A 57,671-nucleotide genomic window follows, 5' to 3' on the forward strand; every position below is an offset into this window, starting at 1 on the left:
TTAGCAGCAGCGTGACGGTTGGGCGCTCGCGGCGTGGCGGTGGCTCCATCGAAACTGGCAACAATTCTTCGAGCGGGGTTCCCGCGTAGCTGCCCAAGTTGTAGCTATTGGTTCCGCCAAGCACGACCACACCATGGCCGAGGCTGCGCACAAATTCGCGCAAAGCCAATTGCTGATCAAGGCTTAAATCGTTGGCCGAAATATCTTGCAAGACGATTGAATCATACACTCGCAGTTGGCTTAAACTGGTGGGCAAGGCTGCTGGCCGCAAGGCTTCGGTCACCAAATTGGCAGCTTCTAAGGCATCGCGCAAGTTGGCTGAACTATCTGGCGAACGCTCAATAATTAGCACCCGTGGCGGCGGGCCAACCACCGTCCAAGCAGCAAGTTGATTGTTATCCGGTTGTTGATCGTTGGTTGCGAGCAAGCTAGCTTGAAAACGATGAAAGCCGCGTGCGCCAGCCGTCGATTGAAACGAAACCAGATTGCGACCTTCGCTAATGTCGATCGTGCGAGCAGCCAGCCCAACGCCATCGCTGCTTAATTCAAGCCGCACTTGGCCGCTAACGCTCGAATAGAGCACAACATCGGCGCTAAATCGTTCGCCTTCGCGCAAGGCAGGCGGCACAATCAGCGATTCAACTCGAATATCGGTTTCGGGATAGCTCATTGACACGCTATGCAAACGAATTGAGCGCTGCGCAAAACTGCTAACTTGATTCTGCCCATTGGTTGTTGTGCTGGCTCCATCGCTGAGCAAAATAATATCGCCGCCTTGCGGCAACAAACCACTTGCAAATTGCAACGCTCCAGCCAAATCGCTGCCATTTGGGTCAATTGCCGGGCGTTGGTTAGTTTGGCTCACCTGCACATCGGCCCCAAAGGCCAACAAGCGCACTGGGCGTTGCTCAATTTGTTGCTCGTAAAAAGCAATAGCCTCATTCCAAGCAGCATCACGCACATCAGTCGGCAAATTGGCCGATTGATCGACAAGCAAAATTAATGGGCTAGCTTGTTGATTGGCTTGGCTGCGCGGTAAGGCCAGCGCCAGCACAATACAACCGAGGATCGCCAAGCGCAGGCCAATTACGCGCCAATCGAGCGTTGCTCGCCGCGCAATCCACCAGCCGACCAAAACTATAATCAGGAACAAGCCCAAAAATATCATGCAAGCGCCATCGTGAGGTTGTCACAACAAATCATCGTTTGAAGCATACCATAAATAGAAGGATGAATTATGAGGGATGAATTATGAAGCACTGTTTCAGAAAGGATGAAGGATGGGGGATGAAGGATGAAATTTAACCACGAAGAACGCGAAGATCACGAAGGTGATTTTTGAGCACTCTGTATTTCAATGGCTCATAGCCTTCAGCCGAGAGCCTTATTGCATTCAACTAAAACTTCATCCTTCATAATTCATCCTTACCATTAACGGATTTCATTCAAAAGTCGCGGATCGTGGCGGGCAAACTCTGTTATAATGAACACGTCTGTTCGATTATTCAGCTCCCCAAGCGCTGCCGCTGGAGTAACGCAAGGGGCTTTTTCCTGTTCAAGCACCAAAAAAGTGCTTAAACACATAGATTTTACGATAAAGGCGGGTGTATGGCGCAGGATAAAATTGTCATCAAGGGCGCTCGTGAGCACAATCTTAAAAACATCGACATCGAACTTCCACGCGATCAATTAGTTGTGTTGACCGGTGTTTCTGGTTCTGGCAAATCATCGTTAGCCTTTGATACGTTATATGCTGAAGGCCAGCGCCGCTATGTTGAATCGCTCTCATCATATGCGCGCCAGTTTTTGGGCCAACTCGAAAAGCCCAAGGTCGATTTTATCGGCGGGTTGTCGCCAGCAATTGCAATCGAACAAAAATCTGCCTCGAAAAACCCGCGCTCAACAGTCGGCACGGTGACCGAAATTTATGATTATCTGCGGGTTTTGTTTGCGCGGATTGGCGTGCCACATTGTCATAATTGTGGCAAACCAATCGGCTCGCAAACTGCCGAACAAATGGTTAATCGAGTTAACGAGTTGCCCAAAGGCACGCGCTTTATGATTTTAGCGCCCATGGTTGCCGCTCGTAAAGGCGAATACAAAGATATTTTCGACGATGCTCGCGCCCAAGGGTTTTCGCGGGTACGGGTCGATGGCGAAATTCGCGATCTGCAAGAAGAAATTAAACTCAACAAAAAAGTTAAACATACGATTGATATTGTGGTCGATCGCTTGGTTGTGCCCACCGACGACGACGAAACCTTCAGCTCGCGGCTCAACGATAGCGTTGAAACCGCGCTGCGCACCGCCAATGGCACGATTATCATTGCCCTGCCAGAGTTTGCCCAACAAACTGAAAAATCGAAAACCAAAAAAGCCAAGGCCAAAGCGGTAGCTGAAGTTGAAGAAGAACTGCTGCCAGAAGAAGAAACCAGCATTACTGGCTTGAACGCCGCTGGCGATATTGTGATGAGCGAAGATTATGCCTGTGTTGATTGTGGCATTTCGTTCCTTGAACTCAACCCACAAATGTTCTCCTTCAATGCACCGCAAGGTGCTTGCCCTTCCTGCGCTGGTTTAGGCACGCGCTTGGAAGTTGACCCCGAACTGTTGGTGCCAAATCCCAATTTATCGTTGCACGATGGTGCGGTGACTTATTGGGGCGAGTTGCGCAAAAAAGTTGGCAGTTGGGGCTATCGCGCCTTGCAAGCAATCGCCGCGCACTATAAATTTGACCTTGATACGCCTTGGAAAGATCTCTCGCCACAGGTGCGCGAGGTTTTGACGAAAGGTTCTGGCAGCGAAAAAGTTAAGCACGTCTGGAGCGAAGGTCAATCCAAGGGCGAATATTATCGCCGCTGGGAGGGCTTGGGAGCCGAGATTATGCGCCGCTTCCAGCAAACTGGCGTGGAAAATATGCGCGAGCATTATCAACAATGGATGAGCGATCAGCCATGTCATGCCTGTCATGGTGCGAAGTTGCGGCCAGAAAGTTTGGCTGTGACGGTTGGCGATGAAAATATTCAGCAAATTTGTGCCAAAACCGTGGCCCAAGGCTATGCATGGGCTTGTGGCCTGACTGGCAGCGATGCGCATTGGGTCAGCCGCGATGGCCTCGATACCACGGTGTTGCCATTGCTGGCTTCAGCACCAACGCCGGTCAAGCTTGATGGTCGCCAACTAGAAATTGCAGGCGAAGTGCTCAAAGAAATTCGCGAGCGCTTGGGCTTTTTGCTCAACGTCGGTTTGCACTATCTGACACTCGATCGCTCAGCACCATCGCTCTCTGGCGGCGAGGCTCAACGCATTCGCTTGGCTTCGCAAATTGGCGCAGGCTTGATGGGTGTGATGTATATTCTCGATGAGCCATCGATCGGCTTGCACCAACGTGATAACCGCAAATTGATCGACACCTTGACCAAATTGCGCGACCTTGGCAACACTGTAATTGTCGTCGAACACGACGAAGATACCATGAAGGCCGCCGATTGGCTGGTTGACTTCGGGCCTGGCGCTGGGGTCAATGGTGGCAAAGTTGTGGCCGAAGGCAAGCCCGAATATATCAGCAGCAATGGCTCATTGACTGGCAGCTATTTGTCTGGGCGCTTGAAAATTGAAGTGCCACCAACCCGCCGCCCAGCCAAAGGCCATATCAGCTTGCACGGCGCAACCCACAACAACCTCAATAATCTCGACATCACGATTCCCTTGGGCACGTTGATTGCGGTAACTGGGGTTTCTGGATCGGGCAAATCGTCGCTCATCACCGAAACGCTCTATCCAGCGCTGGCCAATTTGCTCAATCGCGCTCAACTGCGGGTTGGCAAATACGATACGCTCGAAGGTTTAGAGCAACTTGATAAAGTGATCGACATCGATCAACAGCCGATTGGCCGCACGCCACGCTCGAATCCAGCAACCTATGTTAAGTTGTTTGATCAGATTCGTGAGGTGTTTTCGAACACACCTGATGCCAAGCTCCGCGGCTACGAGCCAGGCCGTTTCTCGTTCAACGTCAAAGGTGGGCGCTGCGAAGCTTGCCAAGGCAATGGCGAGCAAAAGATCGAAATGCACTTCTTGGCCGATGTGTGGGTGCGCTGCGACGAATGCAAAGGCAAGCGCTACAATCGCGAAACCTTGCAAGTGCGCTACAAAGGCAAAACAATCTCCGATGTGCTGGATATGGATGTTCATACAGCGCTTGAGTTTTTCGAGAACCATCCCAAGCTCAAGCGGGTGCTGCAAACCTTGCACGATGTCGGCTTGGATTACATCAAACTTGGGCAATCGGCAACGACGCTCTCTGGTGGCGAGGCCCAACGGGTCAAATTGGCCAAAGAATTAGCGCGGGTGGCTACAGGCCGCACAATCTACATTCTCGATGAGCCAACCACCGGCTTGCACTTCGCCGACGTGCAAAATCTCTTGCGCGTGATTCAGCGCTTGGTCAACGCTGGCAACACCGTCTTGGTGATTGAACACAGCCTTGATGTGATCAAAACTGCCGATTGGATCATCGACCTCGGGCCTGAGGGCGGCACTGGCGGCGGCTATATTATTGCCCAAGGCACGCCCGAAGAAGTTGCGCAGCACCCAACCTCGCATACAGCGGTCTTCTTGCGCGATTTGCTCTAACTTGACCGAAATTAACTAGAAAATGCCCGCTAGCTGCTCGATTTGAACAGCTAGCGGGCATTTGAATTTAAGTTTAAAGTTTGGTTGCCACAATTTCATCAAGCAAGGCATTACAAGCTTCGTACAACATTGCATACACCTCTTCAAAATTGCCCGTGTACCAGGGGTCGGGCACGTCGCGGCCTTTGATTCCGTTGGGAATATAATCGAGCATCAGGCGCACCTCAGCCTCGTTTGCCCCCAAAACCGTTTGCATATCGCGGCGATTTTGGGTATCCATGGCAATTAAGTAATCAAAATTTTGTTGATCGATTTTGCCAAATTGGCGGCCTCGGTGGCTGAGGCTAATGCCATTGTGGCGCAGAATGCGCATTGTGCCATGATGGGGTTCATCGCCAATATGATAATGGCTGGTGCCAGCAGAATCGACTTCAATCGCATGACTTAGCTTTCGTTGCTCGACCAAGTGGCGCATAATCCCCTCGGCCATCGGCGAACGACAAATATTGCCTAAACAAACGAATAAGATCCGAACCATGCGCGCTCCTTCAAAATACCGCTAAGCAAGCCAAAAACAGTCTCTAGTATACCAGTTTGACGTGCATTTGAAGATCGATTATAGTCTCGCGATGTAAAAACAATTTAGTCGGAAATAACTGTCTAAATTAAACATCGTAGCACACATTCTTGGAGGGTCTGGTTTTGAAATTACGCCAAATGGTAGGGTTATGCGGCTGTGGCATTGCCCTGGGTTTCGGTGGCTGGGCATATGCTGAATCCCAGCACACCAACGCAAATCTGAATCAAGAAACAATTGTGGCGTTTACTGGCGGCGCGAGCGAGCATGCTGGCTATGCGGTTGCCGACGCTGGCGATATTAATAATGATGGCCTGAGCGATAGCTTGGTCGGCGCATGGGTCGCTGCACCTTTAGGCCGCCCCAGTGCTGGCACCACCTATCTGATTTGGGGCCAAGCAATGACCGCAACCTTGCAAGCCCCCGATCTGGCAGAGCGGGGTGTAGCAATTTATGGGGCCAGTCAGGGTGCTTCATCTGGCTGGAGCGTGACTGGCCTTGGCGATGTCAACGGCGACCAAATCGACGACTTTGCAATTGGCGCGTGGGGTGAATCGCCCAATAATCGCGCAACCGCTGGCAGCGTATTTGTGGTTTGGGGCGGTTCGCTGACCACAACCCTCGATTTGGCGGCGCTTGGCAATCATGGCTATCGCATCGATGGCGCAGTTGGCGGCGATCGCGTAGGCTACTCGCTGGCTGGGGTCGACGATCTCAACGGCGACGGCTTGAAAGAAGTCGTCATCGGTGCAATTGGCGTTGATGGCAGCGCCGATAATGCTGGCGCGGCCTATGTGGTTTGGGGCAAAGCCACCACCAGCACCATCGATTTGGCAACCGCCACGAACTATGGCTACCGCATCGACGGCGCAGCCGCTGCCGATCGCGCTGGCAGTGCCGTGGGCAGCACCAGCGACATGAACGGTGATGACAAGCCTGAGATTTTGGTTGGCTCGTATGTTTCTGATCCCTTGGGCCGTAGCGCTGCTGGAAGTGTCGCCGTGGTTTGGGGTGCAAACACCAATGCTTCGTTCCAAATTGGCGCATTGGCCCATAACGGCTTTGTGATTGCTGGTGCTGGCGCAAGCAATCGCGCTGGGATTAGCGTGGTTGGCACTGGCGATGTTAATGGCGACCAACGGGGCGATTTGGCTGTCGGCAGCGATCAATTCCCTGCTGGTGGTGCTGGCCGCGTTGATTTGGTGTATGGTGCAGCCTTGAGTGGCACGCTCGATTTGGCTCAGCCATTGAGCAACACGGTGCGCTTTGGGGGAGAGCAACCAGGTGACGAGGCAGGGTTCTCAGTGGGCTACAGCGATCAACAGCTGATTATCGGGGCCTATGGGGTTGATAGCAGCCTTGGCAACGATACTGGTCGAGTGTATGTCATCAATACGCCACCAGTCAGCAACACGATTAACTTAGCTCAATTGACAGCTGAACAGGGCTATAGCCTTGATGGCGTTGTTGGCGGTGGCCGCCTTGGGCGGGCGGTAGCAGGCTTAGGCGATGCTACTGGCGATGGGAATGGCGATTTGCTTCTGGGAGCCGACCTTGCTGGCAGCCAGATCGAAGGCCAAGCCTATATCGTTGGTCGCCTGCCAACAACAGTTTATCTGCCGATGAGCACGAAGTAATCGGCGGTTGTTTCATCAACAACAGCGACATCACTGGTTCTTCGGTGTCGCTGCTGTTGCTGTTTTAGAAGCTGGGGAATGGCTGTTGGGGATTGGGGATCGGGCTTTGTGATCCACGAAGGACACGAAGATCACGAAGTTAGGCTATGGGCTATGTGTATTGGTACATTGGATTGACGACGGCATTATCCCCTCACCCCAACCCCTCTCCCACGTGGCGGGCGAGGGGCTTTAATCCCGTGGTTCTTGCACAATGCGTCGGTAAAAACCAGTGCTCCCCTCGCCCGCGTTCAGTGGGAGAGGGGCTGGGGGTGAGGGAATGAACCATTACAGCTATTGGCTATTGGCTATTGACTTCTGACTTTTGGCTTTTGATTTTTGACTTCTGACTTTTGACTTCTGACTTCGGTTTCATGGCATAGAGGTTGCATTAGGTTTGGGCAGATATTCTTTTGTATAGTTTGGAGTTACTGCAATGACCGACCCACAAATTACTGGTGAAGATAACACGATTCGCCCAGATGAAAACGATGTTGATAGCACCCATGGCGCAACCGAAGAGCAATATGTGCCAGTCGATGGCCCAATGTCAGACCCGAACTCAAGCGATGGGGCTGATGATCTCGGCATCGAACCAGCCGACGAAATCACCCCAGGCTAAGCCAAATTATGGTATAGTTATAGCTATTCGGCGCTCGCGAGAGCGTCGTTTTTGTGTCTAAACGCATTGGACAGCATGCGATTCTTCATGTATCCTGCGTGACGATAGCAATTGAATAATTAACCACACGAAATGGGTGAATGTATATGTCAGATTTTATAGATCGTGCGCTAATTACAGTAAAAGCTGGTGATGGTGGCGATGGGATGGCTACCTTTCGCCGTGAAAAATATGTTCCGCGTGGCGGCCCCGATGGTGGCGATGGTGGCCGTGGCGGCAGTATTTATCTTGAAGTAAGCCCGCATTTAAATACGTTATTGCCTTTTCGCTTTGAAACCCACTATGAAGCCGATAAGGGCTTGAATGCTGGACGGCAGCGCAAACGGGGCCGCACTGGCGAAGATATGTTTATTCGGGTTCCACCAGGCACCACCGTTAGCGCCGAAATTGAAGGCGAAGTGCAAACGGTCGACCTGTTGTTTCCTGGCCAAAAGTTGTTGGTGGCCCGCGGCGGCAAGGGCGGCTTGGGCAATACTCACTTTGCCACCGCATCGAATCAAGTGCCACGGATTGCTGAACTTGGCCAGCCAGGCGAAGAACGCGAACTGCAACTTGAGTTAAAAGTGATTGCAGATGTTGGCTTGGTGGGTTTTCCAAATGCTGGCAAATCAACCTTGCTCTCGATGGTCAGCGCTGCGCGCCCGAAAATTGCTAACTATCCCTTCACAACTCTTTCGCCAAACTTGGGTGTCGCCGAATACAACGATTTTACCTTCGTTGTCGCCGATATTCCTGGCTTGATCGAAGGGGCGAGCCGAGGCGTTGGCTTGGGTCACGATTTCTTGCGCCATATCGAGCGCACCAGAATTTTGGTCCATGTGGTCGATGCAGCTGGCACCGAAGGCCGCGATCCATTTGAAGATTTTCAAACGATCAATGCCGAACTCAAAGCCTATTCGAGCGAATTGGCCCAGCGTCCACAACTGGTGGCTTTGAACAAAACCGACCTACCCGATGCCCAAGCCTTTGACGAATTGATGCGTCCACAAATTATCGCTTGGGGCATTGAGCCAGAAAATATCTTCCCAATTTCGGCAGCAACCAACCAAGGCCTTCAGCCGTTGCAACGCCGCATTGTCGATATTCTGCTCGAAATGCCCGAACGGATCACCCGCCTCCCGTACAGTGAGGAAATTCTGACCTTCCGCTTCAGCAATATCGACCCGAATGACTTCTGGCTCGAAACTGAAGAAGATGGCGTGTTGCGTGTCCACGGCGAGAAAATTGAACGGCTTGTTTCAATGACGAACTTTGCCCAAAGCGAATCGCTTGATCGGCTCCAACGGGTGTTGGAAGCGATGGGCGTTTCAGCAGCCTTGTTTGCCGCTGGTGTACGCCATGGCGATCCTGTGCGGATTGAAAAAGCTGAGTTGTTATGGCAAGACGAGTCGATTGGATGATGAGCGATTGGTCGACCAGCCAACCGATCTTTTCGCGTCGCGATGTGCGTCAAACCACATCGCGGCTGGCTCTGACCATGCTCGATGGATGTTTGATTCTCGCAGCCTTTGCCCTTGCGCACTGGCTGCGCTATGATGTCCGCTTAGGCCGCGATATTTACGACCCAGCTTCCTATCGCCAGTTATCGGCCTTCTACCCGATGATGTTGGTGTTTATGCTGACCCTTAGCACAACCCTGCACTGGCGCGGATTCTATCGTTTACCCCGTTCTGCCTCGGCCTTCGATTCGTTCAGCATTATCGTCACCAGCACCACAATTGCGCTCGCCCTCACCGTCATGTGGCTATTTATCAATCGCGCCGATTTATGGTCGCGCTTGATTATGGTCTTTGTCTGGTTTTGTGTGATTGTGGCCCTAACCTTTGGCCGGATTGGGTTGCGCATGCTGCGGCGTTGGGCTTGGCGGCGCGGCGTAGGCTTAGAGCAAGTGGTGGTTGTTGGCAATCGCGGCCTCGCCAAACAGGTGATGGAAGAGCTGCAATATACCCTCGATCATGGCCATCATTTGTTGGGCTATGTCGAAGGCCCGCCCGATGATCGCGACGATGTGGCCGCCCCAGGCGAGCAATTTCGGTGGCTTGGCGCGCTCGGCCAATTTGAACAAATTATGCGTCAGCGCCACGTCGATCAGGTGATTATTGCCCTGCCATTTTGGGCACATACCAGCCTGCCCGAAGTTGTGCGCATCTGTCGCAAGTTCAATGTTGAATTTCGGGTTGCTCCCGATTTGTATGAGCTAAGTTTTGATCGGGTCAGCATTCAGCGTTTGAGCACAATTCCCTTGTTGCGCTTGAAGAAAAATGTTATTCGCGGCTGGAATTATGTTTTCAAACGCACCACCGATCTGCTGCTGATCGGGCTAACCGCGCCAATTTGGGCCACAATTTGGGGCATTGCCGCCTTGATGATCAAGCTTTCTGCGCCCCAAGCGCCAGTTGTGTTTCGCCAACCACGTATCGGCAAGCATGGCAAGCCGTTTATGGTCTACAAATTGCGCACGATGGTGCCGAATGCAGAAGCGCTCAAAAAGACCTTGATGGCGCAAAATGAGGCCGAAGGCGCGCTCTTCAAAATCAAAGACGATCCGCGGGTCACCAAAATTGGCCGCGTGCTGCGCAAACTGAGCATCGACGAATTGCCGCAACTCTACAATGTGCTGCGTGGCGAGATGAGCTTGGTTGGCCCACGCCCGCAAGTGCCCGATGAAGTGGCCCAATATCAAGAGTGGCACTATCGGCGCTTGGAAGTTACGCCCGGCCTGACTGGCTTGTGGCAAGCCTCAGGCCGCTCCAACACGACCTTCGACGATATGGTGCGCTTGGATATTTACTACACCGAGCATTGGTCCCTCTGGCTTGATGTGCGCATTATGATTATGACCATTCCGGCGGTGCTCTTCGGTCGCGGCGCATACTAAAGACGACATGCCCTCACCCCAAACCCCTCTCCCGTGGCGCGGGCGAGGGGCTTTTTATTGTGGTTCTTGCGCAATTCGTTAGCAAAAATGGGTGCACCCCCTCGCCCGCGTGGAGTGGGAGCGGAGAGTGAGGGGAATTTAATAACGTGCTATAGTGGTGGCATTGGAATTGCGACAAGCAGGCTTGGCCTCATCGATACGAGGTCGAAGCTGCGAAAGGATCGCTATGCGTTGGCTCAAGGCTGGGTTGTGGTTTCTGACCGAGTGGGTAGTTTCGCTGCCGCGCTTGCTGCTTGCCAGCATTGTGGCTCAATTGAGCTTGATGGGAGCGCTCATGGCCTATGCCAAGTTGCGCAATCGAAGTGTTGAAAATACCTTCCCGCAGCTTGATTTGCCACCAATCGATTTGGGCGAGCATACCGTGCAACTATTTGATGATGGTGGCTCGGTGTTTCGCCAAATGTTGTTTGATATTTCCCTAGCCAAAGAATCGATCTTCCTCGAAAGCTATATTTTCGAGCGTGACGAGGTTGGTTTTGCCTTCAAACGGGCCTTAATTCGCAAAGCCCGCGAAGGCGTTAAGATTTATGTTACCTTCGATGGCATTGGCACGCTGCACGTTCCCGAGCGCTTTAAGTTGTTTGGCAAACGCCGCAATATTCGGGTCTTTGAATTCGGGCGGCTCAAATCGATTCGCTCATTCTTCGATACCAATATGTGGATTCGTACCCACCGCAAAATTTTGGTTATCGATGGCAAAATTGGCTATTTGGGTGGCATGAATATTGGCCGCAACTATGCCCGCACCTGGCGCGATACTCATTTGAAAATCGAAGGCCCAATGGCCGCCAACATTGCCGAAGAATTTATCGCACTTTGGAATAAATACAATAAAAAGCACAAGATTAAATTAAGCTACCCAACCACTAGCAATGAGCATGTTGGCATTTGTGCCAATGATCCAATCGAATATCAATTGCCAATTCGCCAAACCTATCTTGATGCAATTAATGATGCCAAGCATCATATTTATATTTCAAATGCCTACTTCTTGCCCGATCCACTGATTCGCGCAACCTTGATTGATGCAGCCAAACGCGGGATCGATATTCAAATTATGGTTCCCGAAATTTCGGATAATATCGTGGTCGATTGGATTTGTCGCGGCTTGCTGGGCGAATTGATGGAGCATGGCGCACGCGTGTTGCTCTATCGCGGCACGATGATTCACGCCAAAACCATGACCGTTGATGGCCTGTGGTCAACCGTCGGCAGCGCCAACTTAGATACGCGCAGCTTGGCAGCCAATTACGAAATCAACGCCACGATCAAACATCCAGCCTTTGCGCGCCAAATGGAAGCTATGTTTTTGAACGATCGCGCCCAATCTCGCGAAATCAATTATCAAGCTTGGCGCAATCGCTCAATCTTCGTCCACCTTGGCGAACAAGTGCTCCAACCAGTGCGAGGACTGTTCTAAAAGTATGAAGGATGAATTATGAGGGAAGAACGTTAACGCAGAAAATTCATGGTTGTGGCTAAACAAAGGCTCTTGACTGAATGTATCGAGCCAAGAGCCAAAATAGTGTTTCTCTGCGCCTCTGCGTTAAACATCTGATCCACGAAGCACACAAATATCGCAAAGGGCATGAAGGATGGGATTTCATCCCTCATCCCTCATAATTCATCCCTCATCCCTCATAATTCATCCCTCATCCCTCATAATTCATCCTTAGCGTGCTTCCCACTTGAAGAAGCGGATTGAGAGCACGGTCATCACTACTAGCCAACCAAGTTGCACAACAAGGTTGATCATCGGCGTATTAATTGGCGGGGCGTTGATCATCACTTGCTTCAAGGCATCGACCGTATAGGTCAATGGGAAGGCCTTAACCACCACTTGCAACCAATCGGGCAAGCCTGTGACGGGAAAGAACACCCCCGAGAGAAACAACATTGGGAAGTTGATTAATTGGGTGATGGCGTTGCCGCTTTCTTCGGTTTTGGCAATCGCCGCCACGAAGAAGCCAATTGCAATAAACATCAAAATGCTCAGCAACAGCCAGCCCAGCAAGGCCACGATACTACCCAAAATTGCTACGTCAAACATCAGCTTGCCAACTGCGATAATGATGATTGTTTGCAGCAAACCAATCGTCAAACGCATGGCCACATAGCTCACCAACAACATCCAGCGGGGCAATGGCGTTGCGTTGAAGCGCTTCAACACGCCTTGGGTACGCATGGCGATCATTGGTTGCGCGGTGGCAAACAAGCCAAGTTGCATAATCGACATAGCCAAAATCCCAGGAACTAAGAGATCAATCCCACGGATTTGGCTTGAAAGCACCGATTGCACTTGCATCGTCAACATTGGCTTAGATTGGGTAATGCCTTGGTCAACCGATTGGACAATATTATCAACCACGCCTTGGAAGAAGGGTGCAAAGACTTGGCTTGATTGATCGACCTTCACCGTGACGCTGGCTGGTTGGCCACTGGTGATACTATCGCTCAGGCCAGCTGGAATAATCACCAAGGCTTGGAGATCGCCTTTTTGCAATTGGCTTTCCAAATCGCTGGCGCTACCACGGCTGAACTTCATGTCCGAAAAGACGTTTTTATCAGCGTCTTGGCCTTCAGGCGTTTGGGTCAAGCCTTCGATTGCGCTGGCAAGCTGCGGACCGATTGGGCCTTGATCTTCCAAGACAATCCCGACTTTTTCGTCAAATTTGCTGCCGCCACCATAGAGCAAGCCGAAAATGCTAATAAAAATTAGCGGAAACAAGATGGTGAAGAACAGCGCCATGCGGTCGCGGGCAAATTCGCGCCATTGTGATAGATATAATTGCACAAACATGAGGTAATTGCTCCCACACTTAGTCGCGAATCCGTCGACCAGTCAATTTCAAAAACACATCTTCCAAAGTTGCGGCGCGAATTGTAAAGCCGCGCAACTCGGTTTGCTGTCGTTCAACCAAGGCCATCAAGGCATTTGTCGTACGCGCCACGCCCTTTGAGTAGATCGTGGTGATGCCATTTTCGTTTTGCACCCGCTCCACGCCTGGCAAATTCGCGAGCAAGCTTTCGGGCAATTGCTCGTCGTTGGAAAATTCCAAGGCGGTTTCATCGAAGTTATCGTGGATAAGTGCTTGCGGTTTGCCCAAGGCGATAATTTTGCCGTGGTCAACCACCGCCACCCGATCGCACAACCGCTCAGCTTCTTCCATATAGTGGGTAGTCAAAAAGACGGTTTTGCCGCGTTTCTGCAAGTTGGACACAACATCCCACATCGAGCGCCGCGCCTGCGGGTCAAGCCCAGTTGTTGGCTCATCAAGGAAAATAATATCGGGGTCGTTGATCAAGGCAATTGCCACTGCTAAGCGTTGACGTTGGCCACCAGAGAGTGCTTTCGAGGGTGTGTTAACTTTTTCTTCTAAGTTAACCAAGCCAATCACTTCATCAATAGGCAAGGTATTTTTATAAAACGAGGCAAACAATTTAACTAATTCGCGGGTGGTAAGTTTTTGAAACAACGAGGTTGTTTGCAGTTGAATCCCAATTCGTTGCTTGATTGGCTCGACATTCTTCACAACATCGTGGCCTAAAACATGAATGCTGCCACCATCGGGCTTGCGTAAGCCTTCGATCATCTCGGTCGTTGTACTTTTGCCTGCGCCGTTTGGCCCAAGCATCCCAAAAACCTCGCCATTCGCTACGTCGAAACTAATTCCATCGACGGCTCGCAACGGGCCATAGATTTTAACGAGGTTCTCAACCTGAATTGCGGTCATAAACAGTCGCTCCACACACACCTAGTTAGCCAACTCTTCGCAAGTTGGCATTGCATTCACCATCTTCATGTGATAATTCTAGGTGCTAATACGATATATGATAACAGTTCGTTGCACATCGCCCTTAAGCATTAGAAGGAGCAGCAGCAATGCATGAACAGGATCTCGTTCGCCATTATGCCACTATTCCGGTTGGAACTAGTTTTGTGCGCCCCGTTGATGTATTACACTTGCTTCAAAGCCAGCCGATTCCTGCCAAGCCGCGCATTTTTGATGTTGGTTGCGGCCAAGGCCAATTGGTCATTGCCTTAGCCCAAGCCTGGCCCGATGCCGAAATTATTGCAATTGATCTTTCGCCTGAGCAAATTGCCAAAGCTCGCCAGGCCGCTGCTCAAGCAGGCATCAACTCGATTCAATTTGGCGTAGCCAATTGGCGTGATTTTGATTTGCCATGTAGCGGCATCGATATTATTTTGGCAACCCAAGTTATTCAATTTATGCCCGATGAACATGCCTTCGTGGAATATCTGGCCGATGCGCTGGCCCTCGATGGTCAATTGCTGTTGCGCAGCGTTTTGTTGCCCGAAGAAGAGCCTGGGCGTTCGTTTGTCGAGCAGGTCGTTCGCCAATGGATCGACTATTCGATTCGCTTTTATAGCGAGCGCAATTTAAGCGAATTGCTGCGCGAATGTGGCCTGAGCCGCCTGCGGATCGATAAAGAAGAAATGTGGCTCGACACGCTCTCCGCTGAGCGCCAAACCATCCTCAACACCGCGCTCCGCCAGCATGGCTTCAGCCTCGATGATGTGCAACAGTGGTTTTGGGCTGGCACCATTGCTGGAGTACGGCGTTGATAGGGATGAAAGATGAGGGATGAGGGATGAAGAGCATGCCCTCACCCCAACCCTGCGATCATCCAATAGGCGAGGGACTGCATGTGGTGGTTTTAAGATCCCCTCACCCCAACCCCTCTCCCGTGGCGCGGGAGAGGGGCTTTCATGCTGGGGTTCTTGCGCAATGCGTGGTAAAAACGGTCGGCTCCCCCTCGCCCGCGTTTTCGTGGGAGCGTGAGCTTTTACAAGGGTAGGTGTTAAGAAGCCCTCACCCCAACCCCTCTCCCGCCCAGCAGGCGAGGGGCTTTAATATTGTGGTTCTAGCGCAATTCATCGGTGAACCACGGATGCTCCCCCTCGCCCGCGTTTTCGTGGGAGAGGGGGTTGGGGGGTGAGGGCTTCTTCCAAAAACCACAATCGCGAACGGCCCTGAAATCGCCGTGTGAAATATGATACAATTGACGTGACGGACTGCATGAGTCAGCCCGCCAGCAAAACCAACGGGGGGCTTTTTTAATTATGAATGTACAAGTGCTTCTTGAAAAAGCAGTCAATGGTGAGCGTCTTTCGGCTGAGGAAGGCCTGTTTTTGTATCGTGAAGCTGACCTGCTGGATTTAGGCATGGCTGCTGATGCGATTCGCCAACGGCTTGTGCCCGGCAATTTAGTTACGTATCTCGTTGATCGCAACGTAAATTATAGTAATGTTTGTACGACCAATTGCCAATTCTGTGGTTTTTATCGCCCATTGGGCCACCCAGAAGCGTATGTGCAAACCTACGAACAAATTGGTGCTCGCTTAGCCGAGCTTGTCGAATATGGCGGTACGCGGGTTTTGATGCAGGGTGGTCACCATCCTGAATTACGAATTTCGTGGTATACCGGCCTGCTGCGCTATTTGCGCGAGCACTATCCCAGCATCGAGCTTGATTGTTTCTCGCCTTCAGAGATTGACAATCTAGCCCAAGTTGAAAACATGAGCATTCGCGATGTGCTGATTACGCTCAAGGAAGCTGGCTTAGCTGGGGTTCCTGGCGGTGGCGCAGAAATTCTCGACGATGAAGTGCGCCAACGGGTTAGCCCGCTCAAGCAAAGCGCTGCTGGCTGGCTCGAAGTCGAAGGCACTGCCCAATCACTTGGCATGGCCACAACCGCCACGATGGTGATTGGCTTTGGCGAAACCCTCGAACAACGCATGAATCACTTTATGAAATTGCGCGATTTGCAGGATGTTTCGTTGCGCGAATACAACAATGGCTTTATTGCCTTTATTTCGTGGACTGTCCAGAAATCGGAGTTGACCTCATTGGGTCGCTCGAAGTTCTCGGATGACTACGGGGCAACCGCTGCCGAATATTTGCGCCATACCGCTATGGCGCGGATTATGCTCGACAACTTCAAGCACATTCAGGCTTCGTGGGTCACCCAAGGGCCAAAGATTGGCCAAGTGTCGCTGAAGTTTGGCATCGACGATTTTGGCTCGACTATGCTCGAAGAAAACGTGGTTTCAAACGCCGCTCACGACACCTACCAATGTATGGGCGAGCGCGAAATCCATGGCTTTATTCGCGATGCTGGCTTTATTCCAGCCAAACGCGATACCCACTACAACTTGATCAAAGCCTATGAAGACCCCAAAGATAGCGAAAGTGTGCCATCGATGGGCATCAAACAGCCACGTCAAGCCAAGCAGGTCGAAATTCCTTTAGCGGTGAAATAACCTTTAACGCCAACGCCATGGATGCTTGGGCATTCATGGCGTTTGTATTTAAGCACTGATTGGCTGAATCGTATGCTTACCTGTCGCCATGTTTCCAAGCAATTTGGTACGCTGCCCGTCATCGATGAGGTGAGCTTTGATCTTGCGCCAGGCGAAGTGGTGGGCCTAACTGGCCAAAGCGGCGCTGGCAAATCGGTGCTGGTACGCCTGTTGGCGGGCTTGGAAAAACCCGATACTGGCGTGATTTCCACCCGTGGTCACTTGATCAACTCAACCCAAACGGCATTTCGGGCTGGCCTTGCAGTGATTCATCAACAGCCAGTGTTGGTTGATCATCTGGATGTGGCAAGTGCAATTTTTTTGGGCCACGAGGTTGGCCGCAATTGGCTCGGCTGGCTCTCACTGCCCAATCAGCGCCAGCACACGCATATGGCACGCCAAATTTTGGCCCAACTTGGCATGGAATTGCCATCGTTGCGCACCCATGTTGGCAATTTATCCAGTGAGCAACGCCAAATGGTGGCGATTGCCCAAGTGCTGATTCGCAAGCCGCAAGTGGTGATTATCGATGAGCCAACGGCGCTGCTACGCTACGAATATCAACAAAAATTGCTCGAATTGATTCGCGAATGGCAGGCGCAAGGCGTGGCGGTGCTGTTTAGCAGCCAAAATCTCGATCATCTGTTTGCGGTCAGTAATCGCATTTTAGTGCTGCGCCGTGGCCGCTTTGTGTTTGAGGCAGCGACCGAAAAAACTAGCCGCGAAGAAGTTGTGCGCGCTCAAATCGGCGCGCGCGATCAGCAGCATCTTACGCCAATTATTTGGGCTTTAGAAAATTACCATCGCGCCAGCCAACAAGCAGAGGCCTTGCGCCAAAGCCAATCCAGCCTAGAGCACGATTTAGCCAGCCAGAATCAGCTTAACCGCCAATTGATTGGCCAGCTTGATCAACAAGTGAGCAACCTCGACCGCGCCAACGCAGCCTTGCAAGAAGCTCAACGGCGGTTGCTTTCCGAGCGCGAAGGCGAGCGCAAAGTGCTGGCCCGCGAGCTACACGACCAAGTGATTCAAGATTTGGTGAGCCTGAATTATGATATTGATAATTTGCGCAGCCAAATTGACGACCCTGAGCAAGCCAGCCTTGGGCTTGATGATTTGCGTGACAACATTCGCCAACTGGTGAGCACGGTGCGGGCAATTTGTGGCAACTTGCGCCCGCCAACCATCGATAGCCTTGGCGTGAATGCAGCCATTCAATCGTTTGTACGCGATTGGAGCAGCCGCAGCGGCATCGAAGTACAGCTTGATCTTGATGACGATTTGGAGCGCTTGCCAGAAATGCTCGAAATTTCTGCTTTTCGTATGATTCAAGAAGGCTTGAGCAATGTGCGCAAACATGCCCAAGCCAGCAAAGTTGGCATCAGCCTGCGCTCAACCGCTCGCCGCACCCTCTTGTTGACGATTGCCGACAACGGGCGCGGCTTGCAAGCAGAGATTAATTTGGCGGCGCTTGCCAACGCAGGCCACTATGGTTTATTGGGCATGAGCGAACGGGTGGCGCTGGTTGGCGGGCGTTTTCGGGTGCATAATCGGGCTGGCGGCGGCCTCATCCTCGAAATCGAAATTCCCTATCAGCCACTTTAATCCTTGTAGCCTTCATCGATTGGCAAATTGGGCTGGCGCGAAGCCTGCACCGCCAAGCGATCGCAGCGCTCGTTATCCTTGATGCCTGCGTGACCCGGCACTTGCACCCATTCAATCGTATGGCCTTGGGCTAGCTCAAGCAAGGTCTGCCAAAGATCAGGGTTTTTGACTGTGCCCGTGGTTGTGCGCCAGCCATTTTTGCTCCAGCGCTCGGCCCAACCTTTTTGCATGCCATTTATCACATACGACGAATCGCTAAAAACCACGATTTTGCTAGGCTTAGGCACTGCTTGCAAGCCGGTAATCACGCCCATCAACTCCATGCGATTGTTGGTTGTGCGAGCAAAACCGCCAGTTAATTCGCGAACTGTCGCGCCAGAACGCAGCACCACACCATAGCCACCAGGCCCAGGATTGCCATTGCTGCCGCCATCGCTAAATATCACAACCTTGCCATCAGCCAAGGCCTTTTGCGGATCGATCGCCAAGCTCATAGGCGTGAGATCGACGTTTTGGGGAATGTGTTGCGGCGCGCGGCCAGCCCGCTCGCGATACCACGCTTCTGCATCGGCAAAACTGGCAAAACCCTTGAATACTGCCTGATCGATACCTTTAACTTGGGCTTCGGCCCCATCGTTGCCAAACCATTCGCTATAAATGCCTGGTTGGCGACCCTTGACCACTGCATAAAATTTACGTTTTGCCACACAATCCTCATAATTTATTGAGCAAACGAGCTGCCAACAATCCACGGGCAGCCTCGGGAAATCCAGCCAAGCCGGGGATTTCATTGCATTCTAACACCCAAAACGTGCCCTGTTGATCTTCAATAAAATCAATCCCAAGAATGTCGGCCTTGAGTTGCTGCATCACACGCTGGCTATATTCCAAAATTTCGGCTGGTGGCTCGATAAGCTGGTAGCTATTAGTTGCCACATTTGCCCGCCAACCACTGCTGCGCCGTTGCATAGCCCATACTTGGTCGCCAATCAATAAGCAGCGAATATCGCGCACATACTCAATGTAGGGTTCGCTGCTGCAATAATCGGGGCTAACAAAACTTAAATCGCAAAATTCGGCCCATTGTTAAGCAGTTTGAATCCGCATTTTGCCATAGCCAGCATGATAACTGCCAATTTTGGCGACAACAGGCAAATCTGGCTGAATTCGCTCGATCATGCCATCGCCTAAGCTAATGGTTTGGGGCAGTACTGGCAAGCCCAAGCGTTTGAGCATGGCGAGCATCGCCAAACGATCATAACACGCTAGCAGAACATTGGTTGGGTTGACACATGGAATCGCAGCAAAATCGAGCAGCGCTAACAGCCTTTGCTGCTGTGGCTCTGGGCGAACTGCGCCTAACCGCCACAACACAGCCTCAACCTGAATCCGCCGATTTTCGCTAAATGCCCAAACCTGATTATCCTGAACCAGCCATTTAGTTTGGTTTAAGCGACATTGAACAACATCATAGCCAGCCAAATAATCTGACCAATCGCTTTCGCCGTGAATCACCACAATCGCCATCACCATGCTCCTGAAATTGTTTAGCGGCGTTGCTGAGCAAAGCGCGACCAGCCAGTTGTTTCGCTGGCATTGGCAACGCTCTGTAGCAAGCGCTGGGCTGCGGCAGATTGACCATTGTACTCCAGCGCCAACGCCTGCAACACCAATTGTTCGTGCTCTGCCCAAATATTTTGTGGCTCAAACAGCGCCACTATTTCGAGCGCAAGCGCTGGATCGTCGCTGCCAAATAAGGCCGCATACAACATAGCGATTGATGGATCGTGGTGCTCATAACTAAAACCATTGGTGAGATTAATCGGCACTGGAACCTGCTGCATCAGCATTCCAGCACGCAATTCATATTCAACATGGTTGGGTTTTGGCTGTTGCCCAGCAGCATTCGGCAAATACTCAGCGCTGAGTCGCTGCGTGCCGTCAGATTGTGGGGCTAAACTCAACGTGGCTGTGTAGAAGCTCGTTCCTTGATACTGGGTAACTCTGTTCTGCCAAAAGCGTCCATCAGACCATGCGACCAATGAAAAATAGTCACGATACTCAAACAGCCATTCTGGCGCGCCATCAGCATCCAAATCGGTGATCGAAACCGCATTTGGGCGGCTGAGAAAATAATCAGGATCGCTCAAACTGGTTAGGTCTGTGGCATTAGGCCACGGTTGGTTGGCATACACCGGCTGATAGCCAGCCTCAGTCGTCATAAAAACCCACGGCGTATAGATCCCAAGCCAATCAACAACTCCCAGCGGATCGTTGCGGCCATCGCCATTTAAATCGTAGTTTTCACTGAGCGATTGCAATGGTAAGCCGAGCGCCGCAAACTGCTCGGCCAACGGCACGGCCTGATTCCAAGTTTGGAGCGGTAGCAACGTCCGTGGGTGGCAAAGTGGTAGCCAATCAAATTCGTTGAAAGGATAGCGATCAAGCATTTCGCGTTGATAGCCTTCCATAATCGATGGGCGTTCGGCGGCCAGCAATTCGCACCATTGGCTGATTGAGCCGTTGAAGCTCGTAAGCTTAAAATCATGCACCACCGTTGCTGCCAAAGCGTGAGGAAACCGCGCTAAAAGTCTATTCCAAGCAGCTTGTGCTGCCGCGTGATCGTGTTTGAGCAGCTGAATAATCCCAATTCGAAATAGCGCAATTGGCCGCGCATCCTGCAGAGTTTGATTATGACCATACTCTGCACTCCCATCGGATAGGGCTGCTGCTTGTTCAAGCTGCGCGATTGCTTGATCAAAGTGCCCAAGCACGGTCAAGCCATGAGCATAACGCAACTGCGCGCCGATGGTGTTTGAGTAGGGGCCAGATGGTGCGGCAAGCTCAGCAGGAGCCAAATATTGCCCATCAAACGCATAGCGTACCTCCGCGCTGCTGACATTTAGTTTGCCATCAATGGGCGTTAGGCTCAAATCGCTGGTATTCGCTTCAATCGGAAATAAGGCTTGTGGCCTGCCAGCTTGCCATGTCCAAGCATACATTTTCCCAGAACAAGCAGAGCCACAATAGCTTGAGCGAACCAATAATTCTGGCTGCGCATCGCCAGTCACATCGCCAAGCTGAATCTCTGCGCCTGAATCATTTTCATAACTCAGTACATGTTCGCCGACCCATGTATCTTGCTGCCAGTGCATCCAGCGCAGTTGGCCAATGGCGTTTGGCGAGCCAGAAATTGAGCCACTAAGCAGATAATCTTGGGTTGAATCGCCATCCAAATTGGTGGGCATAATCGTGAGCTTGCCAATTTCCAAGGCTGCTGGCTGGGTTGGTGCAAGCGCATGCGGCAGATCAAGGGCCAGAAATTCAGCCTGTGCCCAGCCAGCAAAGGCCCACGTAATGTCGAAAGCCTGCGGATCATCAGCGCCAAGCTCCATGCTGGGCTGGCCCAAGCTGATAATTCGTCGCCAAAGCGCCAGTGCTTGGGGATTGGTTGGATTACGCTGAAGATAATCGGCGATCAATACAGCCAAGGGCTTGCCACAGCCGCGGGTTACTGGCTTAGCACAAAAATCGCTTGGCGCAGCGCTCAGCAGCAATTCGGCAGTGGTTGGTGTAGTTGAGGTGACACTAGGGGCTAAAACTGGCGGGGTTGGGTTTGCGTTGGTTGAAGTACAAGCGGTTAATCCTAGAATCAAGCATATGCACAGGCTCAGCCGAACAAGCAGCAGCATACAATCTCCTCGTGGTTGATGAGGTCTCAGCTTGCACTCTAGCAGGCCAGTAGCAGCCCAACAATGATGAGCAAATGATGCTGCAATGAGTTGATCCCCTCACCCCAACCCCTCTCCCACTGAACGCGGGCGAGGGGGAGCATCCGTGTTTCACCGATGAATTGCGCTCGAACCATGGCGTTAAAGCCCCTCGCCCGTGCGCGGGAGAGGGGTTGGGGTGAGGGGATCTTAACAACCGACCCTCACCCCCCAGCCCCCTCTCGCACTGAACGCGGGCGAGAGGGAGCATCCGTGTTTCACCGATGAATTGCGCTAGAACCACGCAAAAAAGCCCCTCGCCCGCTGCGTGGGAGAGGGGTTGGGGTGAGGGGAATTTCAACCTATTTATTGAGCAACTTCAACGCACCGCTGACGCTATCGGCGGGGCTAATTTTGCCTTGTACATCGAGCAAATAGCCATTTTCATCGATGATAAAGTGCGAGCGGGTTACGCCCATATATTTTTTGCCATACATCGATTTTTCGCCCCAAACGCCATAGGCTTCGGCCAAGCTATGGTTTTCGTCGGCAACCAACAAAAATGGCAGATCAAACTTGGTTTTGAATTTTTGGTGCGAGGCCACCGAATCAGGGCTGACCCCAATCACCACCGCGTTTTTCTCTTCGATTTGCGGATAGGCATCGCGAAAACCACAGGCTTGGGTTGTGCAGCCTGGGGTATCATCTTTGGGATAAAAATAGAGTACCACCCGCTTGCCACGGAAATCACTCAAACGAATGGTTTCGCCATTGTCGGCGGGCAGTTCAAATTCGGGCGCAAGATCGCCAACATTTAAAGTTGTCATCAGCTAAAGCCTCACACAAAAAGAGTCAATTAGCATTATTGTAGCCTGTTTTACGCAAGGATGAAGGATGAATTATGAAGGATGAATACCGAAAATCAGAAGTCAGAGGGCAAAAGTCAAAAGACAAAAAGAGCCTAGGGATCAGGGATCAGGGTTCAGGCCATACGATACACAATCTTCGCGCTCTTCGCGTCCTTCGTGGTTACCGTCCTTTAACGCAGAGGCGCAGAGGGAAGTATGGCTCTAGGCTATTGACTTGTGGCTTTGGGAATTATTGACATACCAACAATTGTTCCGATAGCCTATAGCCATCAGCCAATAGCCTCAGCTTCGTGTTCCTTCGTGCGCTTCGTGGTTAAAAAAGCTCTATGTTCTATGCTCTCTGTTCTATCAAAGCCCACAGCTCAGCCACATGCTCGACCATGCCGTGATCCCAGGCTGGCGTGTGCAGAGTTACATAGCTGCGTGATTGGGCAAAGCGCTGGCTTTGTTCGTGGCTTACACTCTCATCCTGCGTACCATGCACAATCAAAATCGGCATGCTGCGCTCAAAATCATCGCTGTCGTAGGCTGCTGCATCTTCCAGCAAGCCATAATGGACAGAACGCATCGCCTGATCACGATAATTGTAATATTCAAGCCAGCCGCTGGTTTGCCATTGTTGCAGCGTTGCCTCGCCCAGCATTGCGCGGCGATTTTGGGCAAAATAGAGCGCTGGAGCGAGCAAAATCAAACGTTCAATTTGCTGCATTTGAGCAGCGGCATGCAAAGCCACCAAGCCACCTAAACTTGAGCCAAGCAAACACCATGGCTCAGCAGAAGTACCAATTATTTGCTGTAAATATTCAATTTGGGCACTGATAGTTAAGCGTTCAAACGAAGGTCGATTCAAATCGGGAACCACTAATTCGTGGCCTTGGGCGGCAAATTGCTGGCTAAACCAACGAGCTTTTTGCGAATTCGGCCCCGACGCAAAGCCATGACAATACAAATAGCGCATGCTCAATCCTTTGCAGCTTCAGATTGCAGGCATTGTAAATCATGTGGGGAATCGCCCCGAACAGTTGTATAATGCTTACACGATCCGTCGCACGACGCGGCGACAACCGTAGCTTGGAATCAAGGAAGGGCTAACCATGTTCAGTGATTCGCCCCACGAGGAATGCGGCGTTTTTGGGATTTACGCTCCCGACGAAGATGTAGCACGTATCACATTTTTCAGTCTATACGCTTTGCAGCACCGTGGTCAGGAAAGCGCAGGGATTGCGGTTTCCGATGGCAAGACCATCAATACCCACAAAGAAATGGGCTTGGTATCGCAGATTTTCGATGAGCGTTCGCTGCGCCACCTCAAAGGTCACATTGCGATTGGCCATACCCGTTACTCAACCACTGGTTCATCACAAGTAATTAATGCCCAACCATTTACGATGCATACGTTGCTTGGCCCACTGGCAGTTGGCCACAACGGCAACCTGACCAATGCCGGTTCGCTGCGCCGTCAACTGATGGAACGCGGGGTCGGGCTTATGACATCTTCCGATAGTGAAGTTGCAACGATGCTGCTTGCTGGCCTTGAAGGTAATACCTGGTCGCAACGCATCGATGCCTTTACCAATTGTGTCGAAGGTGCCTATTGTCTGACCGTCTTAACCCGCGATGCGCTCTACGCCGTGCGCGACCCATGGGGCTTGCGGCCTTTGTGCCTTGGCCGTTTTGGCGATGCTGGCTGGGTCGTTGCCTCTGAGTCGTGCGCCTTCGATACGATTGGCGCTGAGTTTATCCGCGAGATCGATCCAGGCGAAGTTGTGCAGATCGATCGCGACGGCCCACGCACAATTGCCAAACATCCTGCGCCACAGCAAGCGTTTTGTTTGTTCGAATATATCTATTTCTCGCGCCCCGATAGCTTTTTGCAAAACCAATTGATTCACGAAGTGCGCATGCGTTTGGGCCACGAATTGGCTCGCGAAGCGCCAGCCGATGCCGATGTAGTAATTGGCGTGCCCGACTCGGCCTTGCCCGCTGCGCTAGGCTTTTCGCAAGCAAGCGGTATTCCCTATGGCGATGGCTTGATCAAAAATCGCTATATTGGCCGCACCTTCATTCAGCCCGACCAACGGCTGCGCCAGCAAGGGGTTGCGCTTAAGCTCAATCCATTGCCGAATGTACTGGCAGGCAAGCGGGTCATTTTAATTGACGATACGATTGTGCGTGGCACAACCAGCGGGCCAATTATCAAGCTGTTGCGCAAAGCTGGAGCTACCGAAGTCCATATGCGGGTCTCGGCTCCGCCAATTCGCCATCCATGTTTTATGGGTGTTGATATGGCCACTCAGCCGGAATTGATTGCCTTCAACAAAACCGAGGCCGAGATTTGCGAAAGTATCGGCGCTGATTCGTTGGCCTATCTTTCAATGGAAGGCTTGATTCGCGCCACCCGTCGCGATGCCAATGGCTTTTGCGGCGCATGCTTTACTGGCAAATATCCCTTCCCCATTCTTGAAGCAGGCAAGGAAATTTTCGAACTGACCAGCGTTTAGCTTAAACAAAAAAGCAGCCAGCCATGGTTCATGGCTGGCTGCTAGTTATTTTAGGCATCGATGGTGCCGACCGCCAGCGGATTTGAGGTTGGCTGCTGGCTCCCGCCAGCTGGCTCGACCGTAATCCCGAGCAAGTTTTCAGCTCCCGTCGAAGGCAAACGCTCAATCCAAATCAAGGCATCGCCACTGGTATTAACATCAAATACTTCCATACTTTGCGGCGTGCCATCGGCAATTAGCCAGAGTTGATAACTTTGGTTGGCTGCCAAGGGCGGCAAATGGCTGGCGCTGAGATAGCTTTGGCCAGTTTGGGGATTGACGATAATATTGATTGAGCCGCCAGCCATGCCCGTGCCAGTATCGGCCAAAGGCACTAATTGCGTGCCCGATTTGGCAAGCAGCTCAGTTAATTGTTGATTTTCGGCAATCAATGGCTGCAAACTAGCAACTTCATTTTGCAATTGCCAGATGCGCCCGCCCAAGCCAGCCAAAAGCACCAGAAAAATAGTGAGAGCGGTTGCAATTAAATAGTAGCGCCGACTAAACAGGCTAGCCAGCCACGATTGACGCTTGGCAGGCTTGGGCGTTGGCTTACTTGCCACCACATTTGAGGGCTTGGCTAAACGCTCGCAAAACCGCTCATAGGCCCCTTCAGGCGGCTCACGTTGCTCGACGCTCCAGCGCAAAGCTTGGGCAACTTGTTGATATTGAGAATAACGTTGTTGCGCTTGGCTATTTGAGGCCAAATAATCCTCAACCTCTGCTGCCTCATCAGCAGGCAAAGCACCAAGTGCATACAATTCGATAAGTTCATCACGATGGTCAGTCATTGAATACCCCTGTTTTGGAGAGAACGGCACGCAGCCGCTCCATGCCCCGACGAATGCGGGTTTTGACCGTCCCTAAAGGTTCACCTGTTGTTGCGGCAATCTCCAAGTGGCTCAAACCACGAAAAAATGCCAATTCAATTGCTTGTTGTTGGGATTCGGGCAAACTACGCAAGGCATCACGAACCTTCCCAGCTTGTTCATGCTGGATGGCTTGATCGGTCATATCAGGTTGGTTTGGGTCGGAAATGAGGCCGAGCATGAGTTCACTGGCTTCAGCATCGACAGCTTGAGGCCGCCGGCTGCGTTTGCGAACTGCATCAATCGCGACGTGATGGGTCATCCCTAAAACCCATGAGCCAAAACGACCTCGTTGTGCGTCGAAGCTCCCTGAATAGCGCCAAACTCGTTCGAGAACATCTTGCATCACTTCTTCGGCATCGGCTTCGTTGCCTAAAATCCGCAGTGCCAACGAAAAAATGGGTCGTGCATAACGCTCATACAATGTTTCTAAGGCTTGGGTGTTGCCTGCGGCTAGCTGCGCAGCCAACGCTAAATCAGCCTGATCACCCGATGCCACGGCCCGTGCCGTCTGAGAAGCTGGTTGATTTGCCACTGAAATCCTTTCTTATCTTATGTTCGTCATCCAACAAAAAATGGATGCGATGGGTCATAAAGATAATCAGTATGCATCCAGACTAATTGATTTTGACGTATAGCTATCATCCAAACCATTTGTGCTTGCACAACCCTTTTAGCTGCCCTCAATAATTAAATAAGTTTTGATTTTGTTAATCATTACGTTAATTTAATTATTTGATGTTAACATTTGTAATTAAATGAATCTTTTTACAAATGAGAACGTTCACATGCAACGATTAATCAGTAATCGCTTAATCACAGCAACTGTTGATTAATCATCGCAAGCAATGAGTAATAATGCTTGCTGAGGTAGCAGATTAATCGGCTGGTAGAATAGTGGCTCGTTAAGCAAAAGCTACGCCACCAAATCCACAAATATGCAAGGATCTACGTTAATCTGGTTCAATTCGGATGTTGCTATCAGGAAGGATACAATTGGTGGGCGGTGCAAGGAGTGATCAGGCGTGATTGCCCACTAAGGCTTGATGAATTTCCAATCTATCCGCCGCAATTCTAGCGATTCCCCGCAATTTCTGCAAGTGCCACTTTGCGCCTGCGCTGCCCCTATTTCAGCATTGCTGTACTTCTTGGCCTAAACTGCTCCAATCTAGCTTCTTTTAGTCATTGAAATAAGCGATCAAGCCTAGCTATGATTATTAAAATTATTTAATTAATCAGGAGTTATGCTGATGGATCTAAAGTATCGTCATTGGCGGCTAGGGCTGCTGATCAGTTGCCTTGGCAGCATGCTGTTGGCTGGCTCGCTGAGCCAAGCATCATCCGCCGCCGAGCCGCTTGCACTCAACGCCGAGGGCTACACCACCCGCAGTTTTGGCAGCGTCAGTTTTGAAGGCATCAGCTATCCCGTCCAAAGCAACGTCGCCAACGAGTATCTTCCCAGCACCACCCATTCGTACAGCGATTTGGGCAGCTATTATTTGGTCAATAGTGATTACAGCTTACCTAACGTGCCCAACATCACAACTGGCGTATTGTGGTCGACAGGCAACAAAAACCGTGGTTGGGCAATCAATAGCGAGTATGATATTCGGGCTTTGGTGCAAGCTAATGGAGGTTTGTACGCACCCTACCAGACCATGCCTGGCTATCAATTGGGGCCTTGGAATGCCAGCACGCCCTGTTGTGGCTGGACATTGCAGCGCAATACCACAGGCTTTTATATCCAAGCAGATGGCAAGGTGCGCGTGCCCAAAACCCCAGCCGCCGCCCAACAAACCTGGGATGCCAACCAAAGTCTGACCGCCATCAATACCACCAACGAAAGTATTGCCGTCACCGATGTGATGTTTCCTGGTGACGAGGATTATTACGCGGGCAACACCTATTTGCCGCGCTCAGCTGGTGTGCTAACCGCCAAATACAAACATTATGACAATCGCAATACCCACATTTATTGGGGCTTGAAGGGCCAGCATGTGCGCGATGTGGAAGATTGGGAAGCAGACGCACCTGGCGGTAGCAAACGCAAAATCTACACTGGTGGCTTCAAAATCGACGAAAGTGATAACGGCCAAGTTTGGGCTGGCATTTCGCATGGCAACGAATTTGTCGATCTCAATTTGCAGCCCAGCGTCAGCGCCCAGCAACTCTACAAAGTTGAGCTTTGGATTCAACGGCCAACGGGCATGGAATATTGGGGCGGCCTGAGTTATCAGCAGGGCGCTGATGGCAAATGGCGCGCGTTTGGCGATGGCAGCCACGTGACTAATTGGGGCAATGGCACGTTTGGCTTGGTGGCAACCGCCTATCGCAACCGCAACGAACGGATCTTGCTGGTCTATCGCGCCTTGCCTGGTGGCGATAATCCGCCAACTCCAACGCCGCCACCACCGCCACCAAGCAACGCCGCCTATTTCAACCTGATCAATCGCAGCAGCGGGCTATGTTTGGATGTTGACAATGCGAATAGCGCCGATGGCACCAAAGTGCAGCAATGGACATGCAACAACTCAAATGCCCAGCAATGGCAACTGCGGCTTGCAGAAAGCGGCTATTATCAACTGGTTTCGCGGGCAACTGGCAAATGTTTGGATCTGGCGGCGTGGAGCACTGCCGATGGTGGCATTGCCAATCAATGGGCCTGTGGTAGCAACCAAGCCAATCAGCAGTGGAATTTGCAAACCGTCAGCGATGGCTGGGTGCGAATCGCCAACCGCAACAGTGCCAAATATCTCTCAATCGTCTATGGCTCGGTCGAACCTGGCGCGGCGACCCATCAATGGCCTTGGCTGGGCAATCCCGACCAACAATGGCGACTTCAGCCAGTTGGCACGCTGCAGATTGCCAACAAAAACAGCAATAAATGTGTTGATGTCGCCAATAATAACAGCGCCGATGGCACGAATATTTTGCAATGGCCCTGTTACGCTGGGGCTGCGCAGCAATGGCAATTTCAGCATAGCGATAATGGCTATTACAAGCTGCGACACCCAAGCAGCGGTAAAATGCTCTCAGTTGCTGGCGATTCGAGCGCCGATGGAGCCAATATCCATCTCTGGGCGGAGGTCAGCAACCAAAGCCAACAATGGCGGCTTGAATTGCTCGACGATGGTTTTCTGCGTTTTGTTAATCGAGCAACGGGCAAAGTTATTGATGTAGCTGATGGCAGCAGCGCTGATAATGCCAATATCCAGCAATGGACATGGAATAGCAGCGCCGCCCAACGCTTCAAACTGACGAATTAGGAGTTTGTTAACCACGAAGGACACGAAGAACACGAAGAATTAATTACTTGGATTATTGTGTTTTTACAAAACCTAAGTATTCAACGAACCCAACATTCGTGCTTTTCGTGGTTAAATTTCATCCTTCAGCACGTTGTTAACCACGAAGAACACGAAGATGAATTAATTGAATTATTGTGCTTTTACAAAACCCAAAATATTCAACGAACCCAACATTCGTGCCCTTCGTGCTCTTCGTGGTTAAATTTCATCCTTCATCCCTTCGTTATGCAACTGCTAATTCTGGATCCAAGGCGGCGATCAAACGGCGAACTTGTTGCATCAATTGGGCAAAGTTGAGGTGGTTGAGTGATTGAGGGCCGTCGGATGAGGCGCGGTCGGGGTCGTGGTGAACTTCGATCATCAAGCCATCTGCACCAGCTGCCAAGCCTGCTAAGGCCATTGGCGCAACCAAGTACCATTTGCCAGTGCCATGGCTGGGGTCGGCAATTACTGGCAGGTGGGTGCGACGCTTGGCGACGGCCACAGCATTCAAATCGAGGGTGTTGCGGGTGGCGGTTTCGTAGGTGCGAATCCCACGTTCGCAGAGAATCACATTGCGATTGCCAGTTGCGAGGATGTATTCAGCGGCCAGCAACCATTCTTCGACGGTCGCTGAAGGCCCGCGCTTGACCATAATTGGCTTGCCAGTTTGGCCTGCTTCTTCCAAGAGGGCGAAATTTTGCATATTGCGAGCGCCAAGCTGAATAATATCGGTGTAGCGGGCAACCAATTCAACATCGCGGGTGTTGAGCGCTTCGGTGATGATCGGCAGGCCGGTTTCTTCGCGGGCTTGGGCCAAAATCTTCAAGCCCTCTTCGCCCAAACCACGGAAGGCGTACGGCGAGGTGCGTGGTTTGAACGCGCCACCGCGGAGGATGTTGGCTCCTGCTGCTTTGACCGCGTGAGCCGTGCTCAACAATTGCTCAGCGCTTTCAACGGAACAAGGGCCAGCCATCACGACTGGCGTACCGCCGCCAATTTCCAAATCGCCAACCCGAATCACCGTGTTATGTTGTTGGAACTCGCGGCCAGCCAGTTTGTAGGGGCGGGTGATGCGCAACGTGGTTTGCACGCCGCTCATTGATTGCAATTGTTCTTCCAAGCCAGCTGGGATTTTTGCGCCAACCACCCCAATCACAATTCGCTCTTCGCCTTCGGATAAATGGCCCTTGAGATTATTTTCAGCTAAGCGGGCCAAAACAGCGTCACGGTCGGTCAGATCAGCGTGCGATTTCATTACAACGATCATGGTCAAATGCCTCCAAATTGACAAACCCAAATACCAATACCAAATACCAAGGTGGACGGCTGGCAGCCAAATTTAGGCTGGTTGCCAGGTGGGCATGTTCAACAACGCTGTTGATTGAGCGCGCTCAGGGCGCAATTTGGCGGCATCGCCAAGATAGCAATGTATGATTTCGCTGGGTTTGCGGCTGGTATTCCACAACATCAGCACCCGAATACACATCGATAAACTGCCAGGCACATCCATTTCGTGGGCGCAAAGCATCGCCAAGTCGTTCCAACCAAGCTGGCGAGCGGCCAAGGCAGGGAATTGTGCGTTGAGATTGGAGGATGTGGTAAAAAAGACACATGCAACATCGTCAAGATCGATCTCGTTAGCCTGAACCATGGCCAACAACAACTCACTGGTTGCGGCGAGCACAGCCTCTGACGTATTTTCCACTGCCACCGTCGCACCGCGAACTCCACGACAAACGAGCATAGCATCCTCCAATTGAAGCACAACAAAAAGCGCGGAGCTTGTCGCTCCGCGCCGAAGGTTCTTCCAAAAATCAGTAAAGGTGTGTCTAATCCTTCGTAGGCAGCGACAACTCAATATGGCAGCTAAAGTAATAAAAATAGCTGCTAAAGAATGCATATGAGTTATAGCTGTTGAAAGATTGCATGGCTGACAAAACCTTGTGTCAATTACGATTGGCGCGAGCATACCACATTGCTCGCCATTTCGTCAAGTATCAATTTTGAGCAACAAACTTAACAATCTTGCGAAGGATGAAGGATGAGGTGTACTGGTTCATTGGGTTGGCAACGAGTGGCATGCCCTCACCCCCAGCCCCTCTCCCACTCAACGCGGGCGAGGGGAGCACGGGCCACGTGGTTCTCCCTCGCCTCAAGGATAAGGGAACTACTCTTGTTTGCATCAATCCTTGCCGAACGATCAAATTAAAGCCCCTCGCCCGTCGGACGGGAGAGGGGTTGGGGCGAGGGCTGATCCGCTATATTCTATGTTTTCCGATCCCCATTATCCAATCCCTGATCCCTATGCTCTATGCTCTATGTTCTATGCTCTATCCCCGCTAGGCACTTGCCGCAAAACGACTGGTGCGCAAGGTTGATGGCGCTTGGCGACGACGAGCAGCGCGTAATGGCCGCACAGGCAATTGCTCACTCACCACGGCAGTGCGCACTGGCAGCGGCTTGCGGGCTGGTTGCTCGATCGTGGCGATGCTATAGCCCAAGGCGCTCATTTGAGCCATCAAGTTTTGCGGTGCAATCTCGCGCATCACCAATTGATCGCCATCTTGCTCGATGATAATGCGGCGCATTTCTGGGTTCAAACAGTGGTGTGCGCCACCTTTGCCGCCAATCATGGCTTGGTATGCACCAACGCCACAAACCGCCAACACCATGCCTGCTTGGAATTCAGGCAACATCAAGGCTGGGCGATGCGAACGTGGATACAGATCGTCAGAATCGCAGGTGCGGCGGCCACCCAAACGCACTGCTTGCACCGCTGTATCCCAGCCATCCAAGGGCACAACCACAAATTCTTGATCAACAATCAAGGTATCTGGGGCCGAAACCATCAATGAGCCATTCAACAAATACCAAGGCTCAATTGCGCCAGCTTCTTTTACCCGACCAACTTCAATCAAATACAGATTGTGGTTGGCAACGGTGTAGCGGCCACATTCGGCGATGATCATGGGTGCTGCCACGCCATGTTCAGCACAAATTGCCTGGGTATTGGCCATCAAGTTGGTCAAAAAGCCAACATAATCAAATTGGAAATTCAAATCGTAGCCCGAGGTTGGCATGCCGCCGCCAAAATTAAACATCGTCAAGCTTGGGGTAGCACTGGCCAAAGCAGCATAGGCGTTGGCGGAACGCGCCAAACGGGCTTCCCATGCGGCAGCATCCTCAATTTGCGAGCCAACCATGGCGTGATAGACCACCAATTGATGGGCTGTTCCAGCCAAACGTTGAGCAACAAGCTGCATTTCTGCGGGCGTTAAGCCGAAGCGCTCTGCTCCAGCATGGTTGCGATCCACGACTTCAGGGGCGTGGCGCTCACGAACACCAAACAACATTGGTTCACGGCTGTGAGTCAACATATAATCAAGTTCATCGAGATCATCAAGCACTGTCACGACCCGTTCGTAGCCAGCGTGGCGCAAGGCCAAGATCCCATCGAGATACATCGGCTCTTTCGAGCCATTACAGAAGATATAGCGATCTTCGGAAAGCACGCCTTGCCGCCAGAGATGGTGGGCAATCACCACATCGGCAGCAGCCGAGGTTTCGTAGTGAGCACCAGCATTCAAGGCTGTACGCACCACTTCTTCCGAAAAATTGGCCTTGGTAGCATAGGCATACAAGAACGAGCCTGTATAGCCTGCTGCTGCCTGTGCGGCCATCGCATAATCAAGCATATTCTGCACCTGCGTCGTAATTTGCGGGCAGAACGAAACCTCAAGGGGCGCACCAAATTGCTCAACCAATGCACCCAGATCGACCGTATCGCCCAAGAGCAAGCGCTCATTGCGGCGCGTTAGAAAATCGGTCAAAGCCCCAGCACCCGAAAAGCCAAATGAATCATTCAGGTAGCCAGCATAGGTTTGCTCGATCAACTGGACATGTCCCTCCAAGCCGTGATAGCCACGACGATAGTGCTCAGCCACAACAGGGGACTGAGAGAACAAAGTACAATCAAAATTAGCGGTGTTCGTTCGTGTGTTTATTGACGGAGACTCCCAAGTGCATTGCCCATTTTTTGGGCATAAAAAAACCACGTGTCATGGCGACATTTGGCTTAAGCACTGGGCATAAAAAACCTGCCCAATTGTGGCAGGTGAGGAGATAGACAGAGAACCATTGCTAGTCTGCTAGCAAGATTTCAATACTCACCAACCTAAATTGAGGGAGGTTCAGCACAGCGCCGCGTAATTTGTCGCAGCGTGCAAAAATTCTGTCTACCGTTCATATAGCCTCGTTGAAAGCCCGCTCGGAAGTCAAAAACCAGCGCTCAAAACAATGTGATGCGCCCCAGAAAACAACCACCACTCATCGTTCCAATTGATGCAGCGACCTGCTGCCGATGAGCGCCGAGAAGGCACGGAAACCGTTGGTGAATTTTGATCACCGTTGCATATTTTAGCGTACTTTTGGTGCTTGTCAAATAAGAAATTTGTATAATTGTGCCCAACCAAATGTGTGATACTTGAATCGAGCTACATTGCCGTAACTGGAGCTAACTGAAATGCAGGCACAATCAATTGGAAACACGATCCTTGCCCTTGAATACTTTCAACCATAACATCGCCACCTAAAAGTTTAGCTAACGAACGGCTAATCGCCAACCCCAAACCTGTGCCGCCATAGCGAGCGGCGGTCGATTGCTCGGCCTGCACAAACGGTTGAAATAAATTAGCAACTTGCTCGCTGCTCATGCCGATGCCGCTATCGGCAATCTCGAAATGCAACCAATCGCCATCGCGCTTTGCCCGCAAGGTAATTGTGCCTTGTTGGGTAAATTTGGCTGCATTGCTCAATAAGTTAAGTAAGATTTGGCGCAGCTTTTGCACATCGCTGTGCATTAAACCCACATTCTCAGCAATATCCAGCACCAAACGATTGTTATTTTTGGCGATTTGCGGCTGGCAATATAGCACTAAATCATCGATTAGCTCATGAACATGAAAATCTTGGCCAAACAATTCCATGCGTCCGGCCTCAATTTTCGCCAAATCAAGCATATCATTGATTAGCCCCAACAAATGCACACCAGCATTGTGAATAACCTTCAGGTCTTGCTCGTAACTGGTTAATTGCTCAGCAGCAGCATCTTCTTGCAACAGCTCGCTATAGCCAATAATTGCATTCAGCGGCGTACGCAACTCGTGGCTCATCATGGCCAAAAATTGGCTTTTTGTGTGGTTTGCCAACTCTGCATCTTCTTTGGCAGCGAGCAGCGATTGCTCGATTTGCTTGCGTTGGCTAATTTCGTTGGCCAACAATTCGCGCTCACGCTCAAGCTCGCCAGTTTGGGCTTGAATCGTTGTGAGCAACGACCGCAACCAACCAATCATGCCAATCATCAGGCCGCTCATCAGCGCTGGCGGCCATAATGCGCGCAACTGCACCCACTCCATACCAGCCCAGCGCAGCATCCACAAGGTAATCGATAGGCCAATGACTGTCGCCGCCAAGCCTCTGCGCCAACCAAACGACCATGCAACCAAGCCAATCGGAATCAAGACAAATGCTCCAATCGTGCCACCAACTAAGCGATAAAGCCAAGGAAAGGTAAGCAAATAAATCACGACAATGATCAGAATTGTCGCAATTCGGTAGAGCTGATTGATCGATTGGTTAATTGTTTGGCGTTTCATACATACCAATTCTAGCCTTACTCATCAAGATCGGCAATTTCGAGGCTAAGCGCATCGATCGAAACCTGAATTTCGCGCAACGACAAGCCCAGCGAGGTCAACAATAGCAATAAACTGCCCCCAAAGGTCAATTTGCCCAAAAAGGCTTGGCCTGCAAACAACACAAACATACACAGTACGCAGAAGAAAAATGCTGCTACGCCGCAAATTTGCATGCTGCGAATAATCCCAATCCGATAGCGCAAATTTTCCAGTTGGCCACGAATCCGTGGGTCGCGATCAACTTTATAGCGGCCTTTGAGTTCGCGCATTAACGATGCAATTGAGAGAAAGCGATTGGTATAGGCCAAAAACAGCAACGAAATTGCTGGAAACAACAGCGCCGGAGTGGTAAACGTCAATTCCATAATGAGCCTGCTTTGATGCTAAATCGAACCTCATAACCAGTCAGTTTAGCACTTTTAGCGCAAGCAATTGGAAAAAGCAGCACAGCTTACAGCACGCGATTAATCACAATTAACGCCAAAACCGCCCATTCGGGCGAATGAGCGGCTTGGTACAGGCGAGCGAGCTTACGAAAGTGACTCATATAAGAGGCCGCCAAGCCCCATATAATCGATACCCTTCAGTTGATAGCGTTCAACCTCAAGGTCGGTTTGGGTCATCAAGAACGAGCCAAGTTCATTTTTGAACAAGGTATATTCGCGGGCCATGGCATGGCTGCCGCTATATTGAATTGTCACAAAAACCGTGGTTGTGGAGGGCAAGCTAAACATGCGCACCAACAACTCGGCTTCGGTTGGAGTTACACCGCTGCGTACCAACGTATCTGCTGATTGGGCGGTTTGGCCTTGTTCGGCCAATTGGCGGGCCATCACCAGTTTTTCGCGGCTAATATCGACGTGGAGGTTAACTGCTGCAGTATTGGCTGCATAATCGCTCAATTGAAACACCGTTTCGATCAAGCGGTCAAGATTGGGCATCTGCGCGAGGTTGTGAACTTCGGGGTTGATCACCGTATGCACGACCAAAAATTCATCGCGTACATGGCCAAAACCTTGAAGCACCACCCCATCTGCACGAGTATGATAAACCACCAGTGAGCGTTGTGGATACGCGCAACTTGCCACAACTCCAAGTAAATCTCGAACAATTAATAGTTGACCATTTTCATCGACCGCCGCAGCGTTGCGAGCACGGAGCGAATGTTCAGCCTGCAACAACTCCAAAGCGCGTTGATTCTCATCGGCGGTGGTCGCTTCGACACCCATCAAAGCCGGAGCTTTTAAGAGTGCACTAATTAACAGCAGTTCACTCCGTGAAAGTGTCACTGCGACCAAGGGTTGGGGGGTTGTCATGCCCTAATCTCCTACGGTACAACCGCAAAGGTACTGTCAATTGCAATAGGATTGGAATATTGCTGTTCCCATGCGTGGCCCGAAGCATTGCGATCATCGACTCCACGCTGGCGCGATTCACGGGTGTTCACCGCAATCCGTTGGATCGTTGACCATTGCGCTTGTTCATTCGGGGCGATGGGAATTACAAATGAACGCTGATTGAGATTACTAACTTTTAATGCCTCTAACCAGTTCGCTTGATTTGGTTCTTCCCGTTCAAATTCGATCGTGGTGAGTTCGCCATTAATCTCTGCATCGACTAAGCCCACGATCAGTCGATAACCATCAATTTCGAATAAAGCCGTTTGCAAAGGCGCATCGGGAAACTGGCGACTCAAGGCTAGCGAAAAGACTGCTGCGCCTGCATGAGGCTCAAGATAGGCCACGGTTGTGGGCTGGCCTGCTTGGGTTTGAGCCTGAATTAAGCTTAAACGCCGATACCGTGGGTTGTCACCCAACCACGGACTGATATCCAACGTGCCAATTGTCTGAATCGACTGTTCGTCGAGGCCGCTACGCACGGCCTCGGGAACAGCACTTGATCCACATCCAAAGAGTGATGCCAACAAACCCATTGCAAGCATCCTCCACCATACTCTGCACACAAGCTTCATGGGTTATTTCAGATATGGTGCAACTTCGGGATAGCTGTTTTTAATGATGCTAACCACGTCGTTGCTGGTCCAATAGGAGTTGTGATTGCTAATTGGGTTGCCCGCATTCGCATTGGTCGTAAAGTAGTTAATCCCTGGATCACGGAAGCCACGATCGGCACCGAGCACTCCAGGTACAACTAATGGCAACGACTTCGGCGCGAGAATCCCAGTCATCAACCCGGGCGTGATGAAATTGCGGCCTTCGTCGGAGCGAATCCATGGCTGGCCAATGTAATCGCCCTTGTCACTAATGCTGAGGAACTTGGCATGTTGCATTGCCCGATCAGCGTTCGCCACTGGCGACCCCATCGTGACCACCCCGGAAACATCAACGCCCATGTTATTTTCGAGCATTGGTGCAAGATTGCTAACAACCGCACCACCACCGCTATGACCAAGCAGCATCACCGATTGGCCAGGCAGCAATGGGTTGCGGGCAAGATCTTGCTTGATAAAGTTGTAGCTTTCTTGGGTATACTTGCCCTGATCTTGCATCGTATACTCTTGCACAACTTCGCTAACCCCAACGACGGTATTGAACAGCTGTGAGCCACCGTTGATCAGGCCTGCACCTGCACCAGTAACTTTGTTGATCGCGCCAGCACCCAAACCAGTCAGCCAATCAACTGGCGACAATAACCCACCATGATTGGTCCCTTTGAGGTCGGTTCCTTTCAGATCGGTCACATAGTTGGTGTTGTAGATAGCAGGCATCGCCTTAACTTGGCTTGGATCGTAGCCGTTGGCGGCTAACAAACGGGCCAGTTCTTGCGGGCCGCCACCTGGCGTACCATCAGCCTCGGTCGCATTAATCCCATTGACAATGTACATGCGTGGTGGTGGCAATTGGTTGCCAGCCGCCGAGCCTGCTGCAAAGCCTTGAGCCGCAGCGCTGAACGATGTCGACCCATTGCCTGCACTCGCGCCACCATCGCCAAACGTGATGACCTTCGAAGCTTCTTGTTCAGCTTGCTGAAACACGCTGCTAATTTGTTGGGTCACAGTTTGGGCTTCCCGCAATACACTGGTTAGACGTTGCATAACGGGAAAGATTTCCGACTGCATTTCGTTAAAAAATGCCTTGGCCGCATCACCCATCCATCCGCCATTTGCTAAGCTATCATAGCTCTGGCGAATCTGGCTGTTGATTTGATCAACTACCTCCGATTGCTTGCCAAACCGACTTGCAACTTGAGTGAGTTGGTCATACTGAGCTTGAACGATTTCAGCTCCCATGCCAATACTCCTTAAAAGTGCGCTTCAACCCCTGGAATATTCTTACTCTCGTAGACCGAATGTGGGGTAAAAAACCGAAATGTAGCAGTATCATCGTATAAAAACAGACTTACGTCAAGATCTTTCTTAATAAAAAGCTCGAATCTAGCACCTAGCTAGTTAGTTATTGTTAAGTTTTATTGGTAGCTTAGTAAAATTTGGCTGATTGAAGCCCCTACGAGCCTACCAAACCGTTGCAAGAACAAGACCATGCAGCAAGCAAAAACCCCATGCTCATTTGATCATGGGGCTTGAATAGAGCTTAAACGAACGGCCTAGCTCGTTAATTTCTAAAGCACTATTAATAATTGCGCAAGTTTAACCATTATTGGGCAGAGACTTCGCCACTCTTTGCCAAAAATTCCAACATCCAATCAGCATCGTGGCGTTGGCTACCATCGGCTTCGGGGCTAGCATCAAACCAGCCAGTAAAACGTCCAGCTTCAAGCACCACATCGTTGGCCTGTAAACCAGCAACCGCCAAATTTTCAAAACTTTTGAGCTTGCGTAAACTTGCTGCGTTCAAGCTCGCGCCGCGCAAATCGCTGTTATAGAGCGTCGCAAAATCAAGGATGGCATGATCAAGCTGCACCCGTCGCAACGAACTGCGACCAATATTCAGCCGAATGCCATTGATATAACTAAAGATTGCTTGATCGAAAACACTGGTTTCAAAATCTGTTTTGTTGAGGTCGGCATAGGCTAGGTTGGCTTGGCTAAAATCGCTCATTTTAATAATCGCACTGCTCAGATCAGCCTGCTGCCAATTGCTTTGGCGTGCATCAACCTGCTTACAAAAGCTCGATCCAAAGCAGGCTTTGGCCAAATTGGCTGCTTGCAAATCGACCTGTTTCAGTGTTGCGCCAAAAAAATTACAACCGCGCAAATCACAGCCTGCCAAAACTACATTTTCCAACTGCATCCGCACGAACGAACGGCCACGCAAATCCATGCCGCGCAAATCGCAATTGCGTAAGCTTATGGCTTCGCCAAGCTGCTCCTGCAACCATTCGGCATGGGCTTCGAGCAGTTGATCAAGTTTTTGTTGCGAAAAGTAGCGCATCACCAATCCCTCATTAGCTAGCTAACGACCTATAATTACTTAGCTGAGATGTGTATGCGCTGTTCGATAAGCTCGACTGCGCGGCTAATGCCTTGCTCTGCTTGCAGGGTTTTGGCCATGGCTTGGGCCTTTTGCTGCATTCGAGGCGTATTTGCTGCTTGGGCAATCGCCCATGCTAAGTTCTCTGCCGTTAATTTGTTGCGCGGAATGGCTTTTGGGCCTAAACCCAAGCGCTCAATCCGCTGGCCCCAACGCAGTTGATCGCCCAAATGCGGCACGATTACTGTTGGTAAGCCAGCTGCAAGGCTCGCGCAGGTTGTGCCCGCCCCGCCATGATGCATCGCCACTTTAACATGACGGAACAGCATTTCGTGCGGCGCAGCGCCAATTCGAAAGACAGTTTTTGGGAGTTCGATTTGACCCAAGCCCGCCCAACCAGCTTGGATAATTGCCCGCTGCCCGCTATGCGCCACGGCCTTGAGCAACAATTGGCTAAAGGCATCGGGGTTGGCTCCAGTCATGCTGCCAAAGCCGATATAGATTGGGGTTGGCCCAGCAGCCAAAAATTGCTCAAGCTCAGTTGGCATTTGCCACGTTTCATCGGGCGGCAAGCGCCAAAAGCCCACCGTTTGAATATTGGCGGGCCAATCATGGGGATGCGGAATAATCGCTGGGCTAAAACCTTGAATAATTGTGGTTTTACGCAAGCGTTGCAAATATTCGGCCCTGGTTTGGGCTGGCAATTTGAGGCGCTGTTGACGAAATTGATTCAAAAATTTGCCGCCAATTTGCCAAGGAAATGGTTCAATTATCAAGCGCCCAAACCAATAATTAAGCCAGCTATCATGGTTTTGAGCAGCGGCGCGACGCTCGATGGCCCAGAACGGGTGGCTAACATGGCTGGTTGCAACGGCGCACTGATATGCACCAAGCCCAAAACCTCGGCCAAGGTCACCGCAAAGGTATCTGAGGTAAAACTGCTGATTAACACATCGCAATCTTGGGCAGCCTGCCATGCATCCTCAATCATCGTCAGCGCATGTTGCGCCAACAAGCGGCGCATCGCTTGCATTTGCTTCATGGGATTCGCGCCATGTTTGACCCAATCGTTGCCTTGGTCGCTCAGCATAAGTTGCTGAATATCGACCCGTGCAATTGCCACCTGCAAGCCAAACGATTCGACCCACGCCTGAAAATTGCTGCTGACCAAAAGCGTCACCGGATGGCCGCGCTGTTGCAAGGCCAAGCCCAAAGCAAGCATCGGCTGCACATCGCCGCGCGTGCCCAACGCGATGATTAATATTCTCACACGCTGGCTCCTAAGACAAAGGCCAAAGGCAATTCGGCTCGTTCGCGCCACGCTTGCTCGGAGTGACCAGCCCCAATAAATTTTTTGGTCAGCCAATCGTCGCCTTGGCGATAGCCCGCCGCGTGCATAAAGCCATCCATCTCGCGTTGAAATGGCTCGTATTCTGCATCAAGATCTTCGGTGCCAAAATCAAAATAGATTCGGTGCTCGCCTGGCTCAGGTAAGCGCTTGCCAAACCATTCAACCAATGCACTACCGCCAATTGGCCAGTGGGTTGAAAGGCAGCCTGCATTGCCAAAAACCTCAGGGTATTGCACCAAGGCATAGAGCGAGATCAAGCCGCCCATACTTGCGCCCATCATACTGGTAGCTTCAGGCTCAGGGTCGGTGCGATAGGTTGCATCAATTTGCGGCTTGAGTTCGTTCACAATCCAAGCCAAATAGTGCTCGGAAAGTGGCTCGCCGCCAACCGCAGCCACAAATTGGGCTTGCATCGCTTTGCTGCTGCTGTAAAACGGCTTGGCTGGCAAGTAGTCGCGAATCCGCTGCTCGCTATTCCAAATGCCAACCACAATCGCGCCATTAATCGTTTGGCTGGCAATCAAGTTTTCAATCGCCTCATCAACGCCCATATCAATCCCGATGTAGGCCAGCGCCGGGTCAAACAAGTTCTGGCCATCGTGCATATAAATCACAGGAAACGTTTCTTCGGAGCTATGGTAATTGGCTGGCAACCAAACATCAACGTGGCGTGGCAAGAGGCCAGCAATCGCTACATCAGCGTAGCGTTCTAAAAATCCCGTTGCATCAGATAATTCAATCGTTTGCATAGATACCTCATCAACTAATCGAAACTCTTGAGCATTGTTTTGATCAACTTAATTGCTGGCTTTGATGGCAGCCTCGAACCAAGCCAAACCACTTGCTGCATGCTGCTATAGCTCCGTGGATTGAGCAAAACCATCGAGCGATAATAGCCATTACTCGGTGTCGAAAATGGCAATTGGACTAACTTCATACATTCAGCGCTAAATGGACGGGCACTGACTGCAATCGTCATTGCATTGGGAATATGCAGCCGCAGTATGCGCTGACGCGGAAAATTGGCCTCGACGACCGTTAATTGAGCAAGATTCGCCTGCTCTAAAACAGAGGCTTGCTGGTCCAAAGGAATCGCCAACCGATCAAAATCCCAAAATGCCAAATCGCTGGTCACTTTGCCAATCAATGGCAGGGCTTCAACCCAACGCACATGCACATCGGCTGCTTGGGAGTTGTGCTGAATTGGACAGCTGTATTGATAGCCATGCTGCGTCAACCAGCTGCGTAATTGGTCAAAGAAGTAATAATTCATGCCATGAGCCACATCCAAAGCGTGCCAATTAATAATGATGGTAGCACAAAGATCAAGCCCAATTTTAAGTATTCTTTAGCACTAATTTCAATCCCTTTGCGCCGCAGAATGACGAGCCATAGCATGGTTGCCAAAGAGCCAACAATCGTTAAATTCGGGCCAAGATCGGCTCCGAAAATTGTGCCGTAGATCAAGGCTGGCGCAGGTTGGGTTGGCAAATGCTCAAGCGTCGAGGTCATCACCAAGGTCATCGGCACGTTGTTGATCATATTCGAGCCAAGCGCACTGCCGAAAATCACCCGTGCAATGTTGCCCAAGCTGGCTCTGCTGCCCTGTAACAAACTCGCGCCGAAGCGCTCAGTCCAACCCAAGTGCTCGATTGCCCGCACCACCAAAAACATGCCGCTAATAAAGCCAAACAAGGCTGGCGAGAGTTCATGCAAGGCTTGCTTGGGCTTGAAACTACCAGCCCACCAGCTCAGTGCTGCCAAAAGCGCCGCGCCCGCCAAGGCCACAAATGCCAATGGCACTTGCCAAAGCGAACCGCCAACATAGGCAAGCGCAATCAATGCCAAGCCAACGAGGGTTGCGCGATACAGTTTGGGGTTGGCAATTGTAAAATCATCAAGCAGCGCCAAATCATAGCTCCCCTGCAAATCACGCCGAAACAACCAAGCAAATAGCCCAATGTTCCAAGCAATGCACACCAGCGATGGCACTAACAAGTAAGTCCAATATTCCATCAACTCGCAATTAAAACGCGTCAGCACCAGAATATTGATTGGATTGGAAACTGGCAATAAGGCCGAGGCTGTATCGGCGATAAAGGTACAGGCAAACATAAATGGCAAGGCTCGCAAGCGCAAACGGCTGGTCAACGTCCAAACCACCGGCGTGAGAATCAAGGCAGTCGCATCGTTGGAAAGCACCGCCGTGATTAATGTGCCAACGAGAAAGACCGCTACATATAAACGCTGGGCTGAACCATTGGCCCAGCGCGCAGCATACAACGCCAACGCTTGAAACACCCCTGCTTGCTCGGCAAAAAAGGCAATTAGCATCAAGCCCACAAAAAAACCATAGACATTCCACTCACGGGCCAAGGTTGGCACAAGCTCGTTGAGCGGCAAAATGCCAACCAAGAGCATGGCTAGTGCGCCAAGTAAAGCCACCCAAGCTTCCGAAATCCGACGCGGACGAACCATCACGCCCAAGAGCGTGGCTCCAAAAATTGTTCCACCAAGCAGCAGTTGCATGATCTTCCTACATTAAACGAGGCTTTAAGCATCAAGCGCACTCTTTAAACGCAGAGGCGCAGAGCCATTCTGGCTATTGACTTACGCATGACAAAAGCAACCCCTATGCCGATAATTTTATGTTCTATGGGTATTGGTTCATTGCTTTAATCATTCCATGATCCCCTCACCCCCTAGCCCCCTCTCCCGTCGAACGGGCGAGGGGGAACCAGCCAGTCCGTGCTCCCCTCGCCCGCGTTCAGTAGGAGAGGGGCTGGGGGTGAGGGCATACCACTCGTTGCCAATCCAATCAACCAGTACATCTATGTTCTATGCTCTATGTTCTTTTCCCAGCTTTTAAACAGAGAAAAACCGCCAACCACAGCGTGGTGACGGTTGCTACGAATGATCGTTTTTAAGCGCCTACAAATACTCGAATTGGCTCATGCGTCGCCGCCACTCTTCCTTGATTTGGACAGTGTTTGCGCCGCGACTGGTGAAGAAATCGAGAATTAAGCGATTGAACTGCGAATTGGTTTCCAAAAACGGAAAGTGGGTGCTGTTTTCCAAGGTCAAGACTTGGTGCTCAATCGCCGCAGTTTCAAACAGTTGGGCATGATCGCGAGCCACAATTTGGTCGTTGCCGCTATAAATGCCCAAGGTTGGCGTTTTGAGCGTTTCAAGGCTTGAACGCAAATCAGCAGCCAGCACCGAATCAAAAACCCGCTGAATCACCTCGCCAGCGGTGGCGTTGGTATCTTCGAGCACTTCGCGATAGGTATCGTCATCGATTTTGATATTTTTGAGCAGCTTGTTCCAGGTTTCAGTTGGGTTGGCCTTGCCCATCAAGCGCGAAAGCGTGCTTGGCTTGACCAAGCCACTCAACGGCTCGCCATACACCGGCATATTGGAGGTGATGACTTTGATAAAACTGTTCGGAGCTTGTGCCGCCGCCCGAATTGCGACCATGCCGCCAAGGCCATGGCCAACGAGGTTGGTGCGAACCATCCCCAATTCGCGCATAAAGGCCAATAATTGCTCAACATAGGCATCGATGTTGTAGGTGCCAATCGCGCGATCCGAATCGCCAAAACCCCAAAAATCGAGCGCGTAGGTTCGAAAGCGATCCGAGACCATCTCCATGGATGGCATCCAATAGCGCCACGAGCCAAGCCAGCTATGCAAGAAGATAATTGGCTGACCACGGCCAAAAACTTCATAATGCACAACCCGATTTTCGATAAAAATTGCACTCATGCCTGCGTACTCAACAATTCGCGTACCCGACCAATGAGGGTTGCTGGAGCATAGGGCTTAAGCATATACTCGGTCGCGCCTGATTCCCAGCCTTCATCAATTTCGGTTTTTTGCCCTTTGGCCGACAGCAAAATAATCGGCGTGGAAGCAAATTGCGGGTGCTTGCGCAACTCGCGACATGCTTCATAGCCAGTCATCTTTGGCATTTTAATATCAAGAACCAGCAACTCTGGCTCAACCTGAAGGGCTAGCTCAACCGCTTCAGCTCCATTATGTGCTTCGATCACCTCAAACCCGCCAAGGCTCCGCAGGCTGAAGCTGGTCATAAACAGCACATCTGGCTCATCGTCTGCAACGAGAATTTTGATCATGCCCATCGAAGCTCCTGTGTTCTGCCGATGCTAGACCTCATCACGTTCGCCTAAGTCGGGGCGGGGCTGCATTTCTGGCAGCGAGAAGCTAAATGTACTGCCTTCGCCATAAACGCTTTGCACCCACATATCGCCATTATGCAATTCGATAAACGACTTAGCGATTGAAAGCCCTAAGCCTGTGCCGCCAACCTCATCACGTAGGGGACTATCGGCTCGATAGAATCGTTTGAACAGGCTCTTTTGTTGCTCTGGTGTCAAACCGACCCCGGTATCTTTGACATCAAGCTGGATCATGTTGTCCTCGTTGATGAAGGTGCGGATGATCACACCGCCATCAGCGTAGGTATACTTGATCGCATTCGAAACCATGTTCGTTAAGACCTGTCCAATCCGCTTACTATCATACTCGATTAATGGCAATGTGTCGTCAAGTTCAAGCTGTAAGGTCATGTTCTTCTTCTTGATCTCAAGGTCCCAAGTTGCCACTATATCGCGCACTAATTGGTTGATATTGCTTGGTGCAGTGTTCAAGACAATCTTGCCTGCTTCCAAGCGCCCAATTTCGAGCAAGTCTTCAACCAAGCCGACCATGCGCATGGCGTTGGTCTTAACAGTTGTAAGCATTTCGCGCTGCGGGTCGGACATTTGACCAACTGCACCGAGCAAGAGCAAATCGACAAAGCCGCGAATTGGGGTAAGCGGCGTGCGCAGCTCGTGCGAAACGGTCGCGATAAAGTCGCGCTTGGCGCGGTCGGCTTCAACTTCACGGGTAATATCGCGCAAAACCACCACAACCCCGAAGCGCGAGCTTTCTTCGCCAACCACCGGTGCAAAGTTGGCCGCAATCGATTGGCCAGGCAATTCGATCATACTGCGATGCACGCCCTCTGAGCGTTGCACAATTTGAATCCCTTCGTGCAAACCAGTGTAGAGCAGCAAGGCCCGACCTTCTTCGTGCAATTCTTCTTCGTTGCGCGGCGCGGCAATTACTTGCAAGCTGTTATGCATCACTTCCGAGCGCGGAATCCGCAGCACATCTTCGGCAGCTGGATTATACAGAATGATCTTCTCGGTTTGGTGGTCGAGCACCATAACCCCTTCCGAAACACTCTGGAGAATAGCAGCGGTCTTGCTGGCTTCTTCGCGTTGTTGCCACATCGCATCGGAAAGCCGGTCAGCAGAATCATAAACCAAGGTGTAAAGGTCGGCGTTGTGCAAGGCCGAAGAAACTTCGCCACCAATCGTCGAGAGGAAGCGCAAGTGGTCTTGGGTAAAGAAACCGATTTCGTTGCTATAGAGCATCAGCACCCCTTGAGGTGCGTCGCTCGAAAGCAATGGCACGGCAATTACCGAGCGCACATCGTCGCCGCGCCCGCTTTGGGCGTTCGTCCAGCGCTCATCCAGCCACACATCGGAGATAACCACGCCTTCGTTATGCTCGATGATCCAGTTGGCTAAGCCTGGGTGCTGGAAGCGTACCCGAGTTTCAATCGATTTCAAGCCCAATTCTTCGTTGAGCACCGCATGACAGACCAAATCTTTGGATTCGCGGTCGAGCAAGAAGACTGCCCCACGACGGACCATCAAGGCCGAAGCCGCCAAATCGAGGGTTCGCAGCAGCAGTTCATCGCGGTCGAGAGTCGTCCCAAGCTCGGTCGCAATGTTGTAGAGCGCTTCGACCCGTTCTTTTTCGCCCTTGAGTTCTAAGGTTCGTTGATCAACGATTTCTTCAAGCTCAAGGTTGAAGCGGCGAATTTGATCGAACAATTGAGCATTGTTGATCGCTTGGCCAATTTGGGTTGCCAAAATCATCAAGCTCGAAATGGTGCGTTCGTTGAAGGTAAATGGTTCGTCCATCCCCACAAAGACCACGCCACGCAAGCCTTCGCGCAACATTGGCAAGAAGATCGAGCCGCGCATGCCGATGCTATTGACGAATGGCGCTAAAGTGGCATCGGTGCTGGCATCAAACAATGCCAACGGATGGCCAGAACGCAATGGCCGCAGAATTTCCATGCTGCCAACATCAAGCTCGTTGGCATTTGGTAACTCCAACTCCATATGGTCGCGGTTGAGCGCCAACGAGTTGGTGATGGTGTAGCCATCGCCCGAGACCACGATAATCCCGCCAAAATCTGCCCGCGACATTTCAATTGCGCTCGACGAGCTGATTGCCATCAATTCGTCGATTTCCAAGGTACTGGCCAAGGAAACGCTGGTTTCTGAAAGCGTCGAAAGTTCGCGCACGCTTTGGCGTGATTCCGAGAAGAGGCGGGCATTTTCCAAGGCTTGGGCTGCTTGCGAGGCAATCGTCAGCAACAATTGCACCAATTCGTCGCTATAAGCATTGTCTTGCTCATAGCTCTGAACCGTCATAACGCCTACGACTTTATCCGCTGCAATCAACGGAATGCCCAACCACGAGCGCGCCATCTCGCCAACTTGGTCGACCTTCATTTCGGCCATGCGTTCGGCGATGTGTGGGCCTTGCAGCAACAGCGGTTGACGCTTGCGAATTACGTATTCGGTGAGGCCATTCACGCCGCGCTGTGGCAAGACGTTGCCCGTCGTGCCATGCTCGTAATAGAGCGGGAAGGTCACTTCTTTGTTGCGCTCATCGTACAGCGCCAAGTAGAAGTTTTCAGTATTGACCAACTTGCCAGTTTGTTCGTAAATCACGCGCAGCAAGTCGTCAAAGCGCACCGTCGAACTTAATGCTTGACCGATGTTATTCAACGTATTCAAGCGTTGAATCGATTGTTCGCGCTCGGAGAACAAGCGCGCATTGGCAATCGCCGCGCCAGCTTGAGCCGCAACCGTGGTCACAAAGCTCATATCATATTCAGAGAAGGCATATTCCTCGTAGCTCTGAATATTGATAATCCCAATCACATCGACCCCAACCACAATTGGCACAACCAAATACGATTGTTCAAGCTCGCCGCGGTCGCCAATGCGCATGGCGCTTGCTTCGGTCGTTAATTGGGTTTGGGCATCGCGATATTCGTTAGCTTCTTCCGATGTGTTCAGCAACAGCGGCTGGCGATGTTCAATCACCCAGGCTGGCACCCCAACCGACAAACGGCGCGTGCCGATCGTAACTGGCTCGCCACGATCGTGGGCCTCGCGGAACTCCATCGAGTGGGTTTGCGGATCGTACAAACCAATGAAGGCCGTGCTCACATCGACAATTTCACCCAAGCCAGCATACAAGCGCTCTAAGATTTCATCCAAACTAATCGTCGATGTAATCCCTTGGCTGATGCGGTTGAGCGTATCCAACTCGCGAATCCGGCGTTCGCGTTCGGTAAACAGCATCGCTTTTTGGACTGCTGCCGACGATTGGTTGGCCAATGATTCAAGGAATTGAAGCTGGCCACGGCTAAATGTGTTGGCCTGCGGGCTTTGAATCACAATCACACCCAACGGCTGATTGATATTCATGCCATAGGTTTGGCTACCCATCGTAATCGACGCGGCGATTACCGATTCTGGCTCGATGGCATCGGGAATGCCTTCCAGCCGAGGTGAGTAGCGTTCGTTCTGCAAATCATGCTTGCTGTTGAACATCAATGGGCGTTGCTCAAACAACATCGTTTTAAGGAAGTTGTTGCTCAGCACATGTGAAATCAACGAATACTGCTGGCCATTGCTAAACCCAACCGTGGTCGAAATCATATTGGTTGGAGCATCGTAGAACACGATATAGGCGTTGTCGGTATTGTAGATTTCGGTCAAGCCCTTCAGAATCGAGCTAGCCAATTCTTCTGGCGAGAGCGTTGCCGTCATCGATTGACTGATCGACGACAAAATTGCCGCTTCGGTTACTTGGCGTTCGCGCTCTGCAAATAAGCGCGCATTTTCCAAGGCGATTGCGGTTTGGCTGGCAACTGCCTGCAAGAATTGAATGGTTTCGGTGCTAAATGCGCGTGGCAGTGGGCTTTGAATGGTGATAACACCCAAAACCATATCGCCAAGCATAATCGGAATCCCGACCCACGAAGCCATCGGCGTATCGTGGCCTAGCAAGAAGCGCGAGGCGTTGGCGGTTTCTTCAATCGAGTTCAACACAATCGTGCGTCGCCCGCGAATAACCCGACTCAGCACGCCTTCGGCCAGCGCTTGGGGTTCGAGCCGTTCCTCGCGACCGCCGTTCATCACCACAGGGAAAGTCAAAATGTTATGATCGCTGTCGTAGAGCACGATGAATGAGTGGCGCGTATCAACCACGCTGCTCAAACGTAGGTGCAATTGGCGCAGCAAGGTTTGCGGATCAAGCGTCGAGGTGATCGCTTGGGTCACATCATTTAATGCTTGCAGCACCGTAATTTGGCGTTCGCGCTCGACAAACAGACGCGTGTTTTCAATCGCAATTGCCGCTTGGTCGGCCAAAGCGCTCAAGAGCGCGGTATCATCCTCGTTGAAGGCAGCGCCTTCGCCAGACATCACACTGAGCACACCCAACAATTCATTGCGATAGACAATCGGCACACCCATAAAGACCGAGAGGCCATGGTCGCGATTGAATTCGACATGTTGCGAGATGATTGGCGATTGACCATCGGTTGCACTGGTCGTCAATGGCTTGCGCAATTCGGCGACCGTCCCAACCAAGCCCTCGCCACGTTTGACCCGCAGGCTTTGGACAAAATCGGTTGGCAAGCCTAACGATGCTACTGGCTGAAGCTCTTCGTCGCCAGTAAACAAAATCACGGTTTCGATTTTGAGTTGGCGGGCCACCAAGCGCACCAAGGTATCCAACACTTGAGTTGGCTCGTGAATCGAGCTGAGTGCTTGGCCTGCTTCGAGCAACACCGACAATTCGCCAACTTTGCGGCTCAGCACTTGGGCTTGGCGCTCAGTTTCAGCAAACAGACGGGCGTTTTCCAAGCCTTGCGAAATTTGATTGGCGATCGTTTGGCAGGTTTCAGCATCGCGTTGGCTGAAGTTGCGACCTTCGACCATATGATCAAGCCCAATCGAGCCAACCACTTCGCCCTTGACGATCAACGGCACCAACATCAATGATTGAATGCCGAGTTGCTTCGTCGTTTCGCGAAACGATTCGGTCATTTCATGCTCAAGCGGATTGTTGATCACCAATGGGCGGCGATGGCGCTGCATCCAAGGAATCGTGCCGTTATTGGCAACCGGAACCTCGATGCTGAGATCGCCTTTGGGGAACTCAGCCCGCGTGTAGCCAACTTGCGCTTCGTAATCGAAAATCACCAAGCGCGCTTGCGAAGCATCGGTCACTTGGGCCATTTCTTCGACCGCCAAATCGTAGAGCACTTGGGTATCGAGGGTCGAGGCCGTCAAATCAGAAACGTGATTGATCAGCGCCAAACGCTCAGCTTCGGTTGCTAGTTGATCCAAACCATCTTGGGTTTGGCTATACAACAGCACGTTTTGCATCCCCAAGGTCACCTGATAGGCCACGTTGATCAGCAATTGCAAATCGCGTTCGTCGAACATTGCTTGCTTGTAGTGTTGCAGCAGCAAAATCCCGAGCGGTTCGTCGTTGTTGGTGAGCAATGGCACGCCCATCAACGATTGCGAAAGCACCGTGTCGGCAGAGGCAACCCGTGGATGAATATCCGGGTAGGCCTTCATTTCCTCGTCAACCGACTTGAACAGCAACGGCTGGCGATGCTCCAGAATCCACGCGGTCAGCGAGTGCGGCGTAATTGGCGTGGCTTTGGGATAATTGATAATCATGCCACGATCAATCACGAAGCTATGAATCCGTACCGTCAGCTCGCTATCGAAGACGCTGAGATTGAAAATATCAATCGGCAAGAACTCACGCAACACGTTATACACGCCCTGCATCAATTCATCGGCGTTCAAGGTCGAGCTGGTTACTTGACCAACCCGCCGAATCACATCAAGCTCTTTGATTTGGCGATCGCGTTCGTTGAACAGCTGAACTTTTTGGATGCCCAAGCTGATGTGCGAAACCACGTTGGTCAAGAAGGCCACCGTGCGTTGATCAAAGGCGTTTGGCTGATAATCCTGCAACGAGAGCATCCCAATCGGTGCGCCGTCGCGAGCAATAATCGGCACGCCAACCCACGAACGCGGCGATTTGTTCTTGCCCTGAATTGGGTTGGCCATGGGCTGAACGCCCTTTTGCTCCAACTCAGCTTTATTGGTCACATCGGCCAAAATCAATGGCGCACGATGTTGCACGACCCAGGCGCTCGGGCTGCCAACTCGTGGCTTGCCGCGCGGCGTGCGTTCAGCGGGCACACCTTCTTGCACCGCATAGCCATCGATCACTTGGTCGTGCTCAGCATCGTAGATCATCGTATAGAAGACTGGGGCTGAGGTAACTTCTTGCAAGTATTCAGCAGTCAAACCCAGCATTTCATTCAGATCAAGCGAGGCGCTCATCAACTGACCAATTTGGCTAATCGCATCCAACTCGCGAATTTGGCGTTCGCGGTCGCCGAACAGGCGCGCATTTTGCACCGCCAAGGCCACTTGGCTAGCGATCGTTTGTAGCAACTCAGCGTCGCGTTCGCTATAGACATTTGGCTCGTAATGCTGAACTGAGAGCATCCCCACAGCAGTATCATCACGAATTTTTAGCGGCACGCCAATCCACGAACGCACCCATTTATCGGGATTGCCAAAGCGTTTGATTGTATATTTGCCCTCAATTTCTTGGGGCATATCGCGGAAGACCAACGGCTCCAGTGAATTAACGACGTGGGCCGAAGGCGAATTAGGCAAGAGCTTTTCACGTTGTTCTTCAATAAAGAACTTACCTTCTTCAACATTCACCCGCAGCACAATCTCGCCCAGCATTGGGTCGTAGACGAAGCTATAGAAAACATTTAAATCTAAGATTGTGCGCAACGACTCGTACACACCTTGGAGAATTTTCACAAAGTCAAGCGTTGAGTTGGTTAAGCTACCGATTTTATTGATCAGCGCCAACTCACCCAAGCGCGATTGACTATCGCCATATAAGCGCGAATTTTCAATTGCCACTGCCAATTGATTAGCAATTGTATCCAGCAAGGCTGCATCACGTTCGCCATAGCGCCCAGCTTCATTATGTTGCAGCGAAAGCACCCCGCGCACCGTGCCATCGCCCAAGAGCAGCGGCACGCCAATCCACGAGCGTGGCACATCGGTGCTATTACCCGCTTCTGAACGCGGTGGGCTATTGCCATCGTTGGCGAGCAACTCGGCGGTCATGTCGTTGAAGAACAATGTTTCGCGTTGTTTGATGATTCTAGCCATCAACGAGTTTTCGTTAATTGGCCCATTGACGACATCGGGCATAAAGTGTTCGTCATCAATCGCCAACGATTCGACCACACTATTGCGTTCGGTATCGAATACTGCCAAATAGTAGGCCCGAATTGGTAGATTTTCGCGCAACACGTTATAGACTTCACGCGCCAGATCATTGAATTTGAGACTGGTGGTGGCAGCGCGGCTAATGCGGTTGATAATCGCCAGCTCTGCAATTTGGCGCGAACGTTGATCAAACAAGCGCGCATTTTCAATTGCAATTGCCGCTTGGTTGGCAAAAATTTCCAGCGTTTCGACGGTGCGGCGGGTTGGCGCTTCATGGGTAAACGGATCATCGACCGTCATAATCCCAATTAATTCGCGCTCGGTTGAATACAATGGCACCAGCAGTTGATCGCCATCGTGCCAAGCACTAGAATCGTTGCCCCGAGTTATATAGTAGGCGCGCCCAATCCGATATTGCGAGTCGAGCAACGGGTGAAGGGTTTCAATTGCAATCTCTTCATTGCGCAATTGCTCCAAATCGGAGAGCGCCATCCCCGCACCAGCAACCGTGCGCATAATCGTTGGATGGGCTTGATCAATTAGATTGAACAAGACCATGCGATAGCCAGCGGCTTCGGTAACGCTAAATGCAATTTGATCAAGCAGATTGCCAAGCTCCATATCGGCGCGCAGCGCGTTGCCAATCTCCAACACTTCATTCAAAAGGCTAGCGCGTTGTTGCAACAATTCACGTTGCTTAACTTGCTCTTCGTAGTGTTGGGCATTGCCAATTGCCAAGGCAGCTTGGTCGGAAACAGCACGCACAAAATCGAGGGCCGCGTGATCGAAGGCATAGCCTTTGGTATCGCCAGCAATAATTGCCCCAGCTACCCGATTTTCATACAAAATTGGAGCCATGAGCAACGAACGAACTTCGCCCCACTCGACAGTATCGTCGAGCGCGGTCACATCGTCATAAATCAAGGCCTCGGCGCGTTGCATTGGCTCGCTCAGCAAGCCATTATTGAGCAATGGCAAGGCCAAAAAGCCAGCTTCTTCAGCAGAGCCATAGCCATTTTGGGCAATCACGTGCAGCGATTCATCGTCGTTGTAGAGCACGACAATCCCATAGCCACAACCAGTTGCTTGGCTAATTTCGGTCAACATTGCTGGCAACAATTGCTCAAGCTGCAAGGTCGAGGTTAGCTCGCGGCTAATCCGTTGCAGCGCCAAGAGTTCGCGCACCCGTTCGCGCAGCACTTCATCGGTAGCCTCGTAGCGTTGAACATTGCGCAAGGCTTGGGCTGCTTGAGAAGCAATAATATTCAGCAAGCGCTCATCTTCAGCATCAAAACGCCCAATTGTGCCAGAACCAAGCTCCAGCGTCCCAATCAACTGATCGCCGATCAGCATTGGCACACCCAAGAATGAGCGGAAGGCCAGGCCACTTGAGGTTTCGTGTGGTCGAATGGGCTTAACAATCTTCTGGCGCTGCAAATCGTCGATCCGCAAAGTTGAGCGATGACGGGCCAACCAGCCAGTTAAGCCCTGATCGATGCCATACGAGCCGCCCTCGCTGGCGTAATGTTGGCGGGTGCGTGGCGTGGCATATTGGCTATTCAGCACTTGGGTTTGCGGATCGTAGACGCAAATTTCAAGATCGATATTATCAAAGAGCTGGGCAACGCTTTCGCCGATGCTTTCAAGCGCAACTTGCAGGCTTACGCCGGAGGTCAATTTAGCGCTCAGCGATTGCAGCACCGAAAGTTCGGAGTTACGGCGACGCTCATCATTTAACAAGCGGGTATTGCCAATTGCCGTAGCTGCTTGGGCGGCCAAGGTTTGGGCCAAAGTAATTTCGCCGGGGTTGAAGCTGCGCACACGGCTGGTAGTGGTACACAAGAGAATGCCAATTACCCGCTCCTTGAGCAGCATTGGCAGCCCCAAGGCACTGCGAATTCCACGCGCTTTGAGCCATGAGCGTTGGGCATTAATCCGTGGATCAGTGTCGATGTCAACAACTGAGACTGGTTGCTGGGTATCAAAAGCAATTTTTAAAATCGATTCGGGCCGCAACTCATAGGTTGCCCCAATCGACAAATCGAGCGAGTTTGCTGCATCGTCATCGGTAGCTTGGGCCACCAACTCACAGATTTTGCGCCGATCGTCCCAGAGCAATAACAAACATTGCTCGACCCCAAGGGCCAGCAATACATTTTCAGTCAAGCGATTGAGAATATGGGTCAGATCAAGCGAGGAGCCAACTGTCAAGCTATTTTCATACAGCAAGTACAATTCGCGTTGGCGTTGACGTTGGGCATCGAAGAGCTTGGCGGTGCGCATTGCCAGCGATGCTTGAGCTGCAAACGATTCAAGCAAGGCCAAATCGGCGTTTTGAAAACCGCGCTCAGGCTCGATATGCACCAGCACCAACACCCCAATAATCGTCTCGTCGGCGCGTAATGGCGCGGCCATCACCGCAGTGAAGTTAATGCCTTCGGGCAGATTATCGTATTGTTCTTTGGCTTGGCCATAATTATTGACCAGCATCGGCTTGCCACTTTGGGCCACCGTGCCAGCCACGCCCTTGCCAACCTGAATCCGTGCGCCATTCCAATTGGCGGGAAACTGCACAACTTGGCGCAGCTCCAAGTATTGCTGGTTGGAATCGGTCATGTAGACCCCGCCACCAGCAGCGCCAAGCAATTCGGTAGCTTGAGTAACCAAGGTTTGCAAAAATTCGTCTGCATTCAGCTGTTGCGCCAAGCCCTGCAACGATTCAGTCATTGCGGCAACGGTGCGCTCGCGGCGGGCAAACTCCTCTTGCAAGGCCACGCCCTGCCACAACGTTGTTAATTGAGCCAGCAACACCGTTAATGGCTCTGGATCTAAGGTAACTGGCGCAACCAAAACGCCTGGCACTTCGGCGGTGCCAATCGCAAACAGCTGCCAACCTTCTGGCAGCCGAACCTCACTTCCACCATTTAAAACCCGAGCAGGCAACAACCGATTGGTTGCGCGTTTATTCATGCCCCATGCGGCCAACAACGAACGTTGCTGACCTAGGCGGAGGATCGCCCCTTGAGCAAACAAGCCGCTTTGTTTGAGCAAATCGGCACAGCGCTGCGCGAACGTTGGCAAATCAGGCAATTGCTCACGGGCGAGGTGAGCAATGCCTGTTAACACGTGCCAAATTGCGGTGGAAGGAGGAGAGATTTTCATGGGCGTTTGTGTTCTTTAGGCACAGGCAGTAACTCCTGGCTTAGCGGCCAAATTTCACAGCGCTACGAACTGAACCTTCTTGCAGGTTGGGCAATGGGCGCACACTTTCAGCCGTTTCGCTGAGTTCACGGATATCGTAGAATGGCCCATCGGCGCTATCGAGCACCCCAATTGAAACCGTCATGAGTGGCTCTTGGCGTTCAGTACCATCGGCGTTTTTGGCCAAAATATAGCCACGTTTGCGGTCGGGATAGCTGTAGTGCAAGCCAATTTCTTGGTCAAAGCGTTCGGCAATCCGCTCCATAATCGCTTTAGCCCGCTCAGGCATCGAGGTAATCAAGAAATCCGGCCCAGTCACTAACTGGCCGATGAATTCCTCTTGGCCACCCAACTCGCTAACAACTTCGTTGATCAACAATGCGCCAAATTTGAGCACATCTTCACCAACGACCGAGCCATAGACTTGGGTAAAGGTATCGAAGCCATTGATATGGACGGTTGCGAGCGTCCAGACTTCGGCGGAGAGCAAGCGCCGAAGCTCTTCGTTAATCAATTCGGCGGTTGGCAAGCCAGTGACTGGGTGAGTGCGGCTTTTTTCGCGGGCCAAGGCCAAGTTATTGCGCACCCGCATATGCACTTCTTCAATATCGAACGGCTTAACAATATAATCATTGGCTTGGACGACCCCAAGCCCTTCAGCTTTATCGCCGCGTTCGCCACGGGCAGTTAAGAAAATGATTGGAATATGCTTTGTACGGGCATTGGCGCGCAGTGCTTTTCCAATATCATACCCGGTCATATCGGGCAAATTCACATCAAGCAAGGCCAAATGCGGCGGCGTGCGTTTCACAAGATCGAGCGCTACCTGCCCGCGCATCGCGGTCATCACTTCATAACCTTGCGAGGTGAAGTAAATTTTGAGCAAGCCAGAGATATCGGCTTGGTCTTCGACGACTAAGATGCGTTCTTTGCTCACAGTATCCTCCATCATCGCACGCCGCGTGCGATGCAGCGTTAATCACGGAATTGTTCTGCTGGGTACTCATCGGCGACGCGATCGCCCACAGGAATGCGTTGAACGCGGGGATCGCGGTCGGGATAGAAAACTGGTGGGCGGGTGTAAATACCACTCGAAACATTTTTAGGAATGACAGAATGATCATCGCCATAAATCAAGACTGTGCCTGATTCAATGTTGCGGGCTGGATAAATGACAAAGCCTGAGCCAATTTTACAATTATGGCCAATGGCCGAGCCGATGACTGGCAGGCCAACTTCTTCCAAGCGCCCGCGATGGAGCGTCTTGATTGGCTTGCCCAGCAAATCGAAATCGGTACAGGTATTGCCAGCCCCGATAAAGGTATTACGGCCAACGACGCATAACTGCAAACAGGTATTTTGCGCCACCATCGAATTTTCCATCAAGACAGTCATGAACAAGGCGGCCCGGAATGGCAAATAACAACGGTCACTGACCACGCTCAGCATCACTTGCGAGCCTTGCATGATGGTGACGTTATTACCGATCAAGCTATTCGTAATCACCACTCCAGCGCCAATATTCACGTTGTTACCGATTTCAGTTGGGCCTTGAATAATCGCCGATGGGTCGATTGAGCAGTTCTTGCCAATCTTGACCACTGGTGATGATGACAAAAAGTGCTTGCGTTCGATAAACGAGCGAAAGCCAATCTTCAACTTCAAACGCCAACTGTTGGCAACCTCTTGCTCCAGCTTCCGACCCCATGCAAACACCCCGAGGGGAGAGTTTGTCATGAAAATATGAACCCAGCTTTCGATTGAACAAAACGCACGAATTGGCACCTGGAATACCAAATCCCCTTGGTTGGGCGCCATATAGCTTGGAATATGGTAGTAGCCCATCTCCATGGCATTGGTATC

At 51.4% G+C, this 57,671-nt stretch carries 42 protein-coding genes (2 of these 42 cut by a window edge); 11 read left to right on the forward strand and 31 right to left on the reverse strand.

The features are described from left to right. Positions 1-1,168 carry the 5' end (the start) of a VWA domain-containing protein gene (locus JOD20_RS09580; RefSeq protein ID WP_204755055.1) on the reverse strand. It extends 1,319 nt beyond the left edge of the window, so 1,168 of the gene's 2,487 nt are visible here — the first part of the coding sequence; its start codon is at positions 1,166-1,168; the stop codon falls past the left edge of the window. A 440-nt stretch (positions 1,169-1,608) separates the two neighbouring features. Between JOD20_RS09580 and uvrA the strand changes: the two genes are divergently transcribed. Next, positions 1,609-4,635, forward strand: a complete 3,027-nt coding sequence (gene uvrA, locus JOD20_RS09585) for an excinuclease ABC subunit UvrA (protein WP_204755056.1) — start codon at positions 1,609-1,611, stop codon at positions 4,633-4,635. 73 nt (positions 4,636-4,708) lie between these two features. On the opposite strand, the gene JOD20_RS09590 is transcribed toward uvrA, so the two are convergent. Then, positions 4,709-5,173: a low molecular weight protein-tyrosine-phosphatase gene (locus JOD20_RS09590; RefSeq protein ID WP_204755057.1), complete on the reverse strand. Its 465-nt coding sequence runs from the start codon at positions 5,171-5,173 to the stop codon at positions 4,709-4,711. 164 nt (positions 5,174-5,337) lie between these two features. Here JOD20_RS09590 and JOD20_RS09595 point away from each other — a divergent pair, with 164 nt between their 5' ends. The 5 genes from JOD20_RS09595 (at position 5,338) to JOD20_RS09615 (ending at position 11,928) form a co-directional block, all read left to right on the forward strand. After that, complete coding sequence (locus tag JOD20_RS09595) at positions 5,338-6,849, forward strand: integrin alpha (RefSeq protein ID WP_204755058.1); 1,512 nt, start codon at positions 5,338-5,340, stop codon at positions 6,847-6,849. Between the two features lie 475 nt (positions 6,850-7,324). Further along, positions 7,325-7,510, forward strand: coding sequence for a hypothetical protein (locus JOD20_RS09600; protein WP_204755059.1), 186 nt, complete (start codon positions 7,325-7,327; stop codon positions 7,508-7,510). Between the two features lie 146 nt (positions 7,511-7,656). Beyond that, positions 7,657-8,970 (forward strand): GTPase ObgE, encoded by a 1,314-nt coding sequence (obgE, locus tag JOD20_RS09605; RefSeq protein WP_204755060.1) that lies wholly within the window; start codon positions 7,657-7,659, stop codon positions 8,968-8,970. After that, positions 8,946-10,448, forward strand: coding sequence for a sugar transferase (locus JOD20_RS09610; protein WP_204755061.1), 1,503 nt, complete (start codon positions 8,946-8,948; stop codon positions 10,446-10,448). The genes obgE and JOD20_RS09610 overlap by 25 nt, the downstream gene beginning before the upstream one ends. Before the next feature lie 226 nt (positions 10,449-10,674). Further along, positions 10,675-11,928 (forward strand): phospholipase D-like domain-containing protein, encoded by a 1,254-nt coding sequence (locus tag JOD20_RS09615; RefSeq protein WP_204755062.1) that lies wholly within the window; start codon positions 10,675-10,677, stop codon positions 11,926-11,928. A 252-nt stretch (positions 11,929-12,180) separates the two neighbouring features. Here the strand turns inward: JOD20_RS09615 and JOD20_RS09620 are convergent, their stop codons facing one another. Together JOD20_RS09620 and JOD20_RS09625 are read right to left on the reverse strand one after the other, a co-directional pair. Further along, a complete protein-coding gene (locus JOD20_RS09620; protein ID WP_204755063.1) occupies positions 12,181-13,308 on the reverse strand; it encodes an ABC transporter permease in 1,128 nt (375 codons plus the stop codon). 19 nt (positions 13,309-13,327) lie between these two features. Then, entirely contained in the window at positions 13,328-14,242 is a 915-nt protein-coding gene (locus JOD20_RS09625; protein WP_204755064.1) for an ABC transporter ATP-binding protein, read from the reverse strand. A gap of 149 nt (positions 14,243-14,391) precedes the next feature. Between JOD20_RS09625 and JOD20_RS09630 the strand changes: the two genes are divergently transcribed. The 3 genes from JOD20_RS09630 (at position 14,392) to JOD20_RS09640 (ending at position 18,438) form a co-directional block, all read left to right on the forward strand. Continuing rightward, a complete protein-coding gene (locus tag JOD20_RS09630; RefSeq protein WP_204755065.1) occupies positions 14,392-15,096 on the forward strand; it encodes a class I SAM-dependent methyltransferase in 705 nt (234 codons plus the stop codon). A gap of 498 nt (positions 15,097-15,594) precedes the next feature. Next, complete coding sequence (mqnC, locus tag JOD20_RS09635; RefSeq protein ID WP_204755066.1) at positions 15,595-16,794, forward strand: cyclic dehypoxanthinyl futalosine synthase; 1,200 nt, start codon at positions 15,595-15,597, stop codon at positions 16,792-16,794. Positions 16,795-16,866: 72 nt separating this feature from the next. Next, a complete protein-coding gene (locus JOD20_RS09640; protein WP_204755067.1) occupies positions 16,867-18,438 on the forward strand; it encodes an ATP-binding cassette domain-containing protein in 1,572 nt (523 codons plus the stop codon). On the opposite strand, the gene rnhA is transcribed toward JOD20_RS09640, so the two are convergent. From rnhA to JOD20_RS09670, 6 genes are all read right to left on the reverse strand, one after another. Next, the gene (gene rnhA, locus JOD20_RS09645; RefSeq protein WP_204755068.1) at positions 18,435-19,145 is read right to left on the reverse strand and encodes a ribonuclease HI; all 711 of its coding nucleotides are present in this window, start codon (positions 19,143-19,145) and stop codon (positions 18,435-18,437) included. The two genes, JOD20_RS09640 and rnhA, sit on opposite strands and share 4 nt — an antisense overlap. A 7-nt stretch (positions 19,146-19,152) precedes the next feature. Beyond that, on the reverse strand, positions 19,153-19,452 hold the full coding sequence (locus tag JOD20_RS09650; protein ID WP_204755069.1) for an ATP-grasp domain-containing protein: 300 nt from the start codon (positions 19,450-19,452) through the stop codon (positions 19,153-19,155). A 72-nt stretch (positions 19,453-19,524) separates the two neighbouring features. Next, positions 19,525-19,965 (reverse strand): ATP-grasp domain-containing protein, encoded by a 441-nt coding sequence (locus JOD20_RS09655; RefSeq protein WP_204755070.1) that lies wholly within the window; start codon positions 19,963-19,965, stop codon positions 19,525-19,527. A 20-nt stretch (positions 19,966-19,985) separates the two neighbouring features. After that, positions 19,986-22,130 carry a tetratricopeptide repeat protein gene (locus JOD20_RS09660; protein WP_204755071.1) on the reverse strand — a complete coding sequence of 715 codons (2,145 nt, stop codon included), beginning with the start codon at positions 22,128-22,130 and terminating at the stop codon, positions 19,986-19,988. A gap of 380 nt (positions 22,131-22,510) precedes the next feature. Beyond that, entirely contained in the window at positions 22,511-22,975 is a 465-nt protein-coding gene (bcp, locus tag JOD20_RS09665; protein ID WP_204755072.1) for a thioredoxin-dependent thiol peroxidase, read from the reverse strand. Between the two features lie 373 nt (positions 22,976-23,348). Beyond that, complete coding sequence (locus JOD20_RS09670; RefSeq protein ID WP_204755073.1) at positions 23,349-23,975, reverse strand: YqiA/YcfP family alpha/beta fold hydrolase; 627 nt, start codon at positions 23,973-23,975, stop codon at positions 23,349-23,351. A 136-nt stretch (positions 23,976-24,111) separates the two neighbouring features. Here JOD20_RS09670 and purF point away from each other — a divergent pair, with 136 nt between their 5' ends. Further along, entirely contained in the window at positions 24,112-25,518 is a 1,407-nt protein-coding gene (purF, locus tag JOD20_RS09675; RefSeq protein WP_204755074.1) for an amidophosphoribosyltransferase, read from the forward strand. A gap of 50 nt (positions 25,519-25,568) precedes the next feature. Here purF and JOD20_RS09680 read toward each other — a convergent pair whose 3' ends face one another. Both JOD20_RS09680 and JOD20_RS09685 read right to left on the reverse strand, forming a co-directional pair. Then, entirely contained in the window at positions 25,569-26,348 is a 780-nt protein-coding gene (locus JOD20_RS09680; protein ID WP_204755075.1) for an anti-sigma factor, read from the reverse strand. Further along, complete coding sequence (locus tag JOD20_RS09685) at positions 26,341-26,961, reverse strand: sigma-70 family RNA polymerase sigma factor (protein ID WP_204755076.1); 621 nt, start codon at positions 26,959-26,961, stop codon at positions 26,341-26,343. The genes JOD20_RS09680 and JOD20_RS09685 overlap by 8 nt, the downstream gene beginning before the upstream one ends. Before the next feature lie 715 nt (positions 26,962-27,676). Between JOD20_RS09685 and JOD20_RS09690 the strand changes: the two genes are divergently transcribed. Further along, positions 27,677-29,692 carry an RICIN domain-containing protein gene (locus JOD20_RS09690; RefSeq protein ID WP_204755077.1) on the forward strand — a complete coding sequence of 672 codons (2,016 nt, stop codon included), beginning with the start codon at positions 27,677-27,679 and terminating at the stop codon, positions 29,690-29,692. A 265-nt stretch (positions 29,693-29,957) separates the two neighbouring features. Here the strand turns inward: JOD20_RS09690 and aroF are convergent, their stop codons facing one another. The 19 genes from aroF to JOD20_RS09785 all read right to left on the reverse strand — a co-directional run. Continuing rightward, a complete protein-coding gene (aroF, locus tag JOD20_RS09695; protein WP_204755078.1) occupies positions 29,958-30,983 on the reverse strand; it encodes a 3-deoxy-7-phosphoheptulonate synthase in 1,026 nt (341 codons plus the stop codon). A 72-nt stretch (positions 30,984-31,055) separates the two neighbouring features. Further along, positions 31,056-31,460, reverse strand: coding sequence for a chorismate mutase (aroH, locus tag JOD20_RS09700; protein WP_110513347.1), 405 nt, complete (start codon positions 31,458-31,460; stop codon positions 31,056-31,058). Positions 31,461-32,055: 595 nt separating this feature from the next. Further along, on the reverse strand, positions 32,056-33,609 hold the full coding sequence (locus JOD20_RS09705; protein ID WP_204755079.1) for a type III PLP-dependent enzyme domain-containing protein: 1,554 nt from the start codon (positions 33,607-33,609) through the stop codon (positions 32,056-32,058). Between the two features lie 600 nt (positions 33,610-34,209). Further along, positions 34,210-35,370 carry a sensor histidine kinase gene (locus JOD20_RS09710; RefSeq protein WP_204755080.1) on the reverse strand — a complete coding sequence of 387 codons (1,161 nt, stop codon included), beginning with the start codon at positions 35,368-35,370 and terminating at the stop codon, positions 34,210-34,212. 17 nt (positions 35,371-35,387) lie between these two features. Then, positions 35,388-35,777, reverse strand: a complete 390-nt coding sequence (locus tag JOD20_RS09715) for a DUF2721 domain-containing protein (protein WP_110513344.1) — start codon at positions 35,775-35,777, stop codon at positions 35,388-35,390. A gap of 165 nt (positions 35,778-35,942) precedes the next feature. Beyond that, positions 35,943-36,728 (reverse strand): hypothetical protein, encoded by a 786-nt coding sequence (locus JOD20_RS09720; protein ID WP_110513343.1) that lies wholly within the window; start codon positions 36,726-36,728, stop codon positions 35,943-35,945. Positions 36,729-36,739: 11 nt separating this feature from the next. Beyond that, on the reverse strand, positions 36,740-37,345 hold the full coding sequence (locus JOD20_RS09725; RefSeq protein WP_204755081.1) for a hypothetical protein: 606 nt from the start codon (positions 37,343-37,345) through the stop codon (positions 36,740-36,742). A gap of 42 nt (positions 37,346-37,387) precedes the next feature. Next, positions 37,388-38,662, reverse strand: coding sequence for a WXG100 family type VII secretion target (locus JOD20_RS09730; RefSeq protein ID WP_204755082.1), 1,275 nt, complete (start codon positions 38,660-38,662; stop codon positions 37,388-37,390). Positions 38,663-39,026: 364 nt separating this feature from the next. Continuing rightward, on the reverse strand, positions 39,027-39,764 hold the full coding sequence (locus JOD20_RS09735; RefSeq protein ID WP_204755083.1) for a pentapeptide repeat-containing protein: 738 nt from the start codon (positions 39,762-39,764) through the stop codon (positions 39,027-39,029). A gap of 35 nt (positions 39,765-39,799) precedes the next feature. Further along, positions 39,800-40,579: a glycosyltransferase gene (locus tag JOD20_RS09740; RefSeq protein WP_204755084.1), complete on the reverse strand. Its 780-nt coding sequence runs from the start codon at positions 40,577-40,579 to the stop codon at positions 39,800-39,802. After that, positions 40,576-41,073, reverse strand: coding sequence for a glycosyltransferase (locus JOD20_RS09745; protein ID WP_204755085.1), 498 nt, complete (start codon positions 41,071-41,073; stop codon positions 40,576-40,578). Before JOD20_RS09745 ends, JOD20_RS09740 begins: the two co-directional genes overlap by 4 nt. Beyond that, a complete protein-coding gene (locus JOD20_RS09750) occupies positions 41,070-41,903 on the reverse strand; it encodes an alpha/beta hydrolase (RefSeq protein WP_204755086.1) in 834 nt (277 codons plus the stop codon). Before JOD20_RS09750 ends, JOD20_RS09745 begins: the two co-directional genes overlap by 4 nt. 14 nt (positions 41,904-41,917) lie before the next feature. Next, entirely contained in the window at positions 41,918-42,427 is a 510-nt protein-coding gene (locus tag JOD20_RS09755) for a hypothetical protein (RefSeq protein ID WP_204755087.1), read from the reverse strand. Then, positions 42,424-43,683: an ArsB/NhaD family transporter gene (locus tag JOD20_RS09760; protein ID WP_204755088.1), complete on the reverse strand. Its 1,260-nt coding sequence runs from the start codon at positions 43,681-43,683 to the stop codon at positions 42,424-42,426. The genes JOD20_RS09755 and JOD20_RS09760 overlap by 4 nt, the downstream gene beginning before the upstream one ends. Positions 43,684-44,085: 402 nt before the next feature. Continuing rightward, positions 44,086-44,919, reverse strand: coding sequence for an alpha/beta fold hydrolase (locus tag JOD20_RS09765; protein WP_204755089.1), 834 nt, complete (start codon positions 44,917-44,919; stop codon positions 44,086-44,088). After that, on the reverse strand, positions 44,916-45,296 hold the full coding sequence (locus tag JOD20_RS09770; RefSeq protein ID WP_204755090.1) for a response regulator transcription factor: 381 nt from the start codon (positions 45,294-45,296) through the stop codon (positions 44,916-44,918). Before JOD20_RS09770 ends, JOD20_RS09765 begins: the two co-directional genes overlap by 4 nt. Positions 45,297-45,320: 24 nt before the next feature. Beyond that, on the reverse strand, positions 45,321-55,769 hold the full coding sequence (locus JOD20_RS09775) for a GAF domain-containing protein (protein ID WP_204755091.1): 10,449 nt from the start codon (positions 55,767-55,769) through the stop codon (positions 45,321-45,323). A 40-nt stretch (positions 55,770-55,809) separates the two neighbouring features. Further along, entirely contained in the window at positions 55,810-56,745 is a 936-nt protein-coding gene (locus tag JOD20_RS09780; RefSeq protein ID WP_204755092.1) for a response regulator, read from the reverse strand. A 38-nt stretch (positions 56,746-56,783) separates the two neighbouring features. Beyond that, positions 56,784-57,671 carry the 3' portion of a DapH/DapD/GlmU-related protein gene (locus JOD20_RS09785; protein ID WP_054535432.1) on the reverse strand. The gene runs 411 nt beyond the window's last position, so the window shows 888 of its 1,299 coding nt (coding positions 412-1,299); its start codon lies off the right edge, out of view; it ends in the stop codon at positions 56,784-56,786.

The sequence above is a fragment of the Herpetosiphon giganteus genome (assembly GCF_016907925.1).
GTDB classification, from domain to species: Bacteria; Chloroflexota; Chloroflexia; order Chloroflexales; family Herpetosiphonaceae; genus Herpetosiphon; species Herpetosiphon giganteus.

Excerpts from the sequence above, each read along its gene's own strand:
- uvrA (WP_204755056.1), top strand. The coding sequence starts at position 1,609 with ATGGCGCAGGATAAAATTGTCATCAAGGGCGCTCGTGAGCACAATCTT.
- JOD20_RS09590 (WP_204755057.1), bottom strand. The coding sequence starts at position 5,173 with ATGGTTCGGATCTTATTCGTTTGTTTAGGCAATATTTGTCGTTCGCCG.
- JOD20_RS09600 (WP_204755059.1), top strand. The coding sequence starts at position 7,325 with ATGACCGACCCACAAATTACTGGTGAAGATAACACGATTCGCCCAGAT.
- obgE (WP_204755060.1), top strand. The coding sequence starts at position 7,657 with ATGTCAGATTTTATAGATCGTGCGCTAATTACAGTAAAAGCTGGTGAT.
- JOD20_RS09610 (WP_204755061.1), top strand. The coding sequence starts at position 8,946 with ATGGCAAGACGAGTCGATTGGATGATGAGCGATTGGTCGACCAGCCAA.
- JOD20_RS09615 (WP_204755062.1), top strand. The coding sequence starts at position 10,675 with ATGCGTTGGCTCAAGGCTGGGTTGTGGTTTCTGACCGAGTGGGTAGTT.
- JOD20_RS09620 (WP_204755063.1), bottom strand. The coding sequence starts at position 13,308 with ATGTTTGTGCAATTATATCTATCACAATGGCGCGAATTTGCCCGCGAC.
- JOD20_RS09625 (WP_204755064.1), bottom strand. The coding sequence starts at position 14,242 with ATGACCGCAATTCAGGTTGAGAACCTCGTTAAAATCTATGGCCCGTTG.
- JOD20_RS09630 (WP_204755065.1), top strand. The coding sequence starts at position 14,392 with ATGCATGAACAGGATCTCGTTCGCCATTATGCCACTATTCCGGTTGGA.
- mqnC (WP_204755066.1), top strand. The coding sequence starts at position 15,595 with ATGAATGTACAAGTGCTTCTTGAAAAAGCAGTCAATGGTGAGCGTCTT.
- JOD20_RS09640 (WP_204755067.1), top strand. The coding sequence starts at position 16,867 with ATGCTTACCTGTCGCCATGTTTCCAAGCAATTTGGTACGCTGCCCGTC.
- JOD20_RS09655 (WP_204755070.1), bottom strand. The coding sequence starts at position 19,965 with ATGGCGATTGTGGTGATTCACGGCGAAAGCGATTGGTCAGATTATTTG.
- JOD20_RS09660 (WP_204755071.1), bottom strand. The coding sequence starts at position 22,130 with ATGCTGCTGCTTGTTCGGCTGAGCCTGTGCATATGCTTGATTCTAGGA.
- bcp (WP_204755072.1), bottom strand. The coding sequence starts at position 22,975 with ATGACAACTTTAAATGTTGGCGATCTTGCGCCCGAATTTGAACTGCCC.
- JOD20_RS09670 (WP_204755073.1), bottom strand. The coding sequence starts at position 23,975 with ATGCGCTATTTGTATTGTCATGGCTTTGCGTCGGGGCCGAATTCGCAA.
- purF (WP_204755074.1), top strand. The coding sequence starts at position 24,112 with ATGTTCAGTGATTCGCCCCACGAGGAATGCGGCGTTTTTGGGATTTAC.
- JOD20_RS09680 (WP_204755075.1), bottom strand. The coding sequence starts at position 26,348 with ATGACTGACCATCGTGATGAACTTATCGAATTGTATGCACTTGGTGCT.
- JOD20_RS09690 (WP_204755077.1), top strand. The coding sequence starts at position 27,677 with ATGGATCTAAAGTATCGTCATTGGCGGCTAGGGCTGCTGATCAGTTGC.
- aroF (WP_204755078.1), bottom strand. The coding sequence starts at position 30,983 with ATGATCGTTGTAATGAAATCGCACGCTGATCTGACCGACCGTGACGCT.
- aroH (WP_110513347.1), bottom strand. The coding sequence starts at position 31,460 with ATGCTCGTTTGTCGTGGAGTTCGCGGTGCGACGGTGGCAGTGGAAAAT.
- JOD20_RS09710 (WP_204755080.1), bottom strand. The coding sequence starts at position 35,370 with ATGAAACGCCAAACAATTAACCAATCGATCAATCAGCTCTACCGAATT.
- JOD20_RS09715 (WP_110513344.1), bottom strand. The coding sequence starts at position 35,777 with ATGGAATTGACGTTTACCACTCCGGCGCTGTTGTTTCCAGCAATTTCG.
- JOD20_RS09720 (WP_110513343.1), bottom strand. The coding sequence starts at position 36,728 with ATGACAACCCCCCAACCCTTGGTCGCAGTGACACTTTCACGGAGTGAA.
- JOD20_RS09725 (WP_204755081.1), bottom strand. The coding sequence starts at position 37,345 with ATGGGTTTGTTGGCATCACTCTTTGGATGTGGATCAAGTGCTGTTCCC.
- JOD20_RS09730 (WP_204755082.1), bottom strand. The coding sequence starts at position 38,662 with ATGGGAGCTGAAATCGTTCAAGCTCAGTATGACCAACTCACTCAAGTT.
- JOD20_RS09735 (WP_204755083.1), bottom strand. The coding sequence starts at position 39,764 with ATGCGCTACTTTTCGCAACAAAAACTTGATCAACTGCTCGAAGCCCAT.
- JOD20_RS09750 (WP_204755086.1), bottom strand. The coding sequence starts at position 41,903 with ATGCAAACGATTGAATTATCTGATGCAACGGGATTTTTAGAACGCTAC.
- JOD20_RS09755 (WP_204755087.1), bottom strand. The coding sequence starts at position 42,427 with ATGAATTATTACTTCTTTGACCAATTACGCAGCTGGTTGACGCAGCAT.
- JOD20_RS09760 (WP_204755088.1), bottom strand. The coding sequence starts at position 43,683 with ATGCAACTGCTGCTTGGTGGAACAATTTTTGGAGCCACGCTCTTGGGC.
- JOD20_RS09765 (WP_204755089.1), bottom strand. The coding sequence starts at position 44,919 with ATGAGTGCAATTTTTATCGAAAATCGGGTTGTGCATTATGAAGTTTTT.
- JOD20_RS09770 (WP_204755090.1), bottom strand. The coding sequence starts at position 45,296 with ATGGGCATGATCAAAATTCTCGTTGCAGACGATGAGCCAGATGTGCTG.
- JOD20_RS09775 (WP_204755091.1), bottom strand. The coding sequence starts at position 55,769 with ATGAAAATCTCTCCTCCTTCCACCGCAATTTGGCACGTGTTAACAGGC.